Annotated in this window: 57 protein-coding genes (1 of these 57 cut by a window edge); 30 read left to right on the top strand and 27 right to left on the bottom strand. The window is 60.2% G+C overall.

The window, feature by feature from the left end; genetic code table 11:
* Positions 1–318, bottom strand: the 5' portion of a protein-coding gene (locus tag ACW5W8_RS01070; protein WP_498626026.1) for an AhpA/YtjB family protein. Its footprint begins 303 nt before the window's first position; only the first 318 of its 621 coding nucleotides appear in the window; the start codon lies at positions 316–318; its stop codon lies off the left edge, out of view.
* A gap of 120 nt (positions 319–438) precedes the next feature.
* On the opposite strand from ACW5W8_RS01070, the gene serB reads away from it, so the two are divergent.
* Together serB and ACW5W8_RS01060 are read left to right on the top strand one after the other, a co-directional pair.
* On the top strand, positions 439–1,449 hold the full coding sequence (serB, locus tag ACW5W8_RS01065; protein WP_498626025.1) for a phosphoserine phosphatase SerB: 1,011 nt from the start codon (positions 439–441) through the stop codon (positions 1,447–1,449).
* 28 nt (positions 1,450–1,477) lie between these two features.
* Positions 1,478–2,383, top strand: coding sequence for an alpha/beta fold hydrolase (locus tag ACW5W8_RS01060; protein ID WP_498626024.1), 906 nt, complete (start codon positions 1,478–1,480; stop codon positions 2,381–2,383).
* Positions 2,384–2,437: 54 nt separating this feature from the next.
* Here ACW5W8_RS01060 and ACW5W8_RS01055 read toward each other — a convergent pair whose 3' ends face one another.
* Positions 2,438–4,816: a PilZ domain-containing protein gene (locus tag ACW5W8_RS01055; RefSeq protein ID WP_498626023.1), complete on the bottom strand. Its 2,379-nt coding sequence runs from the start codon at positions 4,814–4,816 to the stop codon at positions 2,438–2,440.
* A gap of 100 nt (positions 4,817–4,916) precedes the next feature.
* Here ACW5W8_RS01055 and radA point away from each other — a divergent pair, with 100 nt between their 5' ends.
* Positions 4,917–6,284 carry a DNA repair protein RadA gene (radA, locus tag ACW5W8_RS01050; RefSeq protein ID WP_107683776.1) on the top strand — a complete coding sequence of 456 codons (1,368 nt, stop codon included), beginning with the start codon at positions 4,917–4,919 and terminating at the stop codon, positions 6,282–6,284.
* Between the two features lie 80 nt (positions 6,285–6,364).
* Here the strand turns inward: radA and ACW5W8_RS01045 are convergent, their stop codons facing one another.
* Positions 6,365–6,745 (bottom strand): PilZ domain-containing protein, encoded by a 381-nt coding sequence (locus tag ACW5W8_RS01045; RefSeq protein ID WP_498626022.1) that lies wholly within the window; start codon positions 6,743–6,745, stop codon positions 6,365–6,367.
* Between the two features lie 100 nt (positions 6,746–6,845).
* Complete coding sequence (rsd, locus tag ACW5W8_RS01040; protein WP_498626020.1) at positions 6,846–7,328, bottom strand: sigma D regulator; 483 nt, start codon at positions 7,326–7,328, stop codon at positions 6,846–6,848.
* 337 nt (positions 7,329–7,665) lie between these two features.
* Between rsd and hupA the strand changes: the two genes are divergently transcribed.
* Positions 7,666–7,938, top strand: coding sequence for a nucleoid-associated protein HU-alpha (hupA, locus tag ACW5W8_RS01035; protein ID WP_005340484.1), 273 nt, complete (start codon positions 7,666–7,668; stop codon positions 7,936–7,938).
* Between the two features lie 143 nt (positions 7,939–8,081).
* On the opposite strand, the gene ACW5W8_RS01030 is transcribed toward hupA, so the two are convergent.
* The 6 genes from ACW5W8_RS01030 to ACW5W8_RS01005 form a co-directional block, all read right to left on the bottom strand.
* Positions 8,082–8,525, bottom strand: a complete 444-nt coding sequence (locus ACW5W8_RS01030) for a PACE efflux transporter (protein WP_005358045.1) — start codon at positions 8,523–8,525, stop codon at positions 8,082–8,084.
* Between the two features lie 94 nt (positions 8,526–8,619).
* A complete protein-coding gene (locus ACW5W8_RS01025) occupies positions 8,620–9,393 on the bottom strand; it encodes a glycine betaine ABC transporter substrate-binding protein (protein ID WP_498626019.1) in 774 nt (257 codons plus the stop codon).
* 128 nt (positions 9,394–9,521) lie between these two features.
* Positions 9,522–9,947 carry a VOC family protein gene (locus ACW5W8_RS01020; protein ID WP_498626018.1) on the bottom strand — a complete coding sequence of 142 codons (426 nt, stop codon included), beginning with the start codon at positions 9,945–9,947 and terminating at the stop codon, positions 9,522–9,524.
* Positions 9,948–9,998: 51 nt separating this feature from the next.
* A complete protein-coding gene (locus ACW5W8_RS01015; protein ID WP_498626017.1) occupies positions 9,999–10,430 on the bottom strand; it encodes a hypothetical protein in 432 nt (143 codons plus the stop codon).
* Positions 10,431–10,458: 28 nt separating this feature from the next.
* Positions 10,459–11,181, bottom strand: coding sequence for an MFS transporter (locus tag ACW5W8_RS01010; protein WP_498626015.1), 723 nt, complete (start codon positions 11,179–11,181; stop codon positions 10,459–10,461).
* Positions 11,182–11,195: 14 nt separating this feature from the next.
* A complete protein-coding gene (locus ACW5W8_RS01005; RefSeq protein ID WP_498626014.1) occupies positions 11,196–11,870 on the bottom strand; it encodes an SDR family oxidoreductase in 675 nt (224 codons plus the stop codon).
* 143 nt (positions 11,871–12,013) lie between these two features.
* Here ACW5W8_RS01005 and ACW5W8_RS01000 point away from each other — a divergent pair, with 143 nt between their 5' ends.
* Entirely contained in the window at positions 12,014–12,907 is an 894-nt protein-coding gene (locus ACW5W8_RS01000) for a LysR family transcriptional regulator (RefSeq protein WP_498626012.1), read from the top strand.
* A gap of 79 nt (positions 12,908–12,986) precedes the next feature.
* Here ACW5W8_RS01000 and ACW5W8_RS00995 read toward each other — a convergent pair whose 3' ends face one another.
* Both ACW5W8_RS00995 and ACW5W8_RS00990 read right to left on the bottom strand, forming a co-directional pair.
* Positions 12,987–13,844: an alanyl-tRNA editing protein gene (locus ACW5W8_RS00995; RefSeq protein WP_498626010.1), complete on the bottom strand. Its 858-nt coding sequence runs from the start codon at positions 13,842–13,844 to the stop codon at positions 12,987–12,989.
* Positions 13,845–13,955: 111 nt separating this feature from the next.
* Positions 13,956–15,179, bottom strand: coding sequence for an Nramp family divalent metal transporter (locus tag ACW5W8_RS00990; protein WP_498626008.1), 1,224 nt, complete (start codon positions 15,177–15,179; stop codon positions 13,956–13,958).
* A 237-nt stretch (positions 15,180–15,416) separates the two neighbouring features.
* On the opposite strand from ACW5W8_RS00990, the gene rpsF reads away from it, so the two are divergent.
* From rpsF to ACW5W8_RS00970, 4 genes are all read left to right on the top strand, one after another.
* Positions 15,417–15,803: a 30S ribosomal protein S6 gene (gene rpsF, locus ACW5W8_RS00985; RefSeq protein ID WP_005308887.1), complete on the top strand. Its 387-nt coding sequence runs from the start codon at positions 15,417–15,419 to the stop codon at positions 15,801–15,803.
* A 30-nt stretch (positions 15,804–15,833) separates the two neighbouring features.
* On the top strand, positions 15,834–16,064 hold the full coding sequence (gene rpsR / locus ACW5W8_RS00980; RefSeq protein ID WP_005308890.1) for a 30S ribosomal protein S18: 231 nt from the start codon (positions 15,834–15,836) through the stop codon (positions 16,062–16,064).
* 52 nt (positions 16,065–16,116) lie between these two features.
* Positions 16,117–16,563: a 50S ribosomal protein L9 gene (rplI, locus tag ACW5W8_RS00975; protein WP_498626006.1), complete on the top strand. Its 447-nt coding sequence runs from the start codon at positions 16,117–16,119 to the stop codon at positions 16,561–16,563.
* Positions 16,564–16,665: 102 nt separating this feature from the next.
* Positions 16,666–17,406 (top strand): ferredoxin--NADP reductase, encoded by a 741-nt coding sequence (locus ACW5W8_RS00970; protein ID WP_498626004.1) that lies wholly within the window; start codon positions 16,666–16,668, stop codon positions 17,404–17,406.
* A 51-nt stretch (positions 17,407–17,457) separates the two neighbouring features.
* Here the strand turns inward: ACW5W8_RS00970 and ACW5W8_RS00965 are convergent, their stop codons facing one another.
* Positions 17,458–17,784: a hypothetical protein gene (locus ACW5W8_RS00965; protein WP_498626112.1), complete on the bottom strand. Its 327-nt coding sequence runs from the start codon at positions 17,782–17,784 to the stop codon at positions 17,458–17,460.
* Positions 17,785–17,824: 40 nt separating this feature from the next.
* Positions 17,825–18,121, bottom strand: a complete 297-nt coding sequence (locus ACW5W8_RS00960; RefSeq protein WP_498626003.1) for a hypothetical protein — start codon at positions 18,119–18,121, stop codon at positions 17,825–17,827.
* 255 nt (positions 18,122–18,376) lie between these two features.
* On the opposite strand from ACW5W8_RS00960, the gene ACW5W8_RS00955 reads away from it, so the two are divergent.
* Entirely contained in the window at positions 18,377–19,387 is a 1,011-nt protein-coding gene (locus tag ACW5W8_RS00955; protein ID WP_498626002.1) for a Preprotein translocase subunit SecY, read from the top strand.
* 54 nt (positions 19,388–19,441) lie between these two features.
* Here ACW5W8_RS00955 and ACW5W8_RS00950 read toward each other — a convergent pair whose 3' ends face one another.
* Positions 19,442–19,609: a hypothetical protein gene (locus tag ACW5W8_RS00950; protein ID WP_005308905.1), complete on the bottom strand. Its 168-nt coding sequence runs from the start codon at positions 19,607–19,609 to the stop codon at positions 19,442–19,444.
* Between the two features lie 56 nt (positions 19,610–19,665).
* Here ACW5W8_RS00950 and ACW5W8_RS00945 point away from each other — a divergent pair, with 56 nt between their 5' ends.
* The 4 genes from ACW5W8_RS00945 to gshA all read left to right on the top strand — a co-directional run bounded on the left by ACW5W8_RS00945 (position 19,666) and on the right by gshA (position 25,657).
* Positions 19,666–20,640 (top strand): NADP-dependent oxidoreductase, encoded by a 975-nt coding sequence (locus ACW5W8_RS00945; RefSeq protein WP_498626000.1) that lies wholly within the window; start codon positions 19,666–19,668, stop codon positions 20,638–20,640.
* A 78-nt stretch (positions 20,641–20,718) separates the two neighbouring features.
* Entirely contained in the window at positions 20,719–21,156 is a 438-nt protein-coding gene (locus ACW5W8_RS00940; protein ID WP_498625999.1) for a YqaA family protein, read from the top strand.
* A 27-nt stretch (positions 21,157–21,183) separates the two neighbouring features.
* A complete protein-coding gene (locus tag ACW5W8_RS00935; protein WP_498625998.1) occupies positions 21,184–23,997 on the top strand; it encodes a M16 family metallopeptidase in 2,814 nt (937 codons plus the stop codon).
* A 61-nt stretch (positions 23,998–24,058) separates the two neighbouring features.
* Positions 24,059–25,657, top strand: a complete 1,599-nt coding sequence (gene gshA / locus ACW5W8_RS00930) for a glutamate--cysteine ligase (RefSeq protein WP_498625997.1) — start codon at positions 24,059–24,061, stop codon at positions 25,655–25,657.
* Between the two features lie 81 nt (positions 25,658–25,738).
* Here gshA and ACW5W8_RS00925 read toward each other — a convergent pair whose 3' ends face one another.
* Positions 25,739–27,529, bottom strand: a complete 1,791-nt coding sequence (locus tag ACW5W8_RS00925) for an AMP-dependent synthetase/ligase (protein ID WP_498625996.1) — start codon at positions 27,527–27,529, stop codon at positions 25,739–25,741.
* 185 nt (positions 27,530–27,714) lie between these two features.
* Between ACW5W8_RS00925 and ACW5W8_RS00920 the strand changes: the two genes are divergently transcribed.
* Positions 27,715–28,260, top strand: a complete 546-nt coding sequence (locus ACW5W8_RS00920; protein WP_498625995.1) for a hypothetical protein — start codon at positions 27,715–27,717, stop codon at positions 28,258–28,260.
* Between the two features lie 37 nt (positions 28,261–28,297).
* Here ACW5W8_RS00920 and rimI read toward each other — a convergent pair whose 3' ends face one another.
* Together rimI and ACW5W8_RS00910 are read right to left on the bottom strand one after the other, a co-directional pair.
* Positions 28,298–28,747, bottom strand: a complete 450-nt coding sequence (gene rimI / locus ACW5W8_RS00915) for a ribosomal protein S18-alanine N-acetyltransferase (protein ID WP_498625994.1) — start codon at positions 28,745–28,747, stop codon at positions 28,298–28,300.
* Between the two features lie 109 nt (positions 28,748–28,856).
* Entirely contained in the window at positions 28,857–29,291 is a 435-nt protein-coding gene (locus ACW5W8_RS00910) for a DNA polymerase III subunit psi (RefSeq protein ID WP_498625993.1), read from the bottom strand.
* 313 nt (positions 29,292–29,604) lie between these two features.
* On the opposite strand from ACW5W8_RS00910, the gene ACW5W8_RS00905 reads away from it, so the two are divergent.
* The 6 genes from ACW5W8_RS00905 to ACW5W8_RS00880 all read left to right on the top strand — a co-directional run bounded on the left by ACW5W8_RS00905 (position 29,605) and on the right by ACW5W8_RS00880 (position 37,079).
* Positions 29,605–31,218, top strand: a complete 1,614-nt coding sequence (locus ACW5W8_RS00905) for an ATPase RavA domain-containing protein (protein WP_498625992.1) — start codon at positions 29,605–29,607, stop codon at positions 31,216–31,218.
* Between the two features lie 9 nt (positions 31,219–31,227).
* Positions 31,228–32,682, top strand: a complete 1,455-nt coding sequence (gene viaA / locus ACW5W8_RS00900) for an ATPase RavA stimulator ViaA (protein ID WP_498625991.1) — start codon at positions 31,228–31,230, stop codon at positions 32,680–32,682.
* 225 nt (positions 32,683–32,907) lie between these two features.
* The gene (locus ACW5W8_RS00895) at positions 32,908–33,846 is read left to right on the top strand and encodes a tetratricopeptide repeat protein (RefSeq protein ID WP_498625990.1); all 939 of its coding nucleotides are present in this window, start codon (positions 32,908–32,910) and stop codon (positions 33,844–33,846) included.
* Positions 33,783–34,742 (top strand): GGDEF domain-containing protein, encoded by a 960-nt coding sequence (locus ACW5W8_RS00890; protein ID WP_498625989.1) that lies wholly within the window; start codon positions 33,783–33,785, stop codon positions 34,740–34,742. The genes ACW5W8_RS00895 and ACW5W8_RS00890 overlap by 64 nt, the downstream gene beginning before the upstream one ends.
* A 216-nt stretch (positions 34,743–34,958) precedes the next feature.
* Complete coding sequence (gene prfC, locus ACW5W8_RS00885; RefSeq protein ID WP_085942998.1) at positions 34,959–36,548, top strand: peptide chain release factor 3; 1,590 nt, start codon at positions 34,959–34,961, stop codon at positions 36,546–36,548.
* 57 nt (positions 36,549–36,605) lie between these two features.
* Positions 36,606–37,079, top strand: coding sequence for an ASCH domain-containing protein (locus ACW5W8_RS00880; RefSeq protein WP_498625988.1), 474 nt, complete (start codon positions 36,606–36,608; stop codon positions 37,077–37,079).
* 46 nt (positions 37,080–37,125) lie between these two features.
* Here ACW5W8_RS00880 and ACW5W8_RS00875 read toward each other — a convergent pair whose 3' ends face one another.
* The 4 genes from ACW5W8_RS00875 to mdtH form a co-directional block, all read right to left on the bottom strand.
* On the bottom strand, positions 37,126–38,040 hold the full coding sequence (locus tag ACW5W8_RS00875) for a bifunctional helix-turn-helix transcriptional regulator/GNAT family N-acetyltransferase (RefSeq protein ID WP_498625987.1): 915 nt from the start codon (positions 38,038–38,040) through the stop codon (positions 37,126–37,128).
* 110 nt (positions 38,041–38,150) lie between these two features.
* Positions 38,151–39,818, bottom strand: a complete 1,668-nt coding sequence (locus ACW5W8_RS00870; protein WP_498625986.1) for a hypothetical protein — start codon at positions 39,816–39,818, stop codon at positions 38,151–38,153.
* 14 nt (positions 39,819–39,832) lie between these two features.
* A complete protein-coding gene (locus ACW5W8_RS00865; RefSeq protein WP_498625985.1) occupies positions 39,833–40,243 on the bottom strand; it encodes a type III secretion system chaperone in 411 nt (136 codons plus the stop codon).
* A gap of 141 nt (positions 40,244–40,384) precedes the next feature.
* Positions 40,385–41,581 carry a multidrug efflux MFS transporter MdtH gene (gene mdtH, locus ACW5W8_RS00860; RefSeq protein WP_498625984.1) on the bottom strand — a complete coding sequence of 399 codons (1,197 nt, stop codon included), beginning with the start codon at positions 41,579–41,581 and terminating at the stop codon, positions 40,385–40,387.
* A 92-nt stretch (positions 41,582–41,673) separates the two neighbouring features.
* Here mdtH and ACW5W8_RS00855 point away from each other — a divergent pair, with 92 nt between their 5' ends.
* From ACW5W8_RS00855 to rimJ, 3 genes are all read left to right on the top strand, one after another.
* On the top strand, positions 41,674–42,570 hold the full coding sequence (locus ACW5W8_RS00855; protein ID WP_498625983.1) for a LysR family transcriptional regulator: 897 nt from the start codon (positions 41,674–41,676) through the stop codon (positions 42,568–42,570).
* 105 nt (positions 42,571–42,675) lie between these two features.
* Positions 42,676–43,230, top strand: coding sequence for a GNAT family N-acetyltransferase (locus tag ACW5W8_RS00850; RefSeq protein WP_429075766.1), 555 nt, complete (start codon positions 42,676–42,678; stop codon positions 43,228–43,230).
* A complete protein-coding gene (gene rimJ / locus ACW5W8_RS00845) occupies positions 43,230–43,781 on the top strand; it encodes a ribosomal protein S5-alanine N-acetyltransferase (protein ID WP_498625982.1) in 552 nt (183 codons plus the stop codon). The genes ACW5W8_RS00850 and rimJ overlap by 1 nt, the downstream gene beginning before the upstream one ends.
* A 62-nt stretch (positions 43,782–43,843) precedes the next feature.
* Here rimJ and ACW5W8_RS00840 read toward each other — a convergent pair whose 3' ends face one another.
* From ACW5W8_RS00840 to ACW5W8_RS00830, 3 genes are all read right to left on the bottom strand, one after another.
* Entirely contained in the window at positions 43,844–44,092 is a 249-nt protein-coding gene (locus tag ACW5W8_RS00840) for a hypothetical protein (protein WP_005340533.1), read from the bottom strand.
* Positions 44,093–44,401: 309 nt separating this feature from the next.
* The gene (locus ACW5W8_RS00835) at positions 44,402–45,451 is read right to left on the bottom strand and encodes an oxidoreductase (protein ID WP_498625981.1); all 1,050 of its coding nucleotides are present in this window, start codon (positions 45,449–45,451) and stop codon (positions 44,402–44,404) included.
* A 135-nt stretch (positions 45,452–45,586) separates the two neighbouring features.
* Positions 45,587–46,750 carry a multidrug effflux MFS transporter gene (locus tag ACW5W8_RS00830; RefSeq protein WP_498625980.1) on the bottom strand — a complete coding sequence of 388 codons (1,164 nt, stop codon included), beginning with the start codon at positions 46,748–46,750 and terminating at the stop codon, positions 45,587–45,589.
* Between the two features lie 238 nt (positions 46,751–46,988).
* Between ACW5W8_RS00830 and ACW5W8_RS00825 the strand changes: the two genes are divergently transcribed.
* Positions 46,989–47,585, top strand: coding sequence for an XTP/dITP diphosphatase (locus ACW5W8_RS00825; protein ID WP_498625979.1), 597 nt, complete (start codon positions 46,989–46,991; stop codon positions 47,583–47,585).
* A gap of 90 nt (positions 47,586–47,675) precedes the next feature.
* Positions 47,676–48,821 carry a radical SAM family heme chaperone HemW gene (gene hemW, locus ACW5W8_RS00820; RefSeq protein WP_498625978.1) on the top strand — a complete coding sequence of 382 codons (1,146 nt, stop codon included), beginning with the start codon at positions 47,676–47,678 and terminating at the stop codon, positions 48,819–48,821.
* 172 nt (positions 48,822–48,993) lie between these two features.
* On the opposite strand, the gene ACW5W8_RS00815 is transcribed toward hemW, so the two are convergent.
* Both ACW5W8_RS00815 and zntR read right to left on the bottom strand, forming a co-directional pair.
* The gene (locus ACW5W8_RS00815) at positions 48,994–49,233 is read right to left on the bottom strand and encodes an alternative ribosome-rescue factor A (RefSeq protein WP_005340543.1); all 240 of its coding nucleotides are present in this window, start codon (positions 49,231–49,233) and stop codon (positions 48,994–48,996) included.
* Positions 49,234–49,447: 214 nt separating this feature from the next.
* Positions 49,448–49,903, bottom strand: coding sequence for a Zn(2+)-responsive transcriptional regulator (gene zntR / locus ACW5W8_RS00810; protein WP_005341244.1), 456 nt, complete (start codon positions 49,901–49,903; stop codon positions 49,448–49,450).
* Positions 49,904–50,318: 415 nt separating this feature from the next.
* On the opposite strand from zntR, the gene purH reads away from it, so the two are divergent.
* From purH to ACW5W8_RS00790, 4 genes are all read left to right on the top strand, one after another.
* Positions 50,319–51,926 carry a bifunctional phosphoribosylaminoimidazolecarboxamide formyltransferase/IMP cyclohydrolase gene (gene purH / locus ACW5W8_RS00805; protein WP_498625977.1) on the top strand — a complete coding sequence of 536 codons (1,608 nt, stop codon included), beginning with the start codon at positions 50,319–50,321 and terminating at the stop codon, positions 51,924–51,926.
* Between the two features lie 109 nt (positions 51,927–52,035).
* Complete coding sequence (gene purD / locus ACW5W8_RS00800) at positions 52,036–53,322, top strand: phosphoribosylamine--glycine ligase (RefSeq protein ID WP_498625976.1); 1,287 nt, start codon at positions 52,036–52,038, stop codon at positions 53,320–53,322.
* A gap of 277 nt (positions 53,323–53,599) precedes the next feature.
* Entirely contained in the window at positions 53,600–53,974 is a 375-nt protein-coding gene (locus ACW5W8_RS00795) for a cytochrome b562 (RefSeq protein ID WP_005349056.1), read from the top strand.
* Positions 53,955–54,509 carry a cytochrome b/b6 domain-containing protein gene (locus tag ACW5W8_RS00790; protein WP_498625975.1) on the top strand — a complete coding sequence of 185 codons (555 nt, stop codon included), beginning with the start codon at positions 53,955–53,957 and terminating at the stop codon, positions 54,507–54,509. The genes ACW5W8_RS00795 and ACW5W8_RS00790 overlap by 20 nt, the downstream gene beginning before the upstream one ends.
* Positions 54,510–54,673: the final 164 nt, after the last annotated feature.

The raw sequence follows: 54,673 nt of genomic DNA, 5'->3' as shown, positions 1-54,673 counted from the left end.
GCTCTCCAGCGGCACCGCCTGCTCCGACTGGGCGAGTGGAATGCCACGCCCGTCGTAGAGGGTGGCATCGAGGATCTCCGGCTCGGCTGCCAGATCCCGCGCCAGCCGCTCCAGCTCGCTGCTCTTCTCCTCCTTGATCCAGCGTTTCATGTCGCGGGCGGCATAGGCGACCAGCGCCTGTGCCCGGTTGCGCGCTTCGCTGTGCAGCGAGGCCTGGCTTTCACCCTGCATATGAATGAGCACACCGAGCACCCAGCATCCGAGCAGGATACCGGCACCCAGGCTGAGAACACGTTTGATGGGAAGATGACGCTGCAAGCGTGAGACCTCATGGTGACAAGGAGTGGCGGGATCTTGGCGCTTGCCTGTACAAAAAGCAATACGCTACTCTGGGCCAGCACTGTTAACCCCCTGATCACCAAGGAAGGCGTATCCCTTATGTTGTTGTCCCGGCTCCCCCCTCTGTTATCCGACTGGCCTGCGTTGTTGTCCGGCTCACCCTGTTGGCAGCTCAGCGCAGATGCGTTGCAGCCGACAGAGACCCCGCAGACGAGCGGCTGGTTGGTGCTGTTTGGCAAGGGGCTGGGCGCAGCCCATCTGGCGCGTCTGTCGCCACTGTTGGCTGCGCAGGAGTTGGCGGCCACCCTCTATCCTCCCACCGAGGTGGCAGGCGTGCCGTTGCTGCTGCTTGGCTGCGATCGCTTCTCTTCCGAGTTGGTTGCCGAGCTCAAGAGCGGTGAGTGGGAGATCGATCTCTGCCATCTGCCTGCGCTACCGACCCTGAACGAGCCCGGCCTGCTGGTGATGGACATGGATTCCACCGCGATCCGCATCGAGTGTATCGACGAGATTGCCCGGCTTGCCGGGGTTGGCGAGCAGGTGGCGGCAGTGACGGCCGCAGCCATGCAGGGCAAGCTGGAGTTTTCCGACAGCCTGCGCAATCGGGTGGCCCTGCTGGCAGGCGCGCCGGTCACCATTCTCGACGAGGTGGCGGCATGGATGCCCTGGATGCCGGGCTTGCAGCTGATGGTCGATACCCTCAAACAGGCGGGGTGGCGTGTTGCCATCGCTTCCGGCGGTTTTACCCGTTTTGCTGGCCAGTTGCAGCGCGAGTTGGGGCTCGATGCCATCTTCGCCAACGAGCTGGCAGTGGAAGGGGGGCAGCTGACCGGCAAGGTGAGCGGGCGCATCGTCGATGCCAGCGTCAAGGCCGAGGTGTTGCAGCAGCTTGCTCAGGAGTACGGCATTGCTGCCGCCCAGACCGTGGCCATCGGCGATGGTGCCAACGATCTCAAGATGATGGGGGTCGCTGGCCTTGGCATCGCCATTCACGCCAAACCGCTGGTGCGGGAGCAGGCGGCGGCCACCCTCAATCATCACGATCTGGAGGGGGTGATCTGCCTGCTGGTGGCGCGGGCCTGCAGCGAGCAACGCTGGGACAAGCGCTAACAGTGTTTCAAGGAGGAAACCAATAAAAATGGAATTGTTGCAGCAGTCTCTGTTTATCCCCTGTGGCGCCCATCAATTGCATGTTCGCCACATCAAACCCCGGGTCGCGGTGCATGGCGAGCCGATCCTGATGGTGCACGGCGCCATCGAGAACGGGCGGATTTTCTATACCGAATCGGGCAAGGGGCTGGCCTGCTTTCTGGCCCGTCACGGCTATCAGGTCTATGTGGCTGATTTGCGGGGGCGGGGGCTCAGCACTCCTGCCATCGCCGAGCAGGCGGAGCACGGTCAGCATGAGCTGATCACCGAGGATCTGCCCGCCCTGCAGCGCTGGATTGCCGAGCGCCATCATGGCTTCAAGGTGCACTGGGTGGCCCACTCCTGGGGCGGTGTCATCATGGCCTCGACCCTGGTGCGCTTTCCCGAGCTGGCGGATCAGGTGGCCAGCCTGCTGTTTTTTGGCACCAAGCGCGGCGTGTCGGTGCACAATCCCGAGCGTTGGCTGAAGGTGGATCTGATCTGGAATCGGCTGGCTCCCTGGCTGGCTCGCCGCCGTGGTTTTCTGGCGGCTCGCACTCTGAAGATCGGTGCTGACGACGAGCCGCTGCGCTATCTGCAGGAGACCATCCCCTGGGTCAAGTGCGGCCCCTGGCAGGATCCTCACGACGGTTTTGCCTATGACGAGGCGGCGGCACGGGTCAACTGGCCACCGCTCTGGATGATTTCGGCCAAAGCGGACAAGGTGCTGGGTCACACGACCGATGTGCGCCGTTTCAGCGACGAGATGGGGTCGGTAACTCGTCACACCCGATTGGGGCGGGACAACGGCAACCGCCTCGATTATGACCACATCAATATGCTGACCGCCCCGCAGGCCCAGGAGGATCACTTTCCCCAGATCCTCGACTGGCTGCTCAACCCGCAGGCGGTATGACAAAAAACAGGGCGCCTCGAGCGCCCTGTTTCATTTTTGTCTGTTTCCGGATCATCAGTTCAGCGGCGGCGTGATGCCAAAGCGGAACAGGGTGGCCTGGGTGGTATCGGTCAGTTCGCCCACCCCCACCACGCTCCACAGTTCCTCTTCCAGCTTGCGTGCCTTGTGGATGGCGAACTTGGCGATGTAGTCCAGCTCGTTGGCGATGAAGTTGGTGTCGGGGCGTCCGGTACGGGATATACCGACCAGCACCGAGTAGAACTCCCCCTGTTGCTGCGCCAGCTCGATGAACTGACGCTTCTCTTTGACGTTGGCAAAGCTGCTGGCCAGCCGGCTGCTGAAGATGGGCAGGCCTGCCTTGGTCTGGATGCTGGCGATATAGACCTCGTCTTCTTTCGGTTTGTCCTCCCGCTCGATGGCGCGCAGCGGGTTCATCAGCAGCTCCTTGAGCAGCTCCCCCTGAAACAGCGGATAGAGGTTCTCCTGCTCCGGCAGCTCGGCACAGGCTTGCAGCAGCCGCTGCAGACTGCGTGGTTGCAGGGATTTGCCGATGGAGGCCGGTTTGGGCGCACCCTTCAGCTTGTTGACGTAGACCGGCGAGTTGAACAGGTGGTGAGTGTAGATGTTGCGCAGGGCCCGCGCCAGCCCGCGATAGCGGCGCTGCTCCTGCGCCGCCTTGAGCTTGTTCTGGTTGCTCTCGATCAGCAGACTGAAGAACTGGCGGCCGGTATGGCGATCCGAATCCCCTTCGATGCAGAGGTGCAGTACGGTGCGGGTCATGTTGAGGCTGACCAGTCGGTAGGAGAGGCGCTGCAGATCCATGCTCTTGGAGAGCTCCTGCAAGCGGGGTAGGGCGATGGTCACCACATCGTTCTTCTCGCCGATAAAGGCATCTTCCAGCTCGATTTGCAGGCCGTGAGTCGAGATGTCGCGGGTCCAGCCGATCCAGGATTTACCGTTGTGATGGATGGCGACCGCCGTCTTGTGGATGTAGCGCGACTCCTTGCGCAACTGAACATAGTGCAGGGTCTCGATCTCGAACGGGGCAACCCCCTGCTCGTGACCAAAGCGTTGCAGCTCGTTGGCGTTGTTGCTGACCCCTTCCTGATGGAACTCTTCCCGCTGTGACTCCAGGCCGATCTCCTGCAGCAGACCGCAGTAGCCAATCTGTTTGAGTCGCTCGAGCAGCAGGATGTCTTGTAACTGCGGGTTGTCCTGCCCCTGCAGTTGCCCCACATCCGCTTCGACCAGATCGCACGCCTCCAGCGTGAACTTGTAGACACGCCAGCTGGGGCGGCGTGAGCCTACCTGGAAGAAGAGGGCGGTGAGGCCACTCTGGCGCAGCTCCTCGGCGGTGGCGGAGAAGAAGTAAATGTGGCTGCGTACCGTGTGGGTAAAGCAGTAGATGATGGTCTCGGTGGTGGTGCCGGGGGCCGGGCAGAGCTGTTTCATCCGCTCTGCGCTGAAAAGCCCCGCGAGGGCATCGCGGTTTTTCTCATCGCGCCAATACTCCAGCAGGTGCTGGTTGTTCTCGGTACGCAGGGCAATCTCGAGATTGGGGCTGTCGCCAGTGCCGAAGAAGAGCGGCATGCCGGTCATCCGCGGCAGGTAGAACTGCTCATACCCTTTGATAATGGCGGCGGAGAGCAGATAGTCGACGCTGACCCGATAGCGGATCTTGTTGGCATCGATAAAGTCGCTGAGGAAGGCATCGAAGGCGGGCTGTTCGCCGGAGCGCACCAGCCGCAGCCAATATTTTCCCTCTTTGCTCTCTTCGCCGAGGATCTGGTAGCCGACCGGCTGGTGCAGTATCGGATTGGGGGTTTCCCGCTCCAGTCCGGTAAAGAAGACCTCTACCTGGGCGCCGGTGTGATAATTCGGCAGATAGGGCACCGAGACCCGCATGCCACCCAGCGAGAGATCGGAACTCTTGGCGAACAGCTTCTCTCCATCCTGAAACTTGATCAGCACCGGCGAGCTGAAGTGCATCCGCTCCTGACGGCGGCCGTAGTAGCTGGCAAAGGCGATGGTGTTGACGTCATATTGCCTGAAAGGGCTGGCCGGCGGGGTGAGGTGTCCGTCGACGCGAGCGTGGTGCTGCTGTTTTTGCCACTGTTGCAGCGCCTCGTAGACGCCGAGGGTATAGATATCGCGGTAGAGATAGCACTGGGACTGGAACAGGCCAATTGCATCGGCGGGCATGAAATGGGTGATACCGTCGAATTCGTGCACCAGGCACTCATCCCCCAGCTCATCGCGCATGTCGATGACCCTGCGGCAGGGGGAGCACTTGCGTTTGAGCTCCATCTTGATCAGAAAACGGCTGTTGCTGTTTTCCTCCTGGGTCATGCGGTTGAAGATCTCCTCGAAATCTTTCTCCCGCAGCAAGGGGACGAGTTGTTCAATCAGATGTTGCTGATGTTCTGAATCCATGTGTTCCTGCCACGGAAAGTCACTTTTCCGATTCTGGGTTTGATCTGTCGGTCGCAAACAAGTATATCAAGCAGGAATTCATCGTGTCCCCGAGTTATCAATGGCCAAAAATAAAACTGCTTATGTTTGTTCCGAATGTGGTGCCGACTTCACACGCTGGCAAGGTCAATGCAGCGAGTGCAAGGAGTGGAATACCATCACCGAGGTGCGTCTCGGGTCGGTAAGCCCCGTTGGCAAGAGTGCCCGATACACCGGTTATGCCGGCGCGGTCGGCAGTCAGGTACAGACATTGGCAGAGATCGCCACCACCGAAATCCCCCGTTTTACCTCAGGTTTTAAGGAGCTGGATCGGGTGCTTGGCGGTGGTGTGGTGCCCGGTTCAGCGATTCTGATCGGCGGCAACCCGGGGGCGGGCAAGTCGACCCTGCTGCTACAGACCATGTGTGGTCTGGCTGAGCGGATGAAGACCCTCTATGTCACGGGTGAGGAGTCGCTGCAGCAAGTCGCGATGCGGGCCAACCGCCTTGGGCTGCCCACCGACAAGCTGCGGATGCTCTCCGAGACCAGCGTCGAGCAGATCTGCCTGATTGCCCAGCAGGAGCAGCCGCAGATCATGGTGATCGACTCCATTCAGGTGATGCATGTGGCGGATGTGCAATCGTCCCCCGGTTCAGTCTCACAGGTGCGCGAAGCGGCGGCGCTGTTGACCCGCTACGCCAAGCAGAATCATGTAGCCATCTTTATGGTGGGTCATGTGACCAAGGATGGCAGTCTGGCGGGCCCCAAGGTGCTGGAGCACTGCATCGACTGCTCTGTGCTGCTTGATGGTGGCCATGACTCCCGTTTTCGGACTCTGCGCTCCCACAAGAACCGCTTCGGCGCGGTCAACGAATTGGGTGTCTTCGCCATGACCGAGCAGGGGATGCGCGAGGTGAGCAATCCCTCCGCCATCTTCCTCAGTCGGGGTCAGGAGCAGGCGCCCGGCTCCATCGTCATGGTGATCTGGGAGGGCACCCGGCCGCTGCTGGTGGAGTTGCAGGCGCTGGTGGACTACTCCCAGCTATCCAACCCGCGTCGGGTGGCGGTGGGGATGGATCACAACCGGCTCGCCATGTTGCTGGCGGTGCTGCACCGTCACGGTGGCTTGCAGATGGCGGATCAGGATGTCTTCATCAACGTGGTCGGTGGGGTCAAGGTCGAGGAGACCAGTGCGGATCTGGCGCTGCTGCTGGCGATGGTCTCCAGCTTCCGGGATCAGGCGCTGCCCAAGGATCTGGTGGTGTTCGGCGAAGTGGGTCTTTCCGGTGAAATTCGCCCGGTGCCGTCCGGCCAGGAGCGTTTGCAGGAGGCGGCCAAGCATGGTTTCCGTCGCGCCATCGTGCCGCATGCCAATGCCCCCAAGCACCCCATCGAAGGGATGGAAGTGGTGCCGGTCAAGAAGCTGTCCGAGGCACTCGAGGCGCTGTAATCCCCAGCATTGCAATCGATACAACCGCACAACGGAAAAAGAGCGCCTCGGCGCTCTTTTTTATGGGCTGGAACTTGCCATCAGGGCTGACTATGTTCCAGATGCTCGCTCAGCAGTTGCTCCAGCTCGCGGTGGAGCAGTTCTTCGTCGCCGACGTTGAGCTCGATCATCCGCTTGAGGTGAGTGGCGCTGTCGATGTCGATGTGGTGGCAGTAGAAGCCCAGCTTCTTGCTGGCTTCGTGGGTCAGCTCGACCTGCATTTTGATCTCGATATCGCTACCGCTCAGGATAAAGCTGAGTTGGTACTCCTTGTTGTCACGGCTCACCCAGTCGTCGGGGCGGATCAGCAGGGCTCCCTGCAAGGAGACGTCGACAAGCTGGGTCTGCCACTTATGTTCCCCCTGGGTGAGTTCTGCCATGGTCAAGTAGAGGATCCGTGCAAAACGGCGGCGCTCAGACATGCTCATCTCCTGTATGCAATAAGTGTGGACGCTAGGGTCATTGCTCTGAGTGTAATCCACCTTGGTTGCCAGTATCTTGAACTTGCTCCGAAAATGGCGATCAGGCTTGCTGTGTCGTCAAGGATTCCACCACATGGAGCGCCTTGACTAGGCGGTCTTCCTGTTTGAACCGCTCTTCCAGAACCGGACCCAACTCGTTGAGATCATCATCCAGTAGCAGCAATTGGGCCTCGTCGGCATCACTGTATTTGTCGTTGAACTCGAGGGCGAATTCAGTGCTGTTACGAATATGGGGATAGATGCGCTTGGCCAGCTCCAGTGTTTCGCCGCTGGCTTGCTCGAAGGCGGTGACGACGTGGTGGTAGATCTCGAAATGGCCTGCACTGACATAGTCGACCAGCCGGTCGCAAAACTGATGCAGCTCTTCTGTTTTGGGCAGGCTGCGTTGCTTGGTCCGCGCCGGAGTGAGGCCTGCCAGCTGCATGTATCCGACCAGCAACGCTTGCCTTGCATCCAGCCAGTCGTCGATAGCCTTATGCTTGCCTGCCAGCGCCTGCTTGGTCTGTTCCAGTTTCGTCAACATAATCCCTATCCCTCCGTGGGGCAAAGGCTGGCCGATTGTTCGGTATTCCGAGCCGTTTGAGCAGTGACACAACCTATAACTAGGGAAAATCTGGGCAAGCGTCAATAGCCATGGGGGGATAATGTTAAGTGGCGAAGAAATAGTCAGCGGATTGTGTCTGCGTGCTAACAGGTTTCAGGCCTGCTCACGGTTTTTCGCGTGTGGAATGTGACTATTTCCGCAGATCTTGATGAAAACCCCAGCGTTTGACGCGTTCGGCTCGATAAAGGCTTTGCCTGTGCGTTTTTTTTTGCATAGAGTGACCCAGCGCTAAATGCCCGATCATAAAGGAAATGTTATGAACAAAGCTCAACTTGTCGATGCGATTGCCGCCAAAGCAGATCTGAGCAAAGCTCAGGCCAAAGTGGCTCTGGAAGAGATCATCAATGGTATTACCCAGAGCTTGAAAGAAGGCGATGCTGTGCAACTGGTCGGTTTTGGCACCTTCAAGGTCACCCACCGCGCAGGCCGCACCGGTCGTAACCCGCAAACTGGTAAAGAGATCCAGATTGCTGCTGCCAACGTGCCTTCATTCGTGGCTGGCAAGGCTCTGAAAGACGCCGTCAAGTAAGTCCGAAAGTCTGTTTTGTCCAATGCCAGTCAGCTCGCTGACTGGCATTGTTTTTATGGAATTCTCTCATCCTTCCTAGTTAGTCCTTCCTGACTTTTCCTGCCTTTTTGGTTTCTTCTGTCAGCCTCGTTGCGGCTGAGGCCTTATGCCGTTTGCGGGTTGGATGGCAGCGGCCAGATCCGCTCATAGGCCCAGGTAAAGACCATGATGTAGACGAGGTAGAAGGCGACGAAGCCGAGATCCAGCATCAGGGCGTCCCACACTCCCAAATCGAGCCAGAACATGACGCAGGGGAGGGAGAGCATCATAAAGCTCGCCTCATAGCCAAACGCGTGCAGGAAGCGGTCCAGTGGGCGCTTGTTGGTGCGCCCGCACAGTTTGAGTAACCCCTTGTCGAACAACAGGTTCCAGCCGTAGGTCCAGGCTGTGGCGACAATGGAGAAGAAGATGGCCAGCGAACCGACCTCGGCGACGCCCTGACCGAACAGCTGGCTGATCAGCGGTGCGACCAGTGCCAGCCCGATGCCTTCGTAGAGAACCAGATAACGAAGTCGATCCGGGGTGGTGCGTAGTTGGGTACTACTCATGGGTGATGTGCCTCCTGTGGGAGGCGCATTCTAATCAGGGAGTGGTTAAAAGAGAAGCGATGAGATCGCTTCCCCTTGTCATGGCGGCGGTACTTCAGGCTGTCTGTCCTTTCAGCCAGCTGTTGGCGACCTGATCGAGCGGTTCTCCCAGACGACTGACCCGGTAGTCGAGCTGCTCAATGGTTGCGTTGTCAAATCTCAGGCTATCGAGGTGGCTGACATCTTCACTGGCCAGCAGATGAAGGCGATCGCTGCGCGCCAACAATACCGCCCTATCTACCCCGCCGAGCAGCCCTTTTGGCTCCTTCAGTTCACGGATCCGATAGGTCGCGTGCAAGAACTGGGGGCGCCACAGGGGAACAACCGCCCAACGCTCTTCTGCTACGGCCCGTTCATATGCTGCGAGGCTCTCATCTTGAGTCCCGTTCAAAAAGCGGTAACCTGCCGCGTCAAGGCCATATTCCGCCATGATCTGGCGAGAGAAACGGCTGATACCTGCGCCCGGACCAATCCCCTGGATCACTGGTGTCATGCGCTTTTTTACTTCGGGGCGCAGTAGATCCGCCACCTCGGCGACCTGGTCGATTGGCACATAGTCCGGCACACCCCAGAGGGCGTAGGGCTGATAGTGCAGCCCCAATTCGCGGGTAGCGACCTGTTGTTCGACCTGTTCTTTGTAGATGCCATGGCTGGACGGCAACCATGCTGATGCCAGCATATCGATCTCTCCGCTGGCCAGCCGGGCAAAGTTCGCTTCATGGGGGGCATAGCTGCGAATGACCCGATAACCGCGCTGCTCGAGGGTGGCGGCGACTAACCCCCCGGTCATGCGGTGAAACGACAGATCGGTAATTCCAAGCCGGATCATGGTGCTGTCTCCATTGTGCGATTGTTGAGTGGTGTTCGATTGTGTCAGTGCCCGTACGGAGAGGGGCAGGTTTGTGGCCGCAAGCGTGGCGATGGCGGCGCCTCCTTTGATGAAATTGCGTCTACTAGTCATATATTTTCCCCTTGGGAGATCTCAGCATTCAGAAACAGCAGCTCAACCATGACGCCGTTGTTATCTCGTAAAAACAGTTGCAGCTCACCCCGCTCCGGGATCCAGCGACTGACAAAAGGGATATCGAGAAGCAACAAGCGGGCCTGTACCTCGTCAGGGCCTTCCGCGCGCAGGGAGATATGGTCGATGCAGCCGCTACCCTGTTCCTCACCTCGCAGACCGAGGTAGCTTGCCAACCCTTCATCGGTGCTGCTGTCCACCAGATGCAGCAGCGGGCGACCATCGGCATAGAGCCAGCGGCCAGCGAAGGGAAAGGGAGGGCGATCTCCCTCTTGCAATCCCATTACCTCGCGATAGAAGGCAACGGTTTGCTCCAGTTCGCGGGTGCGTAGCGTAAAGTGGTCGATGGCTCGTATAGTCATCCTGACTCCTGTTAGCCCCCTCTCGGGGGCGATGGTTATGACTGATGAGGGTCAGCAGGCCAGGGCTGTACGGCGGCTACTGCGTTCCTGACTCAGGATAAACAGCAGTCCCATCAGTGGTACAATGGCAGCAAAGAAGGGTAAGGTAGCCGGGCCGAAGTGGCTGTCGACCACTGCGCCGCCGATGATTCCCCCCAGCGCATTGGCGATGTTGAATGCCGAGATATTGGCTGTGGCAGCCAGCTCGGGTGCCTGCTTGCCATATTTCATGACCCGCATCTGCATGGCTGGCAGGTTGGCAAAGGTGGTTACCCCAAACAGGAATGCCGCTATCAGGAACAACAAGGAGTAGTGTTCTACTGCACCGAGCAACAGCAGTGAGATAATGGTCAGCAGTGGCCATAGCAACAGAGATCGCTTCAGATTACGGTCGGCGCTGTGGCCACCGATATTGTTGCCCAGCACCAGACCCAGACCGACCACTACCAGTACACCAGTGATTTCGGCGCGATCAAATCCGGCTACCTCTTCTGCCAGGGGCGCTATCTATATAGCCGTAAAGCGTCATGAAGCCGGTCCAGCCGAGCACTGTGAATAGCAGACTGGCGATCAGGTTCCAGTTGCGAAACGCAGCCAGTTGACTGGTGATGGAGGTAGGGATCTCCTTGGGCTGGCGTTCAATGGCAACGGCGATGGCCAGCAGGGCGACCGTCCCCAGGGCAGCTACGACCAGAAAGGTGGTATGCCAGTCAAAGCTGTTGCCAATCCAGGCGCCAGCAGGAACGCCGAGTACGTTGGCTATGGTGAGACCGGCAAACATCTGGCCTACGGCTCGTCCAGCCATTTTGTCTCGCACCATGCGGGTGGCAACCACTGCACCAATGCCGTAGAAAGGCCCCTGCGTCAGACCGGCCAATACCCGGCTGATAGCCAGGATCAGATAGTCGTTACTGAATGCTGAGAGCAGATTGGCAACGATAAACAGCGCCATCAGGCCCATCAATACCCGCTTTTTATCGAAGCGGCTCAGCCATAGAGTCAGGATTGGGCCGCCAATGACGATGGCCAGCGCATAGACGGTAATCAGGTTTCCGGCGCCACCTGCACTGACTCCAAGGCTTTCAGCCACTTGCGGCAGTATGCCAGCTATCACAAATTCGGCTGTGCCAATCGCAAAGGCCGAGAGAGTCAGGATCCAGATCTGGCCCGGTAATCGGTTGGTGTGATTCATCATGTGACCCCTGTTGCTCAGTTGATGAGGGCGCCCCCATCGAGATCGATGGTGGCTCCGGTCATAAAAGGGTTATCGATTGCCAGCAGGTAACCTGCCGCTATATCTTGCGCCCGGCCGTAGCGTCCGACCGGAAGTGTTGTTGCGGCTCGCTCCAGCATGGCCTGGCGAGCCTCCGGGGGCATCGCTTGATAGGCGCTGGTATCGGTCAGTCCCGGGCTGACGACATTGATCCGCAGGGGGGCCAGTTCGCGCGCCAGGATTTTTGCGCTAGCCTCCAGAGCTGCGTTCATGGTGGTTTTGACTAGCGTGCCTGGTACCGTTTTGCGGGCAAGAAAGCCGGAGGTCAGGGTGATGCTGCCAGTCGGCTTGAGGTACGGAGCTGCTGCTTTGATGATGGCAAGGGTGCCCCAGAATTTGGTATCAAAGGCAGACTTGGCAGCTGTATGATCGAGGGTCAAAAAACTGCCCCCCGGTGCCTGGGAGCCAGCAGTGATCACCAGATGATCCAGTGGACCATGGCGCTGAAAGAAGGCCTCCAGTGTGGCGGCGTCGGTCACATCGACGCCATCGCGGCGGCTGGCGGCGATCACCCGGCCGGGACGATTGCTCAGGGCTGCCACGACAGCCTCGCCAATGCCACTATGACCACCGATTACCACGGAGAGTGTTTGTTCAGTAAACGACATCATTGCTTCCTCTCTAAAAAATGTAGATAGCCGATCCGGATGAGGGCCATCACGGGTTGGCATGCGATAGAGAGAGGATATATTCGACAGTAATTCTTGATAATCACACTAAAGTTGAATTCATATTTTGGTAATGGCGAACAATAATGTTGGATAACCTGGCACTTTTTCTGACTATCGTTGAAAAAGGGGGGCTCTCCGCCGCCGGGCGTGAGCTGGGGCTCTCCCCTGCCACTGTTTCCGAGCGCCTCGCCGCTCTGGAGCATTACTACGGGGTCGCCCTGCTGACCCGCACAACGCGCTCCATCAGTCTTACCGAGGAGGGACGTCTGCTGGTGGAAGAGGGGCGCCGCTTGCTGGCTGATGCTGACGAATTGCAACGTCGCATTCAGTTCGGCAGTCAGGAGATGGCGGGCCCCATTCGCCTTAGTGCGCCAGTGGATCTGGGAAGTACCCGGTTGGTCCCTTTGCTGGATGAATTCATGGCGGCGCACCCCGGCGTCACTATCGATCTCAACCTAGCAGACGGGTATGTGGATCTGGTGGGGCAGGGGATCGATTTCGCCCTGCGTTACGGCACCCTTGCCGACAGTTCGCTGCGTGCCATTTCGCTGGGAGAGACCCGCAGGATGGTGTGCGCCTCCCCGGATTACTTGCAGCGGCGGGGCATTCCCCGTCATCCGGACGAGTTGCAGCGGCACGACTGTCTGGTGATGCGTTTTGGTGGTGCCCCCGATCGCAATTGGGGATTCGAGGTTAATGGAGCACCCTATCGGGTACAGGTGGCTGGCCAGCGGGTAACCAACAACGGTCTGCTGGTACGCCGCTGGTGTCTGCAGGGGTTGGGGCTCTGTTTCAAATCCTGGTGGGATGTGCAGGAGGATCTGGCCAGAGGCGCATTGCAGGAAGTGCTGGCCCCCTTTTCAACCACCCCTTCCCGCTTGCAACTGGTTTATCCCTCTAGTCGAAGTCAACCGCGCCGGGTGAGGGCCTTGATGGATGCGATCGCTGACCAGCTGGGTGCTGGGATCCCTCGCTAGCCGGGTTCCCTTGCGAGAGAGTGCGCTCAACAAGTGCCGCCACATGGGGGCGGTGGCGCGTGTTGTGAAGGCGGCGGGGTTAGCTGTGGATCGGGGTGACCCGGGTCAGCATGGCAAAGCCCTCTTCCACTTGAGTAAGCTCTACCTTGACCTCCCCCAACTCGGCGAGCGAGGCAACATGGGTGCCGCCGCAGGGAATGGTCACCTCCTGGCCTTCCAGCATGCAGTGCCAGTAACGGGAATCGATGATCGCCTCGCCAGCGCTGCTGCGGCGGATCTCGCTTCCGGCTGCGATCCAGTCGGCCAGTTGCTGGTTGGCTTTCTCTTCAATCTGCGCGAGATCTGCCAGCAGTGCTTCGCTGTTGACCCCTTTCTTGCGCAGACTCTTGCCGATGCGGTACTGCTCCCGCGAACCATAAGGCTCGACCCGAGAGCTTTGAATAGCCAGGCGGTCGACGTCGGGCTGGCCCAGTGCATCACGCTCGCTTACCTCCTTGCGCCAGTAGGGGATGAGAGCCCGGTTGAGGGCTAGTGCCGCCAGATGGCAGCCGCTATGGCCCAGACTCAGGGCGTGGCGGGTAGCGCTATCTACTTGTAATTCGACCTGGCTGCCAACGGCTACCGCGTGGTCTCCGGTCAGCGGGTGGACCACCACGAAACTCCACCCCTCTGCGCCCCGTTTGACCGGAATCGCAGTATCGACAAACAGCTCGCCATCCGGGCTGATGGCCCCCATCCGGCAAGGGCCAATGGCGGCTTCGCCCCCTTCCCAGCGAGCATTGCCCACATCCCCCGGCTGATCGGGCCAGAGGTGGCTCTGGGGATGAAAAGGGGTGAGGTCGGTGACCAGCAGCGTGGTGTCACCGCGCTGGCAGCAGACCACGCTGGCCTGCTCCTGATGATGGCCCAGTACGAAGCTGGCTCGGGTATGTTCCATGGCAAGGCTCCCGCAACGATAAATGAGAAGAGAAGGCGGCAGCATACGCCAAAGTGCGAAAGGGCTCATTAACCAGTGTTAATGAGCCCCTCTTCTCGGTTTTACGGTTCGCTAGATCATGGCAACCAGCAGATAGGCGTTGAGGCCGATCACCAGCGCAACGATAAGGCGTCCTACCGCCTGGGTGACGGGGTGGTTGCGATGTTGCCCCATCAGCGCCCGATCACCGGTCAGCATCAACAGCGGGATCAGGGCCAGCGCGATGCCAAAGCTCAGGATCACCTGACTCAACACCAGAATTTCGGTGGTGTTGAGCCCCATGGCGATCACCACGAAGGCGGGAGCCATGGTGATGGCGCGACGCAGCCAGAGCGGGATGGTAAAGCGGACAAAGCCCTGCATCACCACTTGCCCGGCCAGGGTGCCCACCACGGTAGAGCTGATGCCGGAGGCGACCAGCGAGAGGCCAAACAGGGTAGCCGCAGCCTGACCCAGCAGTGGAGTGAGGGTCTGGTAGGCGGATTCCAGCTCCGCCACCTGCTGGTGGCCCGAGCTGTGAAACGCGGCGGCTGCCATCGCCATCATCGCCAGATTGACGAAGCCGGCGATAGTCATGGCAATCGCCACATCGACCCGGGTAGTGTGCAGCCGCTGGCTGACCGAGCCCTGATCCTGCGTGTGCTGGGTCAGTGCCGAGTGCAGATAGATAACGTGGGGCATCACGGTGGCACCGAGCACACCTGCGGCCAGATAGACGGCATCGCTGTTGGGCAGACCGGGGAAGAGGGCGCCCTCCAGCAGGCTGGGCAGATGGGGGCGGGAGAAGACCAGCTCGACGATGTAGGCCGCCGCGACAAACAGCAGCAGGCCACCGACCACGAACTCCAGCGGTTTCTGGCCACGGGATTGCAGCATCAGGATCCCCCAGGTCACTACGGCGGTGATACAGGCTCCTTCAAGCAAGGTCACGCCAAGCAGCAGCTTGAAGCCGACTGCGGCGCCGATAAATTCGGCCAGATCGGTGGCCATGGCGATGATCTCTGCCTGCACCCAGTAGGCCCAGACCGCCGGTTTTGGCAGTCGGTCGCGGATGTGCTCCGCCAGATTTTTGCCGGTGACGATGCCAAGTTTGGCCGAGAGGGTCTGCACCAGCATGGCCATCAGGTTGGCCCATACCACCACCCAGAGCAGTTGGTAGCCAAAGGTAGAGCCCGCCTGAATATTGGTGGCGAAGTTGCCCGGGTCGATATAGCCGATGGCGGCGATAAAGGCAGGCCCGAGCAGGGTCAGTTTGAATTTGCGGGCTGGAATCGTAGTCGTCAGTGCGGGTTGCATGGCATCACCCTCCATAAGGATATGGAGAGAGAATAGATCTAAGTGATAATCATTATCAATTGTTGTTTCTGATGATTTCCATCGGGAAAAACATTTAAGGCGGTCAGTTGCAGTGAGGGATGTGATTTTGTACAATACGCCGCCCTAGAAAAGCAGCGACTAAACACCTTTATGTTCCTTGCCTCCGAGGTCTGGCTGCACCTGGGCGGAGGCTGAATTAATCCGTAAGGAGCTAAAATGCGTCATTACGAAATCGTCTTCATGGTTCATCCGGACCAGAGCGAGCAAGTTCCCGGCATGATCGAGCGTTACACCGGCGCCATCACCACCTCCGGTGGTACCATTCATCGCCTGGAAGATTGGGGCCGTCGTCAGCTGGCTTACCCGATCGACAAACTGCACAAAGCCCACTACGTTCTGATGAACGTAGAAGCAGAGCAAGCCGTTATCGATGAGCTGGAAACCAACTTCCGCTTCAACGATGCCGTTATCCGCAACATGATCATGCGCACCAAGCACGCCGTGACTGAAGTTTCTCCGATGGCCAAGGCCAAAGAAGAGCGCTTCACCCGTCGTGACGACGAGCGCCGCGAAGAAGCTACTGAAGCTGCTTCCGAAGAGTAATTCTGGATCACTGACTAGAGGATAAAGGCCATGGCACGTTATTTCCGTCGTCGTAAGTTCTGCCGCTTCACCGCCGAGAACGTTACCGAGATCGACTACAAAGATATCGTTACTCTGAAAAACTACATCACTGAATCTGGCAAGATCGTACCGAGCCGTATCACCGGTACCCGCGCCAAGTATCAGCGTCAGCTGGCACGCGCCATCAAGCGTGCTCGTTACCTGGCTCTGCTGCCGTACACCGATCTGCACAACAAGTAAGAATCGGTCCGGCACTTAAGCCTAACTCAACGAAATTTATAGAGGAAAGGTAATGCAAGTTATCCTGCTCGACAAAATCGCCAAACTGGGCGGTCTGGGTGACCAAGTTTCTGTTAAAGCTGGTTATGCCCGTAACTTCCTGATCCCGCAAGGCAAAGCTGTTATGGCCACCAAGGCCAACATCGAAGCTTTCGGTGCTCGTCGCGCTGAGCTGGAAGCCAAACTGGCTGCCAACAAAGCTGCTGCTGAAGAGCGTGCTGCCAAGCTGGCCGAACTGGCTACCGTGGTTATCGCTTCCAAGTCTGGCGACGAAGGCAAGCTGTTCGGTTCCATCGGTACCCGTGACGTGGCTGAAGCCATCACTGCTGCCGGCGTAGCCGTTGCCAAGAGCGAAGTCCGCATGGGCAACGTTCTGCGTAACACCGGTGACTACGAAGTTGCTGTTCAGCTGCACGCTGACGTTAAAGCAACCATACAGATCCAGGTTGTTGCCCTGTAATAGCGATTCGCTTTTGCAGAAAAAAACCCGCGCTTTTGCGCGGGTTTTTTATTTTCCGGCCCGGGGGTAGAGTGAAGGTCTGTTCCACAGGAGGAGATCCCTATGGCTTGGGTAGAAGGCCGCGTCATCGAACGCATCGAATGGACACCCACTCTGTTCTCCCTGCGGGTAGCGGCCGAGCTGGCCCCCTACAAGGCAGGTCAATTCACCAAGCTGGCCCTTGAGCAGGGCGATCGCCGCATTCAGCGCGCCTACTCCTTCGTCAATCCTCCCTCTGCGCTATACCACGAGTTCTATCTGGTCGAGATCCCGAGCGGTGAGCTGACTCCCTCGCTCGGCTCGCTGCAAGCAGGTGATACCCTGCTGGTGCAATCCCAGGCCACCGGCTTTCTTACGCTGGATGAGGTGCCCGCCGGGCGCGATCTCTGGCTGCTTTCTACCGGCACTGCCATCGGCCCGTTTCTTTCCATGCTGGCAGATGGGGAAGCCTTCAACCGTTTCGAGAATCTGGTGCTGGTGCACGGGGTGCGCAAAGGCGAAGAGCTGAGCTATCAGGATTTGATCGCCAGCTTTGCCGAGCAATATGGCGAGCGTTTCCGCTATGTCCCCTTTGTCAGCCGCGAGCCCTGGCCCGATGCAATGGCAGGGCGGATCCCGGCGGCGATTGCCAATGGTCAGCTGCAGGCGCGGGTGGGGTTGGAGTTCTCACCCGAGCGGAGTCAGGTGCTGATCTGTGGCAATCCGGAGATGGTGAAAGAGACCCAGCAGACTTTTCTGGCACTGGGGTTGGCCAAGAACCTGCGGCGGGCGCCGGGCAATATCAGTGCGGAGAATTATTGGTAAGACAATCAGCACAGGGGCTCCCGGCCCCTGCTGCATAAGCAAAAGGGGGGGTCAGTTTTTCTTGCCGTTGCCCTTGTGCTTGTCATGGTGTTTGTCGTGACCCTGTCCCGGGTTATTGCCGCTGTGGATGCTGCGGTTGTAGTGATCCCGGTACTTGCCATCCATCTTGTCGCAGTTGAGCTTGATCCGGCTGTCGCCAATGCCAAGATCCAGGCAGTTGTCTTGCCACCAGTCGTACTCTTTATCATCCCAGTCGAGATTGATCTTGAGGTCATCGCCGGAGATCTTGATGCCATCGCTATTTTTGCTTGGCGGTGCTGCAACCGCGATGCCGTGCGCCATCAGCAGGGAGAGCAGCAGGGCATTTTTGTTCAGCATGGTTCTGGTCGGTGCGCTCATATTGCAATACTCCATGACATTACTGGTTATTACCCTGAGGGGCGGAGAGCTGGTTGGTGCTGGGTGGCTGGTTGCGGTTCTCTTCATCTTCCAGATTGAACCTTACCGCCTTGCAGTCGGCAGGGGCGGTTTCGCCGACTCCCAAGTCGAGGCAGTCGTTCTGGGTCCATCCGAACTGCTTGTCATCCCAGTCCAGATTGAATTTAAGCTCATCGACGGAGAATTCGGAGCCACTGCTCTCTTGATATTGCTGTGTCGCAGCGGCGCTGCCGGTAACCAGAAGAAGGGAGAGTAGCAGAGTGGTCTTACTGTTCATGATGGCCTCGGATAATTGCAACGGTGGATGAGTGTACAGACCTGAGCTGAACCCGGGCGGAACTGTTCCCCATCTCACCACATGATCAAGTCAGGGAGGGATTGTATCGCGTTTCTGCTGCCGATTTGTCCGTTTTGGTCGCACTCTGGGCAGCTGGTTATCAATCTGAAGGAATTCAGTCATTGGCCCTTCTCTGTGCGAGTCTGGCGACTATAATCGGCAGCCAACTTTTCCTGCACAGCACACCCCTTCATCATGACCACACAGGACTCCTCCGCACTGCGCTACCCCAAGGGGTGGTTTGCTCTGACGACGGTATACAGTTTCACCGGACTGGCCATTCTGGCCTCTATCATCTTCTCCCTGCTGCTGTTCCTCTCCATCGATGACAACCCGCTGATGAAGTGGCTGTTTGGCGGGCTGGCCATCATCTTCGAGCTGGGCAAATTTTACGTCTGGTATGAATACGGTGAGCGCAAGGCGCGGCGGGATCTGGGCGGCGCTTTCTGGTCGCTGCTGTTCTACAGCGTGCTGGCGGCCATCTCCATCGGCGGCAGTATCGGCGGCATCAACAGCGCCACCAATACGGTACTGAGCCAGCAGGCGCGCCACGAGCGGGAGCTTGCCCGCTTCGATGAGCAGATCGCCAGCATCGAGCGGCAGATCCAGCTCAACGAGGAGGCGGCCCGCAAATATATCGAGTTGGAGCGCATCTCCAGCGGTGTCTCCTCGTTGCAGCACGCCAACACCAAGCTGCGCTTGCAGCAGGATGAGCTGCGCCAGCAGCGCGATGCCAAGCCGGTCAACGAACAATCCTCCATGCTGGGGCTGATGAGCAGTCTGGCGGACGGGGTGGGGATGAGCATCAGTCAGGTGCAGTTCCTGCTGGTCTGCTTCCTCTCGGTGCTGCTCGACGTGTTCGGCGCCTTCTTTGTCAGCCTAATCGGCGAGGAGAACCGCTTTCGCCGGATGTGGCGCTGGCAGCAGGAGCAAGCCCGCCTTGATGCGCAGGCAGCGCTGGCGATGGCTGCCCAGCCCGAGCCCATCATGCTCCCCGAGCCCGCCCCCGAAGTGCTGGCACAGGTGCGCGGTGCGCTGGTGAGCGGTGAGCTAAAGTGCAGCAAGCGCTCGGTGGCGCAGGCTTTGTCACTCTCGCTGGAGGAGGTGGATCGGGTGTTCCACCACCTGCTGTCGCAGGGGGTGCTGGGGCAGGGGAGCAATCGCCACTACTACCTCAATCCGGCGCTGGAGCAGCAACCCGGATAATGAAAAGGCCACCGGAACGCGGTGGCCTTTTTCGTTATCGAGTGGCGATGGCACTCAGTGAGTCAGCACCATCATCAAGCTGAGGAAGGCGGCCAGTCCGCCACCGATGCCGATGATCCAGTAAAACCCCTTGGCCCCCTGTTTGAGCGGGATGCGGAAGTAGAGCAGAAACGCCCACCACCCCAGTGCCAGCAACAGAGGAATAAGAAACATTCGAGCCATGGTGTCCTCGCTGTTATTCTGTTGACCCTTGATCAATCAACAGGATGGATTGTGCAATGACGCAACTACAGATTACCGCATTCGGTGACCCCTCGGTACTCAAGCTCAACCCTTCCCTCGATAAGGTGCCAGCCGATGGCGAAGTGCGGGTGCGCATCTGCTTTGCGGGGGTTAACCCCATCGATGCCAAAACCCGTGCCGGCCTTGGCTGGGCTGCGGCCCAGAACAAGGACAAGCTGCCCTGGACGCCGGGTTATGACATCTCCGGCGTGGTGGAGAAGGTAGGCCCCGGCGTGACCTCGCTGGTCGAGGGGGATCGTGTGTGCGGCATGGTCGGTTTTCCCCTCATCGCAGGTGGCTACGGGGAGTCTGTGGTGGCAAGCGAGAGCGAGCTGGTCAAGCTCGACGGGGTGAGCCTGCAGCAGGGGGCGGCGTTGCCGCTGGCCGGTCTCACCGCCTGGCAGGGGCTGTTTGAGCACGGCGCCCTTCAGAGCGGTCAGCGGGTATTGATCCTCGCCGGTGCCGGTGGCGTTGGCCATCTGGCAGTGCAGTTTGCCAGCGCTTATGGCGCCGAGGTGGTGGCTACCGCCAGCCCCGACAACCATGGCTTCCTGCACGCGCTGGGGGCCAGCAAGATGGTGGATTACCACGATGCAGACTGGGCCGCCCTGGTGGTGGCCGACGGTCTGGTCGATCTGGTGCTGGATCTGGTGGGCGGCGAGAGTGGCAAGGCGGCGCTCGCCTGCGTCAAGCCGGGTGGCCGTCTGGTGACTGTGCCTACCATCACCGCCCAGTTGATCAAGGAGGCTGGGGCTGCGGCGGGGATCGAGGTGGTCGGCATGCTGGTGCATCCCGACCAGCAGCAGCTGAGCCAGATGTTGATGCTGCTGCGTCAGGGGGAGGTGAAGGTTACCCTCGCCGGTGAATTCCCCTTGGCCGAGGGGGCGCTCGCCCATCAGGCCATCGAAGGGGGACATGTGCGCGGCAAACTGTTGCTGCGGATGCCTGCGGCCGACGGCTATCCCGGATGAGCGAGATGATGGAGATGGGTCTTGGCTGGCTGTTTCTGAGCGCCTTGTGTCCTTGCCTGGGTGGTGGGGACGCGCATCATGAATGAGTTAATGGAGATGGGGCTGGGGTGGCTCTTTTTAAGCGCATTCACCTCCGCTACCCTGCTGCCCGGTAGCTCCGAAGTGCTGCTGGGGGCCATGGCGACCAAGGGCGAGTGGAGCATGACCAGCCTGCTGCTGTGGGCGACGCTGGGCAATACCCTCGGCTCCATGACCACATGGTGGCTCGGCTGGCTCGCCACCTTCAAGAAGAAACCGGAAGATTTTCAAGGCCGTGGGGAACAAAAAGCCTTAGGCTGGCTCAAACAACATGGTCACTGGTGTCTGCTGCTTGCCTGGACGCCGGTGGTCGGTGATGGTCTCTGTCTGTTGGCCGGTTGGCTGCGCCTCTCCTTCTGGCGCTCTCTCATCCTGATCGGGCTCGGCAAATTGTTTCGTTATGCCCTGGTTTTTCTGTTGGCCAGTCACATTTTCTAGCCTGTATTTGTCACTCACGAGGTTACCGTGAACAAAGTCATACCTTTAACGATTCTGCTGGGCTTCACCCTGCCGGTGCTGGCGGCACCGACCCTGATCGCCGAACAGGGCAAGGAGGAGGGCAAGCTCGCCATCCCCTACCAGATGTACAAGCTGGACAACGGCCTGACCGTGATCCTGGCCCCCGATCGCTCCGATCCGCTGGTGCACCTCGATGTGACCTATCACGTCGGTTCATCCCGCGAGACGGTCGGCAAGTCCGGTTTCGCCCATTTTTTCGAGCACATGATGTTCCAGGGCTCGAAACACGTCGGTGATCAGGAGCATATGCGGATCATCAACGAGGCCGGTGGCGACATGAACGGCACCACCAACAAGGACCGCACCAACTACTACGAGACCGTGCCTGCCAACCAGCTGGAAAAAGTGCTCTGGCTGGAGGCGGATCGGATGGGCTTCCTGCTCGATGCGGTGAGCCAGAAGAAGTTCGAGATCCAGCGCGCCACCGTCAAGAACGAGCGGGCCCAGCGGGTCGATAACCAGCCATACGGGCTGGTGAGCGAGAAGGTTGGGGAGGCGCTCTATCCGCGTACTCACCCCTACTCCTGGCAGCCCATCGGCTACGTGGAAGATCTCGACCGGGTCGATGTGAACGACCTCAAGCAGTTCTTTCTGCGCTGGTATGGCCCCAACAACGCCACCCTGACTCTGGGCGGCGACTTTGACAGCAAGCAGGCCCTCGAGTGGATCGAGAAGTACTTCGGCTCCATCCTGCGCGGCCCGGACGTGGCCGAGCCGACGCCAAAGCCGGTGACCCTGCCCGAGACCCGTTACGTGACGCTGCAGGACAAGGTACACCTGCCGCTGCTCTATATCAGCTACCCCACCGTCTCCCTGGGCGATTCGCAGGAGCCTGCGCTCGACATGTTTGCCGACGTGCTGGGCGGTTCCGCCAGCTCCATGCTCTACCAGTCGCTGGTGAAAACCGGCAAGGCGATCGATGTGGGGGCGTCCCACTACTGCGAAGAGCTGGCCTGTACTCTGACCGTCTACGCCTATCCCAATCCGTCGCAGGATGGCAGCCTCAAGACCCTCAAGGGGGAGGTGGACAAGGTGATCGGCGAGTTCGCCCAGCGCGGCCTCAAGCCGGAAGATCTGGAGAAGGCGATCGCCAAGTACCGCGCCTCCGCCATCTGGGGTCTGGATAGCGTCTCCGGCAAGGTGAGCCAGCTCGCAATGGGTCAGGTGTTTACCCAGGATCCCAACTATGTGTTCAAGACCCTCGACGCCATCGGCAAGGTGACACCGGAGCAGGTGAAGGCCGCCTACGACCAGTTCATCGCCGGCAAGCCGGCGGTGGTGTTGAGCGTGGTGCCCAAGGGCAAGACCGAGTGGCAGGTTGCCACCCCGAACTTTACCCCCGCCAAGCGCGAGCTGCCCGATTACAGCAAGCATGACGAAGCGCTGGCCGAACGACCGGTTAAAGACAGTTTCGATCGCAGCGTGCAGCCCAAGACGGGCGAGGCGGTGAGCGTCAAGGTGCCCGCCATCTGGCACGGCAAGCTCGACAAGAACATCGAGATCATCGGCACCAAGAGTGACGAGATCCCGGCCGTCTCCATCATGATCGCCCTGCCGGGCGGCATTCGTGCCGAAGATAAAGGGCAACTGGGGCTGGCCAATCTGACCGCCGCCATGCTGGGACAGGGCTCGGTGCGCCTGACCGAGGCTCAGCTCAGCGACGAGCTGCAAAAGCTGGGATCTTCCATCGATGTTTCCAGTGCCCAGTACAACAACCTCGTGACCATCAGCTCGCTGGTGGACAAGTTGCCCCAGACGCTGGCGCTGGCACGGGAAGTGTTCGAGCGCCCCGGTATGCGGGAGGCGGACTTCGAGCGGGTCAAGGCGCAGCTGCTGCAAGGTATGCAGCAGGCTCAACAGCAGCCCGAGTGGCTGGCCGGGCAGGCGTTCCGCGAGCTGGTCTACGGCAAGCAGAATCGCCTCGGTCAACCTACCGACGGAGTACCTGCCGATGTGGCCAAGCTGACCCTGGCGGACGTGAAGCACTTCTATCAGGCCTACTACAACCCCACCAACGCCAAAGTGGTGGTGGTCGGTGATGTGGACCAGAAGCAGATCGAGGAGCAACTTGGCTTCCTGACCGAGTGGAAGGGGGCCACGCCGACTCTGGGGGATCTCAAGCTCAAGGGTGAGCAGGCCAAGCCGGGCATCTATCTGGTCGACAAGCCGGGGGCGCCCCAGTCGGTGATCCGTATCGGTCGTCGCGCCATGCCGTTCGATACCACGGGTGACTACTTCACCGCCGGGCTGATGAACTTCAACCTGGGTGGCAACTTCAACAGCCGCATCAACCTCAACCTGCGGGAAGAGAAGGGCTACACCTACGGCGCCAGCTCGGGTTTCTCCGCCAACCGCGAGGTGGGCACCTTCGCCACCGGCGCCAATGTGCGGGCCGATGCGACCGTCGATGCCATCCGCCAGTTCCTCAAGGAGATGGACAACTACCGCAAGAGCGGCCCGACCCCGGTCGAGCTGGCCTATATGCGCAGCGCTGTCTCCCAGCAGGATGCCCTCTCTTACGAGACCTTGGGCCAGAAGGCGGGCTTCCTGCTGCAGATGGTGATGTATGACCTGAAGCCGGACTATGTGCAGGCCCAGAACAACCTGATCAAGACGGTGTCGCCCGAGGCGCTCAAGGCGAGTGCTGCCCGCTGGCTCAATCCGGCCGACATGGTGATCGTGGTGGTGGGAGACAAGCAAAAGCTTGAAAAACCCCTGCAGGAGCTTCATCTTCCCATCTATCCGCTGCAGTTGCCGTAACTGACGCTTTATAAAAATCAAGAGCCGCCCCGGATGGGGCGGCCTCACATGAGCCGTGAATATGACTACAACAAGCTTGTCGCTCACCGAGTTGCTGAATGCGTTGGGATCACCGGAGCGCCTCACCGCGCTCAAGGGGATCCGGCGCGGGATCGAACGTGAATGCCTGCGCATCACGCCGGATGGCCGACTCGCCCAGAGTGACCATCCCCGGGCGCTGGGCTCGGCCCTGACCCATCCCAATATCACCACCGACTACTCGGAGAGTCTGCTGGAGTTCATCACCCCGGCTACCGACTCCCTCGACAGCCTGATGGAGCAGCTCGGCGACATCCATCACCATGTGATTCAGCATCTGGGTGACGAGCGGATCTGGCCGCTCTCCATGCCCTGCTTCGTTGGCGGTGAGGAGAGCATCCGACTGGCCCAGTACGGCAGCTCCAATATCGGCAAGATGAAGACTCTCTACCGTCAAGGCTTGAAGAACCGCTACGGCAGCCTGATGCAGGTGATCGCCGGGGTGCACTTCAACTTCTCCATGCCAGACAGCTTCTGGAGCGAGTGGCAGGATCTGGTGTGCGAAGGGTGCTGCAGCCAGCGCTTTATCTCCGACAAGTACATGGGGCTTATTCGCAACGTCTACCGCTTCGGCTGGCTGGTGCCCTATCTGTTCGGCGCCTCCCCGGCCATCTGCGAATCCTTCCTCAAAGGGCGCAAGAGCAACCTGCCGTTCGAGAAGACCGGCAAGGGCACCCTCTATCTGCCTTACGCCACCGCGCTGCGTCTCTCCGATCTCGGCTATACCAACAGCGCCCAGGCTGGGCTCAAGATCAGCCATGACAATCTGCCGGCCTATGTCAGCAGCCTGCGCCGCGCCATCAACACCCACAATCCCGACTTTGCCAAGATCGGGGTCAAGGTGGATGGGGAGTATCGCCAGCTCAACGACAACGTGTTGCAGCTGGAGAATGAGCTCTACGCCCCAATCCGCCCCAAGCGCACCCCGCGCAGCGGCGAGAAGCCCTCGGATGCGCTGGATCAGCGCGGCATCGAATACATCGAGCTGCGCACCGTAGACGTCAACCCCTTCACCCCGCTCGGCATCGACGCAGACCAGATCCGCTTCTTCGACCTGTTCCTGGTCTGGTGCCTGCTGCGCCCCTCTCCGGTGCTGAGTGACGAGGAGATTGCCCGCAACCGCCGCAACCAGAACAAGGTGGTGCTGGAAGGGCGTCGTCCCGGCCTGACGCTGGAAGATGAGCAGGGCAATGCCATTGGCCTCAAAGAGTACGGCCTCAAACTGTTCGACGAGCTGGCTCAGGTGGCCGATCTGCTGGATCGCTGCTGCGGCCGCAACCGCTATCGCGAGACGCTGGCGATGCACCGCGAGAAGCTGCTCAACCCCGAGCTCACCTACTCCGCCCGTATGCTCAAGGAGCTGCTGGAGAGCGGCAAGGACAACGGCTGCTACGGCGACAAGCTGGCGACCCGCTATCGCGAGGAGCTGCTGGCAGGCGAACTGCAGTACTGGGATGAGGCCTACTTTGCCGGTGAGGCGAAGGATTCGCTGGCCAAGCAGCGTGAACGCGAGCGCAGCGACAGCCTGTCGTTCGATGACTTCTTGGCCGACTACTTCGGGACCAGTACCACCACGGCCTGAAGGCGGGTTCGTATCAACCAAAGTGCCAACAAAAAGCCGCTCGAGTGAGCGGCTTTTTTATTTCTCTGAACCTGAGCGATATCAGACGTGGTTATACATGGCCTCGATTTCACTCTGGTACTTGGCTTCGATGATCTTGCGGCGCAGCTTCATGGTGGGGGTGAGTTCACCCAGCTCCATGGAGAAGGCGCTCGGCAGCAGGGTGAACTTCTTTACCTGCTCGAACTTGGCCAGCTCTTTTTGCAAGTCGGCGATGCGTGCTTCGAAGAACTCCATTACCCGGGAGTGGCGCAGCAGCTCGGTCTTGCACTGGTACTGCAGGTTGATGGAACGGGCGTACTCCTCCAGCGACTCGAAGCAGGGGACGATCAACGCCGAGACGAAGTGGCGGGCATCGGCGACGATGGCGATCTGCTCGATAAAGCGATCCTTGCCGATGGTCCCTTCCACCAGTTGCGGTGCCACGTACTTGCCGTTGGAGGTCTTCATCAGCTCCTTGAGACGCTCGGTGAAGTAGATATTGCCCTGGCTGTCGAGCTCACCGGCATCGCCGGTACGCAGGAAGCCATCCTCGGTCATCACCTCGGCGGTCGCGTCCGGCTTGTTGTAGTAGCCGCGCATCACGGTGGGGGAGCGCACCAGCAGCTCGTTGTTCTCACCCAGCTTCACTTCGATACCGTTCAGTGCCGTGCCGATGGAGCCGAGCTTGAACTGCTGATCTTCGTAGCAGCAGACGGTGGCCGTGGTTTCGGTCATGCCGTAGCCGTACTTGAGGTTGAGTCCCATGGCCTGGAAGAAGAGGTTCACATCGTCGGCCAGACGGGCGCCCGCCACCGGCAGGAAGCGGGTGCTGCCGCCGAAGCGGGCGCGCAGCTTGCGAAACACCAGCCGCTCGGCGAGCCAGAGCTGGCCGTAGAGCAGCGGGGAGGCGGACTTGCCAGCCTGACGGGTGGCGACCATCTGCTTGCCGACGCGAGTGGCCCAGCCAAACAGGGCCTGACGCAGGGCCGGCGCCTGAGCGACTTTGGCCTGGATCATGGCGTAGGCCTTCTCGTAGAGGCGTGGCACGGCGCACATCACGGTCGGCTGCACCTCGCCAATCACATCCATCACCTTCTGCGGATCGCGGATATAGACGTTCTCGGCGCCGCAGTAGAGCACGTAGTAGCTCCAAGCGCGCTCGAACACGTGGCTGAGCGGCAGCATGCAGAGCGACACATCCTGCTCGTTCAGATCCAGACGGCTGTTGTGCATCTCGAAGCAGGCGGCGATGTTGCTGAAGTCGAGCATGACCCCTTTGGGTTCGCCGGTGGTGCCGGAGGTGTAGATCAGGGTCAGCAGATCATCCATCCGGTACTGGGTTTCCCGTACTCGCAGTTCCTGCTCGCTGGGCTGATGGTTGCCGGAGACCAGAAATGTCTGGAAGTGGCTCGCCTGCTCGCAGCCGCGCAGATTGACGTTGCCATCGAGGGCGATGAGCTGGCGGATCTCGCCGCTTTCAATCAGTTGCAGCGCCTGATCGAACTGGGGTTGTTCGCCAACGAACAGCACCTTGATGCCGGCATCTTTGACGATGTAGCGCAGCTGATCGAGCGTACTGGTGGGGTAGATAGGGACGCTGACACCGCGGGCGGCCAAGATGCCGAGATCGGCCTGGGTCCACTCCGGCATGTTGCGGGCATAGATGCCGACCATCTCGGTGGGCTGGTGGCCGGCGCGGATCAGCGCCTGTGCGCAGTAGTCCATGGCCTGGCCCAGAGTACGCCAGCCGATGGCGCGCCACTGGCCATCTTGCTGAACCCGCAGGGCAGCCTTGTTGCCAAGCTGGGCAATACGTTCACGCATCAGTCGAACCAGATGAAGCTTCGGCATCAGTTAAACATCCTTTAATTACAGTTGTACGCCCGCGAGGGCACTAAAAATCGGGCTAGAGTTTAAACTCCAACATTACAGCTTACAAGTGTTCGCTGTTTGTCTTGGATCACAAAGAGCGCAAATAGCTCTCCCTTTGCGCAGACTGGCCGATACTGCTAGGAGGCAGAGAGAGGGTTAACGATATGAATCTGTGGGTGAAAGGGGCGTTGGCCGCGGTCGGGCTGATGGTGGTGGGGGGCGGAGCTGCCTGGTTTTTTTGGAGTTCGGGATCGCAGGGGCCCGCCAATCCCTGGTATCAGGGGGCCGAGGGGTATCAGCAGGCGCAGCAACAGGCACTGGCGTTGGGCTATCCCTTGCTCTATGTGCTGGAGACCCCCAAGTGCCGCCGCTGCGGCGATCTGGAGAAGAAATTCTGGCAGAGCAAGGAGATGGCTGGCCCGCTCGCCCGGCTGGTGAAGGTGCGGATCAACCCGGGCAAGGGGGATGGCAGCGAGCAGATCCTGCGCCGCTTTCCCAAGGTTGCCACGCCGCCCGGCATCTATATCCAGCAGCCGGGCCGGCCCCTCAGACCCATCAAGATAGTGGTGGATATCGACCAGATCTGGATGCCGGGGAAAACCTGGCAGCGTGGCTTCTATATGCCGCTCTCCGGGGCCGGATTCGAGGCGGTGGTGCATACCACCCTGACCTTGCAGGATCCCGCGCTGGACAATGCCCCCCTCGATTGAGGGGGACAAAAGGCATGGGTGCGACGAACAGGCTGGATCAGCCGAAATCGAACAGTCGCGACATCAACACCGCATCTTCCCTGTCGTTACCGGTGCCGTAGTAGTCGGCGCGGCGGCAATACTCGGCAAAACCGGCGCTCTCATAGAGGGAGATAGCGGTTTTATTGCCCGCCCGCACCTCGAGAAACCAGGCCTCTGCCCCGGCTTGCTTGCTGCGCGCCAGATAGGCCTGCAACAGCGCTCGTCCCAACCCCTTGCCCTGAAACGCCGGATGCACGCAGATGTTCATCAGCGAGCTGTCGCCGGCCACCAGATCCGAGATATAGAAGCCCGCCGGGCGACCATCGACCAGCATCAAGCCGTTGAGATAGCGAGGGCCGAAGCAGGAGAGCAGGTTGGCCTCACTCCACGGCTCCTTGTGAGCGGCTTGCTCGATGGGGTAGACAAGGTCGAAATCGGCTTCGAGCAGGGGGCGAAACTCAGGCATGGGGGCTCCGGATGGCAGCATTGTGGGCATAAAGGTTGGCAGACGCGGCGTATGTAAAATCAGGTAAAAAGAGCAGCATCACAGTGGGACTTGGCGGCATGATGCAGGATCACGCCACGCTGGCCGCAAGGTGTTGGCGCAGCTGTTGCCACAGGGCACGCTTTTGCGCGGCGCTGGGGGCGAGCGGGCAGATCAGCGCATCAGGCCGCTCGGGGTTGGCCTCCGTCAGCCAGAGTAGGGGGGAGGCGCCCGCCGTTTGCAGGTCGGCAGGCGGTAGCTCGCTGAGCAGTGAGACCTCGTCGGGGGTCATGCCGAGCAGCTGGCAGATATCAGCCAGCAGCGTAGTGGCAGGCAGCTGAGGCGCCAGCAACCAGAGTTTGCCGCTGGGCAGCGGAGCTCTGGTGGCCGGTGCTGTCTGGTCGGGCTGCACGGCATCTTGCGCAAGCTCGGGCGCGAGATCTGCACTCAGTAATGCCGGGCGACGCAGTTGCCAGCTTTGAATGCCCATGCGGGCCAACATGCTCTGACGAACGGGATCTTGCATTTGAGGCGACTCACTCTTGATCTGCATTGGGGAAAATTGTGTTGCGCAGGGTACACTCGAACCGCTTTTGCTGCACCCTTTGCAACGCATCATCTGGCGCATGCGGGCATGGTGCCATCACGACACGGGCTATGCATGGGCGCAGCACGCTGCCGATATGGTATCGCACTGCCTTTGCGTTTTTTCCTGCCAGAGGCGGGTATTGTGCGGCAAGAGATACCAGAATAAACATCATAACAAGACAAAACCCAAGGTCGAGCAAATGGATATCGCGCCTTGGGGCTAACATCATCCCAGCTTCGGAACACTCTCTATGTCGTCTTTAGCTCAAGCCCAGAATCCTGCGCGTCTTATTCCCATCCAGGAGCGCTTGCCCCGGCTGCTGGCCGCCCTCGGTGAGGGACTCTACGAACGGCAGGATGCCTTGCGCCTCGGTTTGCTTGCTGCCCTCAGCGGTGATAGTGTCTTCTTGCTGGGGCCACCCGGTATTGCCAAGAGCCTGATCGCCCGCCGCCTCAAGCTGGCCTTTCACGACGCCCGCCACTTTGAATACCTGATGACCCGTTTCAGTACGCCGGAGGAGGTGTTTGGCCCCCTCTCCATTCAGGCGCTGAAAGAGGATGGCAAATATCTGCGTCTCACCACAGGTTATCTGCCTGAGGCCGAAGTGGTGTTCCTCGACGAGATCTGGAAGGCGGGCCCTGCCATCCTCAACACCCTGCTCACCGCCATCAACGAGCGGCAGTTTCGTAATGGCGACAGCCAGCACCCCATCCCGATGCGCTTGCTGGTGACTGCCTCCAACGAGCTGCCGGCGCCAGACAGCGGGCTGGAAGCGCTCTACGACCGGATGCTGGTGCGGATCTGGATGGACCGGGTGCAGGAGAAAGCCAACTTTCAATCCATGCTGGCCAGCGATGGTCACGCCCACCAGAACTTGCCGGAATCCCTGCAGATCCGCGGGGATGAGTACGAGCTGTGGCAGAGCCAGATTGAACAGGTGCGCCTGCCGGATGCCTGTTTCGAGCTCATCTATCAGCTGCGCCAGCAGCTCGACAGCCAGCTGGCCCATCGCTGCTATGTGTCGGATCGCCGCTGGAAGAAGGCGGTACGGCTTATCAAGGCGAGCGCCTTCTTCAATGGCCGCGATGAGGTCGCACCGGTAGATCTGCTGCTGTTCAAGGATTGTCTCTGGCATGACGAGGAGTCCCGCACCGCCCTGCTGGAGATGATGACCGAATTCTCCCGTCTCTACGGCTATCAGCAACTGGCGATGACCCGCCAGCTACTCGCCCTTCGGGATCAGTTCAAACAGCTCAGACAGAGCGTGGCCCAGCGCCTGTGCACAAAGGCTCGGCAACGCAAGCAGTGGTTTGGCCGACGGGCCCGGGGTATCGAGATCCCGCTTGCCAATGCCAGACCCTTTGGCAAACAGGTGCACTTCCATCTGATCACTCCGGCGCCGCTGGATGGCAGCGATCCCGAGCGTCTCACCCGCACTCTGGTGTTCGATCGCACCCTGCTCTCCCACTGGCGCCCCACCGGTGAGGCACTGGTGGGTTATGAGTTTGGCAACCCGAAAGAGGGGCATTACGAGCTGGTGCTGGACGATGAGCTACGGCTGCAGGTGCTCGATATCCAGCGCCAGCAGATCCCGTTGGTATTGATGGAGCGCAACGCCATCCCCGAGGTGGTGCTGGCGCCCTGGTTGCAGTCGCTCGACGAGCTGCTGGTTCAGGTCGGCAAGGTGATGCAGATGCTCAAGCAGCAGCGCAGCCTGTTCGAGCGTCATCAACAACACCTCTTTATCGACTCACGCTGGTTGCAGCAGGTGGAAGACAGCTTCTTCGTGCTGAACCGGGATCTCGAACTGCTGCGCAGCGAGTTGGTGCAGTGGCGCGAGCGGTTGCCAAGGCTGGACGAGTAAGGAGCGCTCATGCTTGAGATCGGCATGCTGGATCTGGGCCTTCTCATGGGAGAGGGTGAGCTGGCGGGAGAGGTGGTGGCGTTGCTGGCTGCATCGCCCAAGATTTCCGAATTTATCAAACGCTCCCCGCTACAGGGCAAGTTGCTGAAAAAGCGCCTGCAGAGCTGGGGCGAGCAGCTTGGCGAGGAGATCCGTCACAAGCCGGTGCCGGTGGCGCTGGAGCAGGAGTACCTGCTCTATCAGGCGCATCGGCAACTGCCGATGACCGAGCTGATTGGTCGCCTGCCCGGCTTGCTGGAGTCGCTGGAGCAGTACAGCCCCTTCGCTGGGGAGGCCCGATCCTTGGTGCGCCAGCTGACGGCCCACCCCACCGAGGGGCTGCGCCAGCTCTTTATCGACAAGTGGCGCGCCAGTTTGGTGGGGAGCCTGCTGCAACTGCAGCAGCAGATCGCCGAGGCGGAGCGGGAGAAGCAGCGTCAGGAGATTGAAGATCAGCTGCTGGCGAGCCGCACCCTGGCCGATGCCCTCGATCCCAACCAGATCTCCGCTGGTGGTCTTTGGGATCTGGCGCAGGGACACTGGCACAAGCGCAGTCTGGTGCTGGTCAAGCAGTACGCCCGCATGTTGCAGCGCGAGCCTTTGCTGGCGGAAATTGCCGGTCTGCTCGGGCGCAGCGAACGGGATCGGCGGGCGCAGGAGCAACCTGTGCCGCCGGTTCAGGTGCTGGAGCTGGAGCCCGCTCCCAGCGACGATGTGCCGGATGATCTGGTGGGCATTCATCAGGCGAGCGATCTGATGCGGCTGCTGCCAAGCGAGGCGGTGATGCTGGGGCTGCCGGAGCTGGAGCTGGAGTTCTATCGCCGCTATCTGGAGCGGCGTCTGCTCAGCTACCAGTCACGTGGCACCTTGCCGCGCCAGCGCATCATGCTGCGCACTCCGGAGCAGGGGGGGCAGCAGTTGCAGCAGCGAGGCCCCTTTATCGTCTGCGTCGATACTTCGGGCTCCATGGGCGGTTATCCCGAGGAGTGTGCCAAGGCGCTGTTTCTGGCGCTGCTCAAGGTGGCGATGGATGAGAAGCGCGGCTGCTACCTGATGCTCTTCTCCACCGAGGTGGCGACCCTCGAGATCACCGCAGATACCGGGCTGGACAAGGCGGAGCGCTTTCTCTCCATGAGTTTTCACGGCGGTACCGATCTGGTGCCCTGCCTGGAAAAAGCGCTGGCCAAGCTCGATGATCCCGCTTTTGCCAAGGCGGATGTGCTGGTCATCTCCGACTTTATCGCCCAGAGCTTGCCCCATCCACTGCTCGATCAGATGAACCGCTATCGCCAGCGCCAGACCCGTTTTCATGCGGTGGCCATGTCCCGCCACGCCAAGCAGGCGCTGTTGCTGGTCTTTGACAACAGCTGGCTGCTCGATTGCGGCCTGCGCGGTCGGCTGCTTCGGCGCTGGCAGCATCACTAGTGACCGGAGAGGGCAACCCCTCTTGAGTGGTTATCCCGCGCCTCTTTTTCGCTGTGCGTCCCCGCTTTCATCCTAATGCTATGATATTGCAGTAAAATGTGACTAGCCTGCCATTCGGGCTCTCTGTCCGGGTGATAGCCTTTACAACCATTGTTACAGGGGAAAAGATGGTGATTTTCCGGCATCGGCTTGCCCGATGATCTTTCCCATTGATCCGGAGTATGTATGAGCCGACTTGCCTTGCTGCTGTTGCTGGCGGTGTTCGGGTTGGCAGCCAAACCCTTGTCCCCCGAGCAGTTGGAAAATGAACTGGGAGGGATGGAGCGGGTCTACCAGCCGATCGAGTTGCTGCGGGAGCGCCTTGCCCGTTTGCAGCGGGATGGCAACGCCTATCCGCCGTCGCAGCAGATGCGGATCAGTCGTCTGGCTTGCTGGGCCCAATCGGCCGATGACATGCAGGAGTCCCGTACCGCCATCGCCAATGCGGAGCGGATGCTGATCATTGCGCGCGAGCGGGGCGATGACGCCGCCGTGGCGGAGCTGACGATTTGCCGCGGCTGGTTCAATCAGCTGCTCGGTGAGGTAGCGAAGGCTCGTCACGATTACGATGAGGGGCTGCGGCTGGCAAGGGAGGCCGCCTTGCCAAAGCTGGAGGCGCTGGCGCTGGCCCGCCGGGGGGCCATGCTGTCTTTTCAGGGGGTCTCAGGCCAGGGACTGATGGATCTCACCAAGGCGCACAATATCTATGAGCAGCTGGGGTTGCCCACTTGCTATCACCAGGCGCAGCTCGAGATTGCAGCCACATTTCGTCGTATGGGTCTCTATGCCGAAGCGCTGGCCACTCTCAACCGGTTGAGCGAACACTTTGCCAGGAGCCACGACGGATTTGGCTCGGCAAGGCTAAGTGATCAACTGGCGATGGTCTATCTGCAGACCGGGCGTTATCAGGATGCGCTGGGCGAGCTTGAACGCAGTGCGACCTTTTATAATCAGCCTCAATATCTGATTGAGCATGCCGAACGCATGGTGATGCAGGCCGAGGCTTTGCTCGGGCTGGATCGCTCCGCTGATGCCGGACGCTTGCTGGCACACGCGGCGAGGTGCTCTCTCCCGACGTTGACCCCATCCTCCATGCGCATCTCGAGCTGGTGCGGGCGAGGTTGAGAGTCGAACAGCAGGAACCGGCGCCAGCCTTGCGTGCGCTTGAGAAGATTGAGCCGATTTTGAAGATGGAAGGACACGTGCGCTTTTTGCTCGAGCTCTACTGGGTACGCAGTCGGGCGCTCGAGTTGCAAGGTGACTATCCGGCAGCACTGGCCGCATTGCGGGAGCATCTGGTGCAGGAGCAGCGGCTCGATCAGCTGTTACGGGAACAGAACACGGCCTGGGTTCGCGGCGAGTTCGAACTGGCCCGTCAGGAGGGGGAGAACGAGCGACTGCGAGTCGAGCAGCGACTGCAGCAGCAGGATCTGGAGCAGGTCAAGGAGCGTCGTTTCTGGCTGCTGGTGGTGATGGTGCTCTGCGGGGTACTGGCGCTGCTGACGATGGGGTGGCTGCTGGATCGCAACCGTCGGATGCGTCGTCTGGCCTTTACCGATGAGCTGACCGGCATCAACAACCGCCGTCGGGTGCTGCGGCAGGGCAGCGATATGCTGGCGCTTGCTCGCAGGCAGGGCACGCCATTTTGTCTGCTGGTGTTCGATATCGATCACTTCAAGCGGATCAACGATACCCTGGGCCATCATCAGGGGGATCGGGTACTGCAGTGGGTCTCCCGGGCGGCCGCCCGTCAGCTTCGGCGTCAGGATCAGTGCGGGCGTATCGGTGGGGAGGAGTTTTTGATCCTGCTGCAGGATACCCGCCTTGAAGAGGCGTGCCGGGTGGCTGAGCGGGCGGCCAACCGGGCGCTGCCCGGCATGTCGTACCCGGTAACCATCAGTATCGGGTGTGCCGCTCTGCGAGAATATGATCAGGATCTGGCGGCCCTGATCCAGCGTGCCGACAATGCGTTGTATCGTGCGAAAGGGGCGGGGCGTAACCGGGTGGAAACAGACGATTGACGGGCTGGGTATTTTTCACTCGCGCGGGTATAATGTCGCGCAATTTTGCTTTGACTCAGGCGAGAAGACCCATGTAACGCAGCCCTCCTCCCGCTCTCCACCAGGTTGGCAAAACGCCAGCTGGCGTGGCTTTCGTTGCGTATACATGTGCCGTGAGCGGCATTTCGGATTTATTCCCACGGTGGCTGATGCCACCGCTCAATAGAAGAACGTTGAATTATGTCAGCTGAATTTCTGAGTGAAGTCTCCAAGAGACGCACTTTTGCGATCATTTCGCACCCGGATGCGGGTAAAACCACCATCACCGAGAAAGTCCTGCTGTTCGGACAGGCCATTCAGCGCGCCGGTACCGTCAAGGGTCGTGGCTCGGGCCAGCACGCCAAATCCGACTGGATGGAGATGGAAAAGCAGCGTGGTATCTCCATCACTACCTCGGTGATGCAGTTCCCCTATGCCGATTGTCTGGTCAACCTGCTCGATACCCCGGGTCACGAGGACTTCTCCGAAGATACCTACCGTACCCTGACGGCGGTCGACTGCTGCCTGATGGTCATCGATGCCGCCAAGGGTGTTGAAGACCGGACCCGCAAGCTGATGGAAGTGACCCGTCTGCGTGATACCCCCATCCTCACCTTCATGAACAAGCTGGACCGCGAAGTGCGCGATCCGATGGAAGTGATGGACGAGGTGGAGCGCGAGCTGAAGATCATGTGCGCCCCCATCACCTGGCCTATCGGCTGCGGCAAATCCTTCAAGGGGGTCTATCACCTCTACAAGGATGAAACCTATCTCTATCAGAGCGGTCAGGGCCACACCATCCAGGAGAAGCGGGTGGTCAAGGGGCTGAACAACCCGGATCTGGATGCCGCTGTCGGCGAAGATCTGGCTCAGCAACTGCGCGACGAACTGGAGTTGGTGCAGGGCGCCTCGCCCGAGTTCGATCACGATGCCTTTATCGCTGGCGAGATGACCCCGGTCTTCTTCGGTACTGCACTGGGTAACTTCGGTGTCGACCACATGCTGGATGGCCTGACCGACTGGGCGCCGTCTCCCATGCCGCGCAAGGCCGAGAGCCGCGAAGTGGTGGCGACCGAGGAGAAGTTCTCCGGCTTCGTGTTCAAGATCCAGGCAAACATGGATCCTAAGCACCGTGACCGTATCGCTTTTATGCGTATCGTGTCAGGTACTTACAGCAAGGGCATGAAGATGCGCCATGTGCGTATCGGCAAGGATGTGAACATCTCCGACGCCGTGACCTTTATGGCTGGTGACCGTGAGCAGGCGGAGGACGCCTTCGCCGGTGACATTATCGGTCTGCACAACCACGGTACCATCCAGATCGGCGACACCTTCACCCAGGGTGAAGATCTCAAGTTCACCGGTATCCCGAACTTTGCTCCGGAACTGTTCCGCCGCATCCGTCTGCGCGATCCGCTCAAGCAGAAGCAGCTGCTCAAGGGGCTGGTGCAGCTCTCCGAAGAGGGGGCGGTGCAGGTGTTCCGTCCGCTGATCAGCAACGATCTCATCGTCGGTGCGGTCGGTGTGCTGCAGTTTGACGTGGTGGTTTCGCGCCTCAAGAGCGAGTACAACGTCGAGGCCATCTACGAGGCGGTCAACGTCTCCACCGCCCGCTGGGTGGAAGGAACCGACGTCAAGAAGTTCGAAGAGTTCAAGCGCAAGAACGAGGTCAACCTGGCCCTCGATGGCGGTGACAACCTCACCTATATCGCACCGACCATGGTCAACCTGCGCCTGGCTCAGGAGCGCCACCCCGACGTGGAGTTCCGCCAGACTCGCGAGCACTGATACTGCTTACCAAATCCCGCCAGATGGCGGGATTTTTTTATGCATCAAGGAGAGGTGATGGTTGAATCGATGAATCCTGCCTGCTCGGCTCTGGCTGAGAGTTATCTGTTATCCCTGCCGGTGACAGCACGGGCTCGTCATGTCTCAGCGGACTACTTCTGTGCTGATGAACACAATGCCAACCTCTGTGCCGCGCTGGTGGTAGCAGGACGCAAGCGAGCGACCTGTAGCCTCGCTTACTGGTATCTGGAGAAGGGCGAGCGGATACCGGAACAGGGGGACTTGCTGGTGGTAACCGACTGGAGTGGTCTGCCCAAGGCGCTGGTTGAAATAGTCTCGGTCACCTTGTGCCCATTCGATGAGGTTGATGCTGCGTTTGCCGCCGAGGAAGGGGAGGGCGATGGCTCTCTGGCTTGGTGGCGCGAGGCTCATAAGGCCTTCTTCGAGCGCGAGATGAAGGCGGAAGGAAGAGAATTTGATGAGCAAGCCACGCTGGTACAGGAGCGATTCCGAGTAGTGGCGCTGCCATAATAAACGAAGCTGCAAGCAGGGGAGACTCCTGCTTGCCGCTATTACCTTAGAGCGCCAGGTCCAGCACCATGCAGATCTCGCAATCCCCGTGGCCGGTGCAGCCAAGGGGGCCGGGTAGATGTTCAAAGCCCAGTGATTCATAGAGGCTGGTGGCTTCGCGCAAGACCTCGGTCGTCTCCAGATAGCAGCGGCGATAGCCCAAACCACGAGCGGCATCCAGCGCCTGCAACACCAGCCGCTTGCCCAGACCCAGACTACGCAGGGCGGGCAGGAAGTACATTTTCTGCAATTCGCAGACTCCCTCTTCTCCAGCCAGCGGCGCTATGCCACCGCCACCGAGGATGGAACCGTCAGGCCCCTCGATGACCCAGTAGCGGCTCGCCTCCTCCTGATAGGTTTGATAGAGCCTGTCCAGATTGGGGTCAGAGACGCCATATCCCTTGTCGGCGGTGAGGCCATATTCCGCCGAGACGGTGCGGATAACTGTCGCGATGTAGGGATTGTCTGCTTCTGTGATAGGGCGAATATGGTAGCCCTGCTGGCGACGAGCGCGGGAGAGGGCGCTGCGGTAGAGCAGCATGCCGCTCCACAGCTGTTCGCGCTCGGATTGGCTCAACTGCGCCAGCATCTCCTCCATCGCCCCATCCATCTCCCGGTGCAACTCCAGCAACATCCCCTGACCGTTGACGGTGAGGCGGGCCTCCTTGCTGCGGCCATCGGAGGGATGAGGATGCCAGCTGATAAGGTCGCGCTCGGCCAGGCGGGCCAACGGGCGGCTGGTGTTGGATTTGTCGATGTGCAGCTTTTCTGCCAGCTGCTGGTTGGTGGCTGGGGCGTTTTCCAGCTCGATCAGCAGGTGTGCTTCGATGGGGGTGAGCGCCAGCTGGCCGCACTGCTGGGAGAGCATACCGAGTTCACGAACCAGGTCGCGCGACAGGGCGCGCAGGGGACGGGGATCCATGTCGTGGTTTCCTTTTTAGTTGTGTATAACAACTAAAATAGTCTAAAGGTTGTAATGCGCAACCTTTTTCTCCGTCCTGTTTATCCGGGGGCTGCGGTGATTGCCCACTATCAGCCTTTGGCGGCCGGAATGCCCCATTCGTTCAAAATACCCCATTCGTTCAATCTGGCCTGCCACTGCTGGCGCCCTTCATTGATCCGAAACGGCCCCAGTTGCCATGGCGTTGGCATGGCTTGCTCCAGTGTGCGGGCCAGCAGTTGTTTGGCCCAGCCGGAGCGGTCGAGCCCCTGCCAGCTACCGCCCTGTAACTGCAGCATGGAGATGACCTGACGCAGTTCGTGCAATCTGCCGATACTCTGCTCTTGCTTGAGCTGGCGCACCCTGGCCTGGGATGGCAGTAGCCAGCCCAGCAAGCGGGCGGTACGACTGGTAGCCGGTTGGCGCAGTGCCTGGATGCCATCGTCCAGCACCTTGAAGTAGGGCTGGGCGAGCGTTATACCCAGCATGTCCAGGGTATGAGGGGAAAAGCGCGCTGCATCGGAGTGGGTTGGCAGATTCAGGGTGTTAGCCTCGACCTGCTGCAGGTAGTGGTTGTTCTCCTCCTTGAGCTGCTGCGCCAGCTCTCGCACCTGAGGGAGGGATAACCGGGCCAGGATCGCCAGATCGATACGGGTCGCCGGGATCGGATCCGCCGGGGGCAGATGCTGTCCATCCAGTTCGGCTTGCAGGTTGGCGGCCGCTCTGGTCAGTTTTGCCAGCGTCTGACAGGCTGGCCGATTGGCCAGCTGGCGGGTGATCTCCTGCTCCAGTTTGAGATGCTCCATGGCCTCCTGCTCTCTTAGCTGGGCCGCCTTTTGCAGTGCGATCGTTGGATTGGGCACATCAGCCCCTGGTATCGGCGAGGGGGTGGCAAGGGGGACTGGCGGCAGCGGTTCGGCTCGCACCGCGAAGCTGAACGCCAGCACCCCTTCGAGTTTGAAGTGACGACCCAGAATGCCATCCTGCCCGCTCTCATGGGCGAAGGCGTGATAGAGCGCGCCACGGCCATGTCCGGCCAGCAGTCGGTTCATCAGGTTTGCAATCTCCTCCTTGCGGGAGGGAAGGGCATGGATCTTGACCTGTGCGCCGTCGGGCGTGTCGAGCAAGCCAAGATAGCGGCCGATCTCGGGTTGTTGCAGGTAGTCTCGCAGATACTCCGTATGGCGCTCACGTTTGGCTGGTTCGGCGTCTAGATAGTGTTGCAGCACCTGTTTCAGCTCCAGCGCCAGTTGCTGCAGTTCGGGTTCTTCCAATGATCTCGGCGGAAGGGGCTGACTGCGTAATTGGCAGGATTTGCTGCCAAAGGCGCCCTTGAGAGTGACATAACGCCCGATCTCACCGGCGGGAGCCGTGACCAGCGTTTGGAGGAGCGCCTTGCCGTCCGGCAGTTTTTTCAGCTGGTTGAGCAGGGTGACCAGATGGGTCAGGGGAGCTGCTGCCGCCAGCGTCGGCTTGCCTAGTTCATTGCGCATCTGCCCGGCACCCAGCAGATCATCCAGCGTGGTCTGCTGTTCGGGGTGCTGTTGCAAATAGCCCGAGAGCCCCTTGCGCAGTTCGCGATTCAACTGCTGCTGACTATCGGGTGCCAACGCTGGCGAGGTCGGCAGCGTCAGTTCGGGGCGCTCGGAGGCAGGAGCGGTCAGGTTGCGAACCTGGTTCACCAGGCGACCGCCGGGATTGTTCTGGTGACGGGTTGGTGTTGCGATAGTTGCGAGTGGGGCGGTGGGTTCGATTTTCATGATGAGCTCCTTGCTTACTGCTGCGCTGCGTAGAGTCGGGGCGTGAGGTCATGAGCCAGCCCGGCAAGTTGACCCATCAGGTTGTCGAGCAGTGGCTCATCGCAGTGGGCGAGAAAAATCTGGCCGTAGAGGGTGAGGGTTGGCACATCGCCCTCCAGCCCGAGCCAGGCACCACCCATCAGGTTGACTTCGCTATTGAGGCTCAGCCAGTGCTGCAGGTTGGTGGGGGTCAGGCTATTGGCATCCAGCGGGCCTGTCATGGGGGTGGTGATGAGCAGTACGCTCTCATCGGGAGCGACCTCCAGCAACCACTCTCTATCCTGCGGATCCAGCAAGAGAAGCATCCGGTTTTTCTCATCCGGGGCCGAGGGTGCTTGCGCACCGGATAGGCGGGCAAGCCAGTGATAAACAGGGTGATGTGGCATGGCGGACTCTCCCTTTGGCAACGTGTCGGGAAGAGTATTCCATGGTGGGGCGGCGCTATCTGTCAGTGCTGGCCGCAATTATGGCGGGAAAGGACGAACGGCAGCCCCGATGACGATGCTGCCGCAGGATAAGGGAAGCCGTCAGGCCGCGGCTCTCACCCCCAGTTCCGGGCGGCGGGAGAAGCAGCGGGCGAGCAGCAGCATGGTGGCCACGCCTATGGTGCCCAGTACCAGCCAGGGGAGGGCCGGTTGCCCCTGTTGCAGCGAGAAGTCATAGAGGGAGCCGCCGCCCACGTAGCCGGTCATGCCACCCAGCGCCAGCCCGAGGCGGCTGAAGCCCATGTAGCTACCACGAGCATTGGGGTTGGCGAGTTTGGTCATCAGGGTCTCCCGGGCCGGTTCACAGATGATGATCCCCAGATAGAAGCAGGCCAGTAGCACGAAGATGCCGGAGAGGGTGCTGACAAACGCAACCAGCCCAATCCCCACCGTCATCAGCAGGATACCCGCCATCAGTCGGCTCTCCAGCCGGTAGCGCCGCTCGCTGAAACGGGCGATGGGGTAGAGCAGTGCCAGCGACAGAGCCGTTTCGAGGCTGTACATCCAGCCCACCGCCGTGGTGGTGCCCGCCAGTTGCTTGACCAGGATCGGAAAGATCAGCATCACCTGTACCCACAGCATGTAGTAGCCGCTCAAGATCAGCACCAGTCGACAGAAGGCGCGATCCGCTAACACCTGCCCCAGCCCCTCCCGCATCGGTGTTGGTTTGACCGAGAGGCGGTAGGCGGGCAGCATGGTCCAGTTGCAGAGGGCGGCCAGGGTGAATAGCCCGGCGCCCAGCAGGCAGACGTAGGTGAAGTCAAAGCACAGCAGCCAGCTGCCGAGCAGGGCGCCGGTCACGGCTCCCGCGCTCTCCAGCATCATCAGCAGGGAGATGAAGCGGCCCCGTTCATGGGGACGGGTGAATTTGATCACCAGGGCGGCCCGTGGCGGATCAAACAGACAGCCGCCCAGACCCGAGAGAAAGCAGGAGAAGATCAGCATGGCGCCGCTGTCGGCCCAGGCCAGGGTGGCGAAGCCCACCGCCCGCAGCAGCATGCCGGTGACGATGAGCGGGCGGGCGCCGAAACGGTCTGCCAGCGAGCCGCCGAAGATCCCCAGCCCCTGCTGGGTCAGCTGGCGAAGGCCGAGGGCCAGCCCCACCAGCCCCGCCGCCCAGCCGAGCTGATCGACGAAGCGCAGGCTGATCATCGGCATCACCACAAAGAAACCCAGGATCACCAGTGTGGTATCCAGCGCCAGAAACCAGCGTCCCCAAAACCTCGCCCTATCGATCATAACGCCCTCTCATTCATAGATACCTTCATTCTGGAGAGGGTTTAGATATAGTGGTAGACGACAACTACCTATATTTCATATCAGGATTATTTATGTCTATGGATCTGGACGATCTGCAACTGCTGCTGGATGTGGCCGAGCTGGGCAGCTTCAGTCAGGCGGCGGCCATTCGTGGCTGGTCGCAGCCGCTGGTGAGCCAGCGTATTGCCCAGCTGGAAGAGAGCCTCGGTGCGCCGCTGTTTCAGCGCCATCGGCGCGGGGTGACGCCGACCCGTGCCTGCGAGCAGTTTCTGCCATCGGCCCGTTCGGCACTGGCCACCCTGAGTGAGGGAAGACTGGCACTGCAGGGGGCGCCAGCCTTGCCTTGTATTCGTCTTGCCAGCCTGCCCTCTCTGACTGCTGTGGTATTCGGTTCCTTGTTGATGGAGCTGGTGGACGAGCCCTTCGAGATCCGCTGCACCACGGATCACTCCGGGGTCATCATGCAGGAGTTGCTGACCGGGGTGACCGATATCGGCTTTGTGCTCAAGTGTCCGCCGGTGGCGGGCCTGCAGATGGAGCTGCTCTGTTGCTCCCCCATCATTGCCATCGCCTCGCCGCTGCATCCCTTGGCGGGTTGCCATGGCCTGACCCTGCAGGATATCGCCGACCAGCGGCTGGCGCCTCAGGTGTGGGGGCCGGGGTGTGACGTCTTTATCCAGCAGTTGCGGCGGCTGCGGCGGGCGGCCAGCCCCCTGCATGCGGTACAGCCCGCCAGTGCGGCTCGGGATTTGGCGCTGGAGCACGGGTTTATCACCCTGATGCCGGAGCTGGCTATCAAGCGGGATCTGGAGGTGGGGCGGCTGGTCAGGCTCGATGTGCGCAATTTGCCGCAGGAGCATTGGGACGTGATGATGGCGTGGCGCGGTGGCAAGCGGCCCAATCCGGCACGCGAAGCGGTGCTATCCACCGCCCGCACACTGGCGAAACGGTGGCGCAACGAGGGGTGAATGGCAAGAGGGGGCAGCAGTGTAAAAGGGTTGGCGCGGCCAGTGGCGATTGGCTACATTGGGTGCTGGCTTTCGATTTGATCACTGATTTGAAAGGAGAATTCCATGTTTTCATGGCAGTTGGACGACGAGCTTGCGCTGCTCTTCTTGCAGCCCGATATGGCGAGCGAACTGTTTGCCCTCTGCAATGACAACCGGGAGTACCTCTCCCAGTGGCTACCCTGGCCGCCACTGATCCTGCGCCCCGTCGACAGCGCCCTCTTCATTCGCAGTGCCATCGAGAAGTTCGCCCGGGGCGAGGGGCTCACCACCGCCATCGAGTATCAGGGGGAGGTGGTGGGGGTTATCGGTTACAACAGCATCGATCACGACCTTGGCAAGGTGGTCATCGGTTACTGGCTGGCGGAGCGCTGGCAGGGTAACGGCATCATCACCCGTGCCTGTCAGGCCCTGATCCATCACGCCTTCGAAGAGATGGGGATGGAGAAGGTGGAGATCAGCGCCGCCACCGATAACGAGCCCAGCAGGGCTGTTTGTGAACGGCTCGGGATGCAGCTTGAGGGGGTGACACGGCGCGCAGAGCGGCTGGGCAACCGGATTGTGGACCATGCCCACTACAGCCTGCTGCGCGATGAGTGGCTAAGACAGAGGGAGTCCTGATGGCGCTGCCACATATCAAGACGGCCCGCACCCACCTGACCATACTGTCGCCGGATCAGGCCCCCATGATGCTCGACTTCTACCGGCGCAACCGCGACCACCTTACCCCTTGGGAGCCGCTTCGGGACGAGCACTTTTACACCCTCTCGTACTGGCATGCCCGGCTGCAGGACAGCTACAGCCAATTCTTCAACTGCACCGGTGTCAATCTGGTGGCCCTCGATCCGGCTGGCGAGCGGGTGATCGCCACCTGCAATTTCAGCAATATCCTGATGGGAGTCTTCAAGGCGTGTCATCTGGGCTATGCCATCGACCAACAGCATCAGGGGCAGGGGGTGATGAGAGAGGTGCTGTCAGCCGCCATCGACTACCTGTTTCGGGAGCACGATCTGCATCGCATCATGGCTTGCTATATGCCAGCCAATCAGCGCAGTGGCGCCTTGCTGGAGCGGCTCGGCTTCGAGCGGGAGGGATTCGCGCGGGCTTATCTGATGATCAATGGCCGCTGGGAGGATCACATCCTCACCTCGCTGATTAATCCGGCCCCCTGAGCGACAGATAAAAAAACGGGCCCGAAGTTGCCTTCGGACCCGTCTTCGAATGAGGTGCAGGCTTAGTTGGCCTTGGCATCGCTCACTGCAGCTTCAACCTTGGTAGCCGCTTCGGTAGCAGCTTTTTCTACGGTTGCAGTCGCTTCGGAGGTGGCCTTCTCTACGGTAGAGGTGGCTTCGCTAGCGGCTTTTTCTACAGTGGCAGCAACTTCGGCGGCCGGAGCAGCAGCAGGAGCGGCAGCTTTTTCTTCTTTCTGACCGCAAGCAGTCAACATCAGACCCAGGATACCGGCTACCAGTACTTTGTTCATGTGCATTCCCTCAAATAAATATGGAGAGATGGTCTGTGCAACCATCACAGCGCCCACCGTTGCCCGGTATTGAAACAAGAAGCCGGGAGGCAGCAGGCGGGCGCAATATAGCCCCATTAGTTACCGATGAAAACGGATATCACAATGACATTTTTTCGTGCCGTTGATAAAAAGCTCCACTGCAACGACTGATATCAATACAAGATGCCGTTAAATAGTGCCGATTGCACAATAAAACACCGCCTTTCTGCCATCTTGTGGCGGTTTAACAAGGTCAAGGTTGCTCAAGCGCGGCCGATGGCCCACACCTTAGTCAGACAGCTTCTGACAGGGCAGCCGTTTTCCCTCAAGGTGGCTCTGACGGGCCAGATCCAGCAGCGCCATCACCGCCAGCGCTTCACTTGCTGGCACCGGATTGCTTGCCTCGCCTTTGATGGCGGCGCAGACACCGCGATAGTAGGCGCCATAATCCCCCGCTTCACCCACCACGCTCTGCTGCTGTAACTGACCATCGACGATGCGGCTGAGCTGACCGGGTTCACTATCCATGCCCCAATCCGCCGCCGGTGGCCGCTTGCCCAGCTTGAGCTGATCTTCCTGCACATCCATACCGAATTTCACGAACGAGCCTTGGTTGCCGTGGACGATGAAACGCGGCATGGTGGCCGAGACCAGACAGCTGCCATGCAGAATAACCCGCAGAGCACCGTAACCCAGCACCACATGGAAGTAGTCGTCCGCCAGTGCGCCGGGGCGCTGCTCGGCCAGATCGGCCTGCAACCAGTCCGGCTGGCCGAACAGCTGCAGCGCCTGATCCAGTACATGGGGGCCGAGATCGAACCAGAGTCCGGAACCCGGGCCACCCGCTTCGCGCCAGCGCTGGCGAACCTCGGGGCGATAGCGATCGAAGTGCGACTCGAACTGGGCGATCTGCCCCAGTGTCCCCTCGGTAATCAGACGGCGCACGGTGAGAAAATCCCCGTCCCAACGGCGGTTGTGAAAGATGCTGAGCAGTCGCTGCTGCTTTTCCGCCAGCTCGACCAGCGCTTGCGCCTCGGCCAGATCCAGTGCAAAGGGCTTGTCGATCACCACATGTTTGCCTGCCAGCAGCGCCTGGCGGGCGAGGGGGGCATGGGTGTCGTTGGGGGTGGCGATCACCACCAGATCGACGGTCTCATCCCTCAGCACCTCCTCCAGTGAACCGACTCGGCAGCTGGGCAGATCGGCCTGCACCTTGGTGGCATCGCGGCTCACCACCCAACTCAGGGACAAGCCCGGCGTGGTGGAGAGGAAGGGGGCGTGAAAGGTCTTGCCTGCAAAGCCATAGCCCACCAGGGCTGCGTTGAGAGTGTGGCTCATCGGGAGTTCTCCGCTGACATCGAGTGAGTGGGGTTGCCATCACAGGCTCTCTGCCGGATGGCCATGTGCTGTAAAGGCGATACAAACGAGAAGGGGGCCGATGGCCCCCTGAGTGTGCCCATCAGAGCACAGGATTTATTGCAAACACAAGCGGCGGCCGCGGCGGGTCATCAGCATCACCAGAGGCGGCAGCAGCAGCCACATATGCAGTGCCAGCTGGCTGAGCGGGTCGTGCATCAGGGCGCCGGTCAGGCCAACCAGAGCACCGGAGCCGCTCATCTGAAACAGGCCGAGCAGGGCGGCGGCGGTACCGGCACAGTGGCCGAACGGTGCCAGCGCCATCCCGGCGGCAGCGCCCAGGATCATGGCAAAGCCGATGCTGGAGAGGAATACCGGCCCCATCATCGCCAGCGGATGCTCGATGTGCATGGCCAAAGTCAGGGTGATGGCCGAGAGTATCAACACCAGCAGGCCGATGCGCAGGGTGCGTCTTGGCCCCACCTTGGCAATAAAGCGCGGCGCCATGAAGCAGGCCAGAATGTTGAGCGCGGCGTTGGCGGTAAACCAGTAGCTAAAGCCGCTCATATCGAGCCCCAGTTTCACCATCAGCTGCACCGGTGCGGCGGTGACATAGGCAAGGATCACTGCCATCGCCAGCATGCACAGCGACGCGTTGAACAGGAAACTGGGGGAGCGCAGCACCGGGCTGTAGCGAGACCAGCTGATGAGGGCCCCTTCACTGCGGGTCTCCTCCGGGCGGGTCTCCGGCATCCGCCACAGCAGCCAGCTGCCGACGATGAGCGCATAACCGGCCATAAACCAGAAGTTGGCAGACCAACCCGCCTTGGCGGTGAGCCAGCCACCGAGCAGGGGGGCCAGCGCAGGAATAAAGCAGATGGCGCCATTGAGATAGGAGATCATCTGGCCGCTCTTTTTCGGGCCATAGCTGTCACGCACCACCGAGAAGGCGGCGACCGAGGTGGCGCAGGCGCCGAAGCCCTGCAGCACCCGGGCCAGCATCAATTCGCCGAGGCTGGCGGCAAAACCGGCCCCTAGCGCGCTCAGGCCATAGAGCAGCACGCCGCCCAGCGCGATGGGCTTGCGACCGTAGCGATCGGCCAGCGGGCCAACAAGCAGTTGCCCCAGTCCCATGCTGAACAGGAACCAGGTGATGGTGCCCTGCATCAGAGTTACTTCGGCGCCCAGCTGCTCGGCCATCTGCGGAATGGCGGGCAGGTAGATGTCGATAGCCAGCGGACTGAACAGCACCAGTAGTACGAGTAAAAGTATCAATGGCATCTGTCACCTCTTTAGTCAGCCAGGTTAATGAATTGGGGCGCGAGTCTACTGACTCACAGTAATGAATAGAAATGGTATTTAATCACTTTGGTTATTCCATTATGGAAACATGTATTAAAAAGCTGGTTATTAGATGGCTTCCAATCACCCGCAACCCCATCACAGCGGGTGTAATTGGCGCTTTTACTAAACGCTTGCGCCGCATAGAATGCGCAGATTATTTTTGCGGAGGTGCTCGATGAACAAGCTTGTCCTGGCAACAGGTAACCAGAAAAAGGTGAAGGAGTTGGCCGCCATGCTGGCCGACATGAAGATCCAGGTGATCCCGCAGAGCGAGTTTGCTGTCTCCGATGCCGATGAGACCGGCACCACCTTCGTCGAGAATGCCATCATCAAGGCCCGCCACGCCGCCCGCATTACCGGCCTGCCAGCTGTCGCCGATGACTCCGGTCTGGAAGTGGATCTGCTGCACGGTCGCCCTGGCGTCTACTCCGCCCGCTTCGCCGGCGAACATGCCAACGACAAGGCCAACATCGAGAAGCTGCTCGGCGAGCTGCAAGGTGCCCCCGAGTACCTGAAGAGCGCCCGCTTCTGGTGTGTGCTGGTCTATATGCGCCACGCCGACGATCCCACCCCAATCATCTGTCAGGCGAGCTGGGAAGGGATGATCATCGACGAGCCGCGCGGTCAACACGGTTTCGGCTATGACCCCGTCTTCTTCGTGCCGGATCACGACTGCACCGCCGCCCAGATGCCCGCCGAACTGAAAAACCAGCTGAGCCATCGTGGTCAGGCTCTGGCCAAGCTCAAAGCGGCGCTGGCTGCGGCGCACTGAGTCACTTCGCCACCTTGTCGGTTACACACGGCCAATCACACATAGTCATCTACAATGGGGGCCTTGAGCCCCCGTTTTATTGGAAGCCCCATGCTGCAACTGCCGCCGCTCTCTCTCTATATTCATGTGCCCTGGTGCGTCCAGAAGTGCCCTTACTGTGACTTCAACTCCCATGCCCAGAAGGGGGAGTTGCCTCACCTCGAATATGTCGCCGCCCTGCTGGAAGATCTGGATCAGGATCTGAAGTGGGCGCAGAGGCGGCCGCTCTCCTCGATCTTTATCGGCGGAGGCACCCCCAGCCTGTTGACGGTGGAGGCGATGCAAGCCTTGCTGGATGGGGTACGGGCCCGTATTCCGCTCGCCGCAGATTGCGAGATCACCATGGAGGCCAATCCGGGCACGGTGGAGGCAGACAAGTTCGCCGGTTTCCAGCGCGCCGGTATCAACCGCATCTCCATCGGGGTGCAGAGCTTCCAGCAGGAGAAGCTGACCCGCCTTGGTCGCATTCACGGCCCGGAAGAGGCGCGTAAGGCCGCCGCACTGGCCCACACCATCAAGTTGCCTACCTTCAATCTGGATCTGATGCACGGTCTGCCGGATCAGAGTCTGGATGACGCCCTTTATGACCTGCAGCAGGCTATCGACTGCGCCCCGCCGCACCTCTCCTGGTATCAGCTCACCATCGAGCCGAACACGGCGTTTGCCTCCAAGCCGCCCAAGCTGCCGGAAGATGACACCCTGTGGGACATCTACGAGCAGGGCCACGCCATGCTCACCGCCAGCGGTTATCGGCAGTACGAGATCTCGGCTTATGCCAAAGAGGGCTATCAGTGCCATCACAACCTCAACTACTGGCGTTTCGGCGACTATCTGGGGATCGGCTGTGGCGCCCACGGCAAGGTGACTGATCTCGCGGATCAGCAGATCCTGCGCACCGCCAAGGTGAAGCATCCGAAAGGGTATCTGGACAAGAGTCGCCCCTATCTGGACGAGCAGTGGCAGGTGACGTCAGACGATCTGCCGCTCGAATACTTTATGAACCGCTTCCGCCTGTTTGAACCTGCCCCCAAGGCGGAGTTCGAGGCCTATACCGGCTTGCCGCTGGAGCGGGTTGAGACGGTGCTCGCCATCGCCCGGAGCAAAGAGCTTATCGAGGATCTGGGCGACAGCTGGCAGCTTACCTCCCTCGGCCATCGCTATCTGAACGTATTGCTAGAACTCTTTATGGATGAGTGAAAGCTGGCTCACGATCTGGCTGCGAAGCCGTGATCAAGGTTCATGCGCTGCTCTTCACCTTGCTGACAGCTTCTCGCGACAGGTCGTGAGCCAGTTTTGGCGAGAACCGTGTTTCGAGATAACAATCAGGGCGCCAATGGCGCCCTGATTGTTTTGGTCGGTAGAAACCCGCTCAGCAGCAGACGCGGATCATCTGCTGTTGGCCGGGCTCCCACCGCTTGCCGAATTTGGCCTTGCGCTGGTAACTCCCCTTGCCCTTCTTGTTGCGCTCGACCCGGCTGCGAAACAGGGGATCGGAGAGCAGGGCATGCAGATGGTTATCCTTTATTTCGCCGCGCTGATGGGCATAGTTGCCCCCTTGCGCATTTTCCTCACGGGGGAGGGCGGGTTGGTCGACCCGAATCTTGGCCATGATGGCTCCTCTTCTCTGTCCTTGGTGTGTTGATTCTTGTGTCTGGATGGTGGTTTTCGCTGCGGGCGCCTGTTCAGCTGAGCGCCCGGCAACCGGATGCACTGGCACCGGTTAAAAACGCGGCGATTTTGTCACCAAATCGCCGCCGGAGCAATGCGTCGGACGCGCCGAGTCAGTCACACTGAGCCAGGCACGCTCAGTCAGACATACCATGTCAGCCGTGAACCGGGTCATGCTGGTCGTGGCTGTGGTGCTCGTGATGGGCCGGGGCGCCAGATTCCAGCGTCTCGAGGATGGCGCAGTGCTCCGCCGAGCGGGGGCCGCCGCAGCAGATATTGGAGAGCTCGCGCAGGTTGTCGCGAAAGCGGGTCAGTTCGATGATCTTCTGCTCCACCTGGGCCAGCTTGGTGTCGGCCACTGCTTTCACCTCCTGACAGGTGACTTTGGCCTTGTTGGTATCGAGGTCGAGCAGCTCGCCGATATCGGCCAGCGAGAATCCCACCGACTTGGCGCGAATGATGAACTCCAGCCGTCGCTTGTCCTGTTCGCTGTAGAGGCGGTAGCCGGATTCGTTACGGATCCCCGGTGAGATAAGCCCGTTCTTCTCGTAAAAACGCAGGGTATCTGCCTTGACCCCGCATGCCTTGGCCAGTTCACCGATCCGATACATGCTCTCTCTCCCCTTGAATGTATGCCGCCACAAAAACCGGAATCCACTATCACCCCTTTGCCAATGGATTGCCAGCCAAGGGCATAAAAGGGGCAGATAAACATCTCCTGGCGACCCTTTTTCCCATAAAACACTGAAAGTGAAAACGTTTCGAGAAAACCAAGTGGAAAACGTTTAACGCCGCGCCAAATAAGGCTTTGCTGTTTCAAAAAATCCACCACCCGTCACATTTTTTGTGTAGAATACGCGCCCATAACAGAGCGCCGCACCAAGCGGGCATTTCCTAAAACGCTTTTGCCGGATGTCGGGGCGAGAGTGGTTTGCGAAATCCCCCACTTCCATTTATTTGGGGACTCTCTGTGTTGAGCCTCGCCTCCCATGGAACGGTCCCCGTTATGTTGAGGACGATAGTGTGATGGAACAAGCTCGACCCATTCGCCGTGCACTGCTGAGTGTGTCTGACAAAACTGGCATTCTGGAATTTGCCAAGGCACTCAACGAGCGTGGTATTGCCCTGCTCTCCACGGGCGGTACCGCCAAGCTGCTTGGCGAGGCGGGTCTGCCGGTGACCGAGGTCTCCGACTACACGGGTTTCCCTGAAATGATGGATGGCCGGGTCAAGACCCTGCATCCCAAGGTTCATGGCGGCATCCTCGGTCGTCGGGATCAGGATGACGCCATCATGGCCCAGCACGCTATCTCCCCCATCGACATGGTTGTCGTCAACCTCTATCCCTTTGCTGCCACCGTGGCCAAAGCGGGCTGCACCCTGGCGGATGCGGTCGAGAACATCGACATCGGCGGCCCGACCATGGTGCGTTCTGCCGCCAAAAACCATAAAGATGTCGCTATCGTCGTCAAAGCTGCCGACTACGATCGGGTTATTCGCGAGATGGATGCCAACGGCAACAGCCTGAAACTGGCGACCCGTTTCGATCTGGCCATCGCAGCCTTCGAGCACACCGCCGCCTACGATGGCATGATCGCCAACTACTTCGGCACCCTTGTTCCTAGTTATGGGGTTCCTTCCTACGGTGACAACAAGGAGGGTGACGAGGAGTCCCGCTTCCCGCGCACCTTCAACAGCCAGTTCATCAAGAAGCAGGACATGCGTTACGGCGAAAACAGCCATCAGGCCGCTGCCTTCTACGCCGAAGAGCATGCCGCTCCGGGTTCTGTCTCCAGCGCGACCCAGCTGCAGGGCAAGGCGCTCTCCTACAACAACATCGCCGATACCGACGCGGCGCTGGAGTGTGTGAAGGAGTTCGACGAGCCGGCCTGCGTCATCGTCAAGCATGCCAACCCCTGCGGTGTGGCCATCGGTAACGACCTGCTGAGTGCCTACGATCGCGCTTACCAGACCGACCCCACCTCCGCCTTTGGCGGCATCATCGCCTTCAACCGCGAGCTGGATGGTGCCACTGCCGCAGCCATCGTGGCCCGCCAGTTTGTTGAGGTGATCATCGCTCCGACTGTCAGTCAGGAGGCCCGCGAAGCGGTCGCTGCCAAGCAGAGCGTGCGTCTGCTTGAATGCGGTCAGTGGACTGCTCCGGCGCAAGGGTTTGACCTCAAGCGCGTCAATGGCGGCTTGCTGGTGCAGGAGCGCGATCTCGGCATGGTGACGCTGGGCGACCTGACCGTGGTCAGCAAGCGTCAGCCGACCGAGGCCGAGCTGCAAGATCTGCTGTTCTGCTGGAAAGTGGCCAAGTTCGTCAAATCCAACGCCATCGTCTACGCCAAAGATGGCCAGACCATCGGCGTTGGCGCCGGCCAGATGAGCCGCGTCTATTCGGCCAAGATTGCCGGTATCAAGGCGGCAGATGAAGGGCTGACCGTGGCGGGCTCCGTCATGGCCTCCGATGCCTTCTTCCCGTTCCGCGACGGCATTGATGCAGCAGCTGCTGCCGGTATCTCCTGCGTGATCCAGCCGGGTGGCTCGATGCGCGATCAGGAGGTGATCGACGCCGCCGACGAGCACGGCATGTGCATGGTCTTTACCAACATGCGCCACTTCCGTCACTGATGGATCAGGGCCGCCACGGGCGGCCCTTTTGTTGTCTCTTTTCCACTGACTATTGCGACCGGCTTCCCTCTGGCGGAAGCCTGTGACCCACATAGAAGCGAGCGATACGATGAAAGTACTGATCATTGGCAATGGTGGCCGCGAACACGCCCTGGCCTGGAAGGCCAAACACTCCCCGCTGGTACGCCACGTTTTTGTGGCGCCGGGCAACGCAGGCACCCAGCTTGAGCCGGGGGTCGAGAACGTCGCCATCGAGGCGACCGATATCGAAGGGCTGCTGGCCTTTGCCAAAGAGAAGCAGGTCGGCCTCACCATCGTCGGGCCGGAAGCGCCGCTGGTGAAAGGGGTGGTGGATGCCTTCCGCGCCACCGGTCAGCCGATCTTTGGCCCGACCGCTGCCGCTGCCCAGCTGGAAGGCTCCAAGGCTTTCACCAAGGATTTCCTGGCCCGTCACGTCATCCCGACCGCCGAGTACCAGAACTTCACCGAAGTGGAGCCTGCGCTCGCCTACCTGCGCGAGAAGGGCGCCCCCATCGTCATCAAGGCCGATGGTCTGGCGGCGGGCAAGGGGGTGATTGTCGCCATGACCTTGCAGGAAGCGGAAGATGCGGTGCGCGACATGCTCTCCGGCAATGCCTTTGGCGAAGCGGGTTCCCGGGTGGTGATTGAGGAGTTTCTGGAGGGGGAAGAGGCGAGCTTCATCGTCATGGTCGATGGCGAGCACGTGCTGCCGATGGCCACCAGTCAGGATCACAAGCGGGTTGGCGACGGTGATACCGGCCTCAACACCGGCGGCATGGGGGCATACTCCCCGGCGCCTGTGGTGACCGCCGAGGTACATCGACGCGTGATGGAGCAGGTGATCATGCCGACCGTGCGCGGCATGGCGGCCGAAGGCAACGTCTACACCGGTTTCCTCTACGCCGGTCTGATGATCGACGGCGCAGGCAATCCCAAGGTGATCGAGTTCAACTGCCGCTTTGGCGATCCCGAGACCCAGCCCATCATGCTGCGGATGCAATCCGATCTGGTGGAGCTCTGCCTGGCCGCTTGCGCAGGCAAGCTGGATCAGAAAGAGGCCATCTATGATCCCCGCGCCGCTATCGGCGTGGTGTTGGCGGCGGGAGGCTATCCCGGCGATTACAGCACCAACCACCCCATCAGCGGCTTGCCGGTGGATGAAGTGGCCGGTGAGAAGGTGTTCCATGCCGGTACCCGCCTGGAGGGCGATACCAGCCTGACCGCTGGCGGCCGCGTGTTGTGCGCCACCGCCCTCGGCCACACCGTGGCCGAAGCCCAGCAGCGCGCCTATCAGCTCGCTGGCCGCATCAAGTGGGATGGCGTCTTCTACCGCAAGGATATCGGCTGGCGCGCCATTGCTCGCGAACAGGAGTAACTGACGCACGCAAATGGCCAGCTGATTCAGACCCCGCTACGGCGGGGTTTTTTGTCCCTGTTTACCGCTTTCAACCATCCTCATGCTGCGTGTCACCTGCGTTCAATCAGTTACCAAGCGCAAACAAGCGCGGCATATCTGTCACTATTTGCCACAAAAAACAGCATTTTTCACAAACGTTTCACCATGAGTCATGGCATCATGCTGGTGATGAATTCTTGTTTGGATTCATAAGTACCCCTAACAATTCGAGCATGTCGTTATATAAGGAAATCCCATGTTGAAAACCGTCCGCCCCCTGCTGCTGCCCCTGATGTTTGGCCTGATGACCCTGCCTGCCGTGGCGGGTGATCTGGAACAGCCGATGAAGAAGATTGGCTTCAACTACAAGCAGGCCGTCAAGGCTGATGATGCAGCCACCATGGAGAAGCACATCAACGAGATGAAGGCCCAGCTGGATGTGGCCAAGCAGAAGAACATGCCGGCCGCCAAGAAAGAGAAATTCCTTGAAGGGATGAACGAGGTACAGACCGAGCTGGACGCCAGCCTGGCCGCACTCAAGGCGGGTGATGAGGCCAAGGCGCGCGAACATCTGGCCAAGGTCAACGACCTGAAGAAGGAGTACCACAAATATGCCAAGCAAAAAGGGTGAGCCCTTTCGCTGGGATGCGCTGGTTCGCCTGACTCACTGGGGTTTGGCGGCAGTCTGCATCGGCAACCTCTGGGTTAACGAAGCGGGGGAGGAGTGGCACGAGTGGCTAGGTTATTCGGCCATCGCACTGGTCTCCTTGCGTCTGCTCTGGGGGCTCACCTTCGCCCGTAGTTACGCCCGCCTCGGCGCCCTCATCCCCAGTGGTGATGACTTTCGTCAGCAGGCGCGCGAGATGCGTGAGCGGCAGCCTCCGGCACCGGGTCATCACGGCAGCGGCAAGCTGGCCGTGTGGGCGCTCTGGCTGGTTGTGCTGGCCACTGCTGGCAGCGGCTGGTTTCAAAATACCGAGACGGGATTTGAACTGGGGGCTGACGAGTGGCATGAGTGGTGCGTGGTGGCGCTACAGGGGCTGATAGGTCTGCACCTGCTGGCCATCGTCTTCACCTCCTGGCGTCAGCGCAGCAATCTGGTTACCCGGATGTTGCCCGCCGGGCGGCGCTCGTCCATCCAGAGCGGCAGCAACGAGCAAACCTGAGGCTCAGCATTAGGCTCCTTGTCTCTGAGTGAGGCGCCTGATCCGGACCCTGCCCAGACCCGCCCATGGCGGGTCTCAGACTGCTGACAAACCCCTGGACGCCGATCCCGGGGTTTGATCTAATTGCTGCATGGTCAATAAATGGACTGCACCATGCTCAGAGA

This window comes from Aeromonas aquatilis (assembly GCF_054052405.1).
This window is presented reverse-complemented; position numbering and strand designations above follow the sequence as displayed.

What these genes read in the sequence shown, in the direction of transcription:
- ACW5W8_RS00855 (WP_498625983.1), top strand. Translation starts at nt 41,674, where the DNA reads ATGTCTATGGATCTGGACGATCTGCAACTGCTGCTGGATGTGGCCGAG.
- rsd (WP_498626020.1), bottom strand. Translation starts at nt 7,328, where the DNA reads ATGTTGACGAAACTGGAACAGACCAAGCAGGCGCTGGCAGGCAAGCAT.
- rimJ (WP_498625982.1), top strand. Translation starts at nt 43,230, where the DNA reads ATGGCGCTGCCACATATCAAGACGGCCCGCACCCACCTGACCATACTG.
- hemW (WP_498625978.1), top strand. Translation starts at nt 47,676, where the DNA reads ATGCTGCAACTGCCGCCGCTCTCTCTCTATATTCATGTGCCCTGGTGC.
- ACW5W8_RS00990 (WP_498626008.1), bottom strand. Translation starts at nt 15,179, where the DNA reads ATGCAACCCGCACTGACGACTACGATTCCAGCCCGCAAATTCAAACTG.
- ACW5W8_RS01000 (WP_498626012.1), top strand. Translation starts at nt 12,014, where the DNA reads ATGTTGGATAACCTGGCACTTTTTCTGACTATCGTTGAAAAAGGGGGG.
- ACW5W8_RS00910 (WP_498625993.1), bottom strand. Translation starts at nt 29,291, where the DNA reads ATGCAAGATCCCGTTCGTCAGAGCATGTTGGCCCGCATGGGCATTCAA.
- ACW5W8_RS01020 (WP_498626018.1), bottom strand. Translation starts at nt 9,947, where the DNA reads ATGACTATACGAGCCATCGACCACTTTACGCTACGCACCCGCGAACTG.
- ACW5W8_RS00865 (WP_498625985.1), bottom strand. Translation starts at nt 40,243, where the DNA reads ATGCCACATCACCCTGTTTATCACTGGCTTGCCCGCCTATCCGGTGCG.
- ACW5W8_RS00895 (WP_498625990.1), top strand. Translation starts at nt 32,908, where the DNA reads ATGAGCCGACTTGCCTTGCTGCTGTTGCTGGCGGTGTTCGGGTTGGCA.
- ACW5W8_RS00850 (WP_429075766.1), top strand. Translation starts at nt 42,676, where the DNA reads ATGTTTTCATGGCAGTTGGACGACGAGCTTGCGCTGCTCTTCTTGCAG.
- ACW5W8_RS00940 (WP_498625999.1), top strand. Translation starts at nt 20,719, where the DNA reads ATGAATGAGTTAATGGAGATGGGGCTGGGGTGGCTCTTTTTAAGCGCA.
- ACW5W8_RS00825 (WP_498625979.1), top strand. Translation starts at nt 46,989, where the DNA reads ATGAACAAGCTTGTCCTGGCAACAGGTAACCAGAAAAAGGTGAAGGAG.
- ACW5W8_RS00925 (WP_498625996.1), bottom strand. Translation starts at nt 27,529, where the DNA reads ATGCCGAAGCTTCATCTGGTTCGACTGATGCGTGAACGTATTGCCCAG.
- ACW5W8_RS00835 (WP_498625981.1), bottom strand. Translation starts at nt 45,451, where the DNA reads ATGAGCCACACTCTCAACGCAGCCCTGGTGGGCTATGGCTTTGCAGGC.
- ACW5W8_RS00880 (WP_498625988.1), top strand. Translation starts at nt 36,606, where the DNA reads ATGGTTGAATCGATGAATCCTGCCTGCTCGGCTCTGGCTGAGAGTTAT.
- ACW5W8_RS00875 (WP_498625987.1), bottom strand. Translation starts at nt 38,040, where the DNA reads ATGGATCCCCGTCCCCTGCGCGCCCTGTCGCGCGACCTGGTTCGTGAA.
- ACW5W8_RS01030 (WP_005358045.1), bottom strand. Translation starts at nt 8,525, where the DNA reads ATGAGTAGTACCCAACTACGCACCACCCCGGATCGACTTCGTTATCTG.
- ACW5W8_RS00790 (WP_498625975.1), top strand. Translation starts at nt 53,955, where the DNA reads ATGCCAAGCAAAAAGGGTGAGCCCTTTCGCTGGGATGCGCTGGTTCGC.
- ACW5W8_RS01005 (WP_498626014.1), bottom strand. Translation starts at nt 11,870, where the DNA reads ATGATGTCGTTTACTGAACAAACACTCTCCGTGGTAATCGGTGGTCAT.
- serB (WP_498626025.1), top strand. Translation starts at nt 439, where the DNA reads ATGTTGTTGTCCCGGCTCCCCCCTCTGTTATCCGACTGGCCTGCGTTG.
- ACW5W8_RS00955 (WP_498626002.1), top strand. Translation starts at nt 18,377, where the DNA reads ATGACCACACAGGACTCCTCCGCACTGCGCTACCCCAAGGGGTGGTTT.
- ACW5W8_RS00815 (WP_005340543.1), bottom strand. Translation starts at nt 49,233, where the DNA reads ATGGCCAAGATTCGGGTCGACCAACCCGCCCTCCCCCGTGAGGAAAAT.
- mdtH (WP_498625984.1), bottom strand. Translation starts at nt 41,581, where the DNA reads ATGATCGATAGGGCGAGGTTTTGGGGACGCTGGTTTCTGGCGCTGGAT.
- ACW5W8_RS00950 (WP_005308905.1), bottom strand. Translation starts at nt 19,609, where the DNA reads ATGGCTCGAATGTTTCTTATTCCTCTGTTGCTGGCACTGGGGTGGTGG.
- ACW5W8_RS01010 (WP_498626015.1), bottom strand. Translation starts at nt 11,181, where the DNA reads ATGATGAATCACACCAACCGATTACCGGGCCAGATCTGGATCCTGACT.
- rpsF (WP_005308887.1), top strand. Translation starts at nt 15,417, where the DNA reads ATGCGTCATTACGAAATCGTCTTCATGGTTCATCCGGACCAGAGCGAG.
- zntR (WP_005341244.1), bottom strand. Translation starts at nt 49,903, where the DNA reads ATGTATCGGATCGGTGAACTGGCCAAGGCATGCGGGGTCAAGGCAGAT.
- ACW5W8_RS01025 (WP_498626019.1), bottom strand. Translation starts at nt 9,393, where the DNA reads ATGATCCGGCTTGGAATTACCGATCTGTCGTTTCACCGCATGACCGGG.
- hupA (WP_005340484.1), top strand. Translation starts at nt 7,666, where the DNA reads ATGAACAAAGCTCAACTTGTCGATGCGATTGCCGCCAAAGCAGATCTG.
- purD (WP_498625976.1), top strand. Translation starts at nt 52,036, where the DNA reads ATGAAAGTACTGATCATTGGCAATGGTGGCCGCGAACACGCCCTGGCC.
- ACW5W8_RS00965 (WP_498626112.1), bottom strand. Translation starts at nt 17,784, where the DNA reads ATGCTGAACAAAAATGCCCTGCTGCTCTCCCTGCTGATGGCGCACGGC.
- ACW5W8_RS00840 (WP_005340533.1), bottom strand. Translation starts at nt 44,092, where the DNA reads ATGAACAAAGTACTGGTAGCCGGTATCCTGGGTCTGATGTTGACTGCT.
- ACW5W8_RS00945 (WP_498626000.1), top strand. Translation starts at nt 19,666, where the DNA reads ATGACGCAACTACAGATTACCGCATTCGGTGACCCCTCGGTACTCAAG.
- ACW5W8_RS00905 (WP_498625992.1), top strand. Translation starts at nt 29,605, where the DNA reads ATGTCGTCTTTAGCTCAAGCCCAGAATCCTGCGCGTCTTATTCCCATC.
- ACW5W8_RS00920 (WP_498625995.1), top strand. Translation starts at nt 27,715, where the DNA reads ATGAATCTGTGGGTGAAAGGGGCGTTGGCCGCGGTCGGGCTGATGGTG.
- ACW5W8_RS00995 (WP_498626010.1), bottom strand. Translation starts at nt 13,844, where the DNA reads ATGGAACATACCCGAGCCAGCTTCGTACTGGGCCATCATCAGGAGCAG.
- ACW5W8_RS01060 (WP_498626024.1), top strand. Translation starts at nt 1,478, where the DNA reads ATGGAATTGTTGCAGCAGTCTCTGTTTATCCCCTGTGGCGCCCATCAA.
- purH (WP_498625977.1), top strand. Translation starts at nt 50,319, where the DNA reads ATGGAACAAGCTCGACCCATTCGCCGTGCACTGCTGAGTGTGTCTGAC.
- rpsR (WP_005308890.1), top strand. Translation starts at nt 15,834, where the DNA reads ATGGCACGTTATTTCCGTCGTCGTAAGTTCTGCCGCTTCACCGCCGAG.
- ACW5W8_RS00795 (WP_005349056.1), top strand. Translation starts at nt 53,600, where the DNA reads ATGTTGAAAACCGTCCGCCCCCTGCTGCTGCCCCTGATGTTTGGCCTG.
- ACW5W8_RS00960 (WP_498626003.1), bottom strand. Translation starts at nt 18,121, where the DNA reads ATGAACAGTAAGACCACTCTGCTACTCTCCCTTCTTCTGGTTACCGGC.
- viaA (WP_498625991.1), top strand. Translation starts at nt 31,228, where the DNA reads ATGCTTGAGATCGGCATGCTGGATCTGGGCCTTCTCATGGGAGAGGGT.
- ACW5W8_RS01055 (WP_498626023.1), bottom strand. Translation starts at nt 4,816, where the DNA reads ATGGATTCAGAACATCAGCAACATCTGATTGAACAACTCGTCCCCTTG.
- ACW5W8_RS01045 (WP_498626022.1), bottom strand. Translation starts at nt 6,745, where the DNA reads ATGTCTGAGCGCCGCCGTTTTGCACGGATCCTCTACTTGACCATGGCA.
- rimI (WP_498625994.1), bottom strand. Translation starts at nt 28,747, where the DNA reads ATGCCTGAGTTTCGCCCCCTGCTCGAAGCCGATTTCGACCTTGTCTAC.
- rplI (WP_498626006.1), top strand. Translation starts at nt 16,117, where the DNA reads ATGCAAGTTATCCTGCTCGACAAAATCGCCAAACTGGGCGGTCTGGGT.
- radA (WP_107683776.1), top strand. Translation starts at nt 4,917, where the DNA reads ATGGCCAAAAATAAAACTGCTTATGTTTGTTCCGAATGTGGTGCCGAC.
- ACW5W8_RS00870 (WP_498625986.1), bottom strand. Translation starts at nt 39,818, where the DNA reads ATGAAAATCGAACCCACCGCCCCACTCGCAACTATCGCAACACCAACC.
- ACW5W8_RS00830 (WP_498625980.1), bottom strand. Translation starts at nt 46,750, where the DNA reads ATGCCATTGATACTTTTACTCGTACTACTGGTGCTGTTCAGTCCGCTG.
- ACW5W8_RS00970 (WP_498626004.1), top strand. Translation starts at nt 16,666, where the DNA reads ATGGCTTGGGTAGAAGGCCGCGTCATCGAACGCATCGAATGGACACCC.
- gshA (WP_498625997.1), top strand. Translation starts at nt 24,059, where the DNA reads ATGACTACAACAAGCTTGTCGCTCACCGAGTTGCTGAATGCGTTGGGA.